Below are 50,917 nucleotides of genomic sequence, written 5' to 3' on the forward strand. Positions count from 1 at the left end.
AGTACGAGAGGACCGGGATGGACACACCGCTGGTGTACCAGTTGTTCCGCCAGGAGCATCGCTGGGTAGCTATGTGTGGCAGGGATAAACGCTGAAAGCATCTAAGCGTGAAGCCCCCCTCAAGATGAGATTTCCCATTTCTTTAAGAAAGTAAGATCCCTGAAAGAAGATCAGGTAGATAGGTTTGGAGTGGAAGTATGGCGACATATGGAGCGGACAAATACTAATCGATCGAGGACTTAACCAAAAAAACAAGAGACTCTGTCTCTGAACGGTCACGCACAGACCGACTTTCTTATCTAGTTTTGAGAGAACAGCGTTCTTTCGATGAAAAACATTGTCTGGTGGTTACGGCGAAGAGGTCACACCCGTTCCCATCCCGAACACGGAAGTTAAGCTTTTCAGCGCCGATGGTAGTAGGGGGCTTCCCCCTGTGAGAGTAGGTCGTCGCCGGGCAATGTATACGAAGTACTCACTTTTGTTGAGTGCTTTTTTTATGTTGACCTTAGTAATTATTTTTTAATGTTGCTGATTTAATTGAGATTTAGTATTGATACTTATGTGATTTTAAGATCGGATTAGGTTTGAGATGTTGTAATTAGTGAACAATATAGGTAAGAGCTTTATAAGGGGGGGGATTGGTGTGGGAGATGCTGTTGGAATGGTGCTCACAATTTTTATTATTAATATTTTGTATGTGTCGTTGAATACGGTGAGGTTATTGATGACGATGAAAGGGTATCGTTATCGTGCGGCTATTGTGAGTGTATTTGAGATTGTGGTCTATATTGTTGCTCTTGGAATGGTTATGAGTAACTTGGATGATATTGCTAACATTGCGGCGTATGCGCTTGGTTTTGGTGTTGGTATTATTGTTGGTATGAAGATTGAGGAGCGGCTAGCTCTGGGGTATATTACGGTTAATGTGATTACGAAGGATTATAACTTGGATTTAGCTAATCAGATTAGGAATGCGGGTTATGGGGTTACTAGCTGGATCGCTAGTGGACGAGACGGGGAGCGAATGATGTTGGAAATATTGACGCCGCGTAAAAATGAGAATAAGTTGTATCAGCGTATTATTGGGATTGATGATAAGGCTTTTATTGTATCCTCGGAGCCTAAGCAGATTTATGGGGGCTTTTGGGTTAAGCAAGTACGTGGTGGGGTTAAGAAAAAGTGACTTTCTATGGGAAGTTTCTTTTTTTTTTGTTAAAAACAGGACTAAACACGAACATTAAAATCCTCTTTCTTTTTATTGTTCGATTTTATGGTTGACTTTGCTGACAGGTATTGTTAGAATGAAGAGGTCAAATAGTGTTGGATAAAATAAGAATGTTGAGGAGTTGAACATTGAATGTGTGCACAAGTTGGTGTCATTATGGGAAGTACTTCTGATTGGGAGACGATGAGGAAGGCATGTGAGGTATTGGAAGAACTCGAAATAGCTTATGAGAAGAAGGTTGTTTCTGCACACCGCACACCGGATTTGATGTTTACATATGCGGAAAATGCGAGAAGTCGCGGGATTAAGGTCATTATTGCTGGGGCTGGAGGGGCCGCTCATTTGCCAGGTATGGTTGCTGCGAAGACGACTTTACCTGTTATTGGTGTTCCTATGAAGTCAAAAGCGTTAAATGGGCTGGATTCTTTATTATCGATTGTGCAGATGCCTGGAGGGGTTCCAGTCGCTACTGTCGCAATAGGTGAGGCGGGTGCGGTAAATGCTGGATTGCTCGCTGCGCAAATTTTATCGGTCGAAAATGAGGTAATTGCTAGCCGTTTGGAAAATAGACGTGATACACTAGAGGAAAATGTTCTAGAAAGTAGTGATTCTCTTGAGTAAAACGTATTTATTACCAAACAGCACGATTGGAATTATCGGAGGTGGGCAGTTAGGCAGAATGATGGCCTTGGCTGCGAAGGCGATGGGATTTCGAGTAATTGTACTTGATCCGACTGTTGATGCTCCGTGTGGGCAAGTGGCGGATGAGCAAATTGTTGCGAATTATACGGATCTGGTGGCTTTGAAGGAATTGGCTGAGAAAAGTGATGTTGTGACATATGAATTTGAAAATGTGGATAATGACGCGATTCGTTCGATTGAGGACATTGTTCGTGTTCCGCAAGGTTCGGAGTTATTGTCTATTACACAGGATCGTATTTTAGAAAAAGCGTATTTGGAGTCGATTAATATTAATTTGGCCCCTTATGCGGTGATTGTGGATAAGGATGATATTGTTCAGCATATTAGTAGTTTGGGCTATCCAGCTGTACTTAAGACGACGCAGGGTGGTTATGATGGTAAGGGACAGTATGTGATTCAAAGTGAGGCCGATATTGATAAGGCGCTTGGATTGTTGCGTTTTGGGACGTGTGTGTTGGAGGCTTGGATTCCGTATGAGCGTGAGGTTTCGGTGATTGTGGCGCGTAATGCTACGGGTCAAGTGGAGACTTTTCCTGTGGCTGAGAATAATCATAAGAATAATATATTGCACACGACGGTTGTGCCAGCGACGCTTGACACGGAATCAGTTCATGAGGCTGAGGCGATTGCGGTGAAACTGGCGGAGTATCTTCATTTAGAAGGTGTTTTGGCGGTGGAGATGTTTGTGACGAGTTCGGGTGCGATTTATGTGAATGAGTTGGCGCCTAGACCGCATAATTCGGGGCATTTTTCGATTGAGGCTTGTAATATTTCGCAGTTTACGCAGCATATTCGAGCGATTGCTGGTTTGCCGCTTCTGGAGGTGGAGTTGTTGCGCCCAGCGATGATGGTGAATATTTTAGGGCAACATGTGGATGGTGTGAATGAGGTACTAGGTGATCATCCGGAATGGTTTGTTCATTATTATGGGAAACAAGAGGCGAAGATTGATCGCAAAATGGGGCATATAACGGTGCTGAGTGATAATCCGCTTGTGGAGTTAGAGAAACTACGTGCAATGCAAATTTGGAGTTAATTGGGGGATTTGAGGAACGATGATTGAACGTTATATGAGAGAAGAGATGGGTAATATTTGGACGGAGCAAAATCGTTTTCAGGCGTGGTTGGAGGTTGAGATTCTAGCTTGTGAGGCTTGGGCGGAGCTTGGTGAAATTCCGAAAGAGGATGTAGCGAAGATTCGTGAAAATGCGACGTTTGATGTAGCGCGGATTCAGGAGATTGAGCTTGAGACGCGTCATGATGTTGTGGCGTTTACAAGAAGTGTGTCGGAATCGCTTGGTGATGAGCGTAAGTGGGTGCATTATGGTTTGACGTCGACGGATGTTGTCGATACGGCTAATTCGTATATTTTGAAACAGGCGAATGAGATTTTGCGTGCGGATTTGGAACGCTTTATCGAGATTTTGGCGAACAAGGCGAAGGAGTATAAGCATACGGTTTGTATGGGGCGGACGCATGGTGTGCACGCGGAACCGACGACGTTTGGCTTGAAGTTGGCGCTTTGGCATGAGGAAATGAAACGGAATCTGGAGCGGTTTAATCGTTCTGCGGATGGTGTGGAATTCGGGAAGATTTCTGGGGCTGTTGGGACGTACGCGAACATTGATCCTTTTGTGGAGGAGTATGTTTGTGAGAAGCTAGGTACGACGCCGGCTCCGATTTCGACGCAGACGTTGCAACGGGATCGTCATGCGGATTATATGGCGACGCTTGCTTTGATTGCGACTTCTGTGGAGAAATTTGCTGTGGAGGTTCGTGCGCTACAAAAGAGTGAGGTTCGTGAGGTGGAAGAATTTTTTGCGAAGGGGCAAAAGGGGTCTTCTGCGATGCCGCATAAACGTAATCCGATTGGTTCGGAGAATGTGACGGGCTTAGCGCGTGTGATTCGTGGGCATATGGTGACGGCGTATGAGAATGTGCCACTGTGGCATGAGCGTGATATTTCGCATTCTTCTGCGGAACGGATTATTTTGCCGGATGCGACGATTTTGCTTGATTATATTTTGAATCGTTTTGGTAATATCGTGAAGAATTTGACGGTGTTCCCGGAGAATATGAAGCGGAATATGGACCGGACGCTGGGTCTGATTTATTCGCAGCGTGTTTTATTGACGTTGATTGATAAGGGGATGGCTCGTGAGGAAGCGTATGATACGGTGCAACCTAAGGCGATGGAAGCTTGGGAGACGCAAGTGCCGTTTAAGACGTTAGTCGAGGCTGAACCTAAAATTACGGATTTGCTTTCTCAGGATGAGATTGATGGTTGTTTTGACTATAATTATCATTTGAAACAGGTCGATATGATTTTTAAACGTTTAGGACTTTAAGGATGGTATCATGAAAAACTATGGAGGGTTACGGTGTCTTCATGGTTTTTCATGCTTGATTCGGGTCAAAATTCTGATTTTAAAAGGAGACTTTTCATAGTGGCGAATTTATTGTATGAGGGTAAGGCGAAACGGCTGTTTAGCACGGATCAGGATGGTGTGTTGCGAGTGGCGTATAAGGATGATGCAACGGCGCTGAATGGGGAGCGTAAGGAGAGTTTTGCGAGCAAGGGGCGTTTGAACAATGAGATTACGTCGCGGATTTTTACATATTTGCGAGATGCGGGGATAAAGAGTCATTTTGTGGAGCAATTGTCGGATACGGAGCAGTTGGTACGCTCAGTGGAGATTATCCCGCTTGAGGTTGTCGTGCGAAATGTGATTGCTGGGAGTCTTGCAAAACGTCTTGGGGTTCCTGAGGGGACGCCTACATCGCGGCCAATTGTGGAGTTTTATTATAAGGATGATGCGCTTGATGATCCGTTTATTAATGACGCGCATGTGCTTTATTTGGAGGCGGCGACGGAGGATGAGATTGCGATTTTGAAGCAGGCGGCGCTTGAGATAAATGTGGCGTTATGTGAATTATTCGCAAAAATGAATATTACGTTGATTGATTTTAAATTGGAATTTGGACGTGATCAGGATGGGGAAATTCTGCTTGCGGATGAGATTTCGCCGGATACATGCCGATTATGGGATCGGGATACGAATGCCAAGCTGGATAAGGACGTCTTTCGTCGGAATATTGGGAATTTAACTGCGGTTTATGAGGAAGTTTTGAAAAGATTAAAGGAGGTTGTTTAAATGTATAATGTGAAGGTGTTTGTGACGTTGAAGAAAAGTGTGTTGGATCCTCAGGGGACGGCTGTGATGGGATCGTTGAAAAGTTTGAATTATGGCGAGGTTGAGGATGTACGGATTGGGAAATACATGGAGCTTCAAGTGGCGAAATCGGATCGTGACATTCATGCGGTCTTGGACGAAATGTGTGATAAGTTGCTGACAAACCCAGTGATGGAAGATTATCGTTATGAAATTGAGGAGGCTTAAGGATGAAATTTGCGGTCATTCAATTTCCAGGTTCAAATTGTGATTTAGATATGTTGCATGCGATTCAAGATGCGCTCGGTGAAGAGGCGGAATATGTGTGGCATGCGGAAACGAGTTTAGACGGTTTTGATGCGGTACTTCTTCCTGGTGGATTCTCGTATGGGGATTACTTGCGGACGGGTGCGATTGCAAAATTTGCGAATATTATGCCGGAAGTGGTGCAGTTTGCGGAAACGGGTAAGCCGGTGCTTGGTGTTTGTAACGGTTTTCAGATTTTGGCGGAGAGTGGGTTGCTTCCTGGGGCCTTGATTCGGAATAATAATCTTCATTTTGTTTGTAAGACGGTAAGTTTGCGTGTGGAGAATGCGGGGACGATGTTTACGTCGGAATATGAGGCTGGGGAAGAGATTCAGATTCCTGTGGCGCATGGTGAGGGGAATTATTATTGTGATGATGCTACGCTTGCGGAATTGCGGGCGAATGGGCAAATTGTGTTCACGTATGCGTCGGAAAACCCTAATGGAAGTATTGCGAATATTGCTGGGATTACGAATAAGGCCGGGAATGTACTAGGTATGATGCCGCATCCGGAGCGTGCTGTAGAGGATGTTGTTGGTGGAACGGCTGGACTTGGCGTTTTTAAATCGATGTTGAAGGCTTGGAAGGAGGAACAAGTACATGCTTAATGTGAATCAGGAACCGTCAGCGGCGCAAATTGAGGAGCAGAAAATTTATGAGACAATGGGACTCAGTGAGAGTGAGTATGGTCTTGTTTGTGATATTTTGAAGAGAAAACCGAATTATACGGAAACGGGTTTGTTTTCGGTGATGTGGTCGGAACATTGTAGTTATAAAAATTCAAAACCGGTGTTGCGCAAGTTCCCGACGGAGGGCCCGCAAGTGTTGCAAGGTCCTGGTGAGGGTGCTGGGATTGTGGATATTGGTGATGGACTTGGTGTTGCTTTTAAGGTGGAAAGTCACAATCATCCGTCTTATGTGGAGCCGTATCAAGGCGCTGCAACTGGTGTTGGCGGGATTATCCGCGATGTATTCTCGATGGGGGCGCGTCCAATTGCGATGCTGAATTCGCTTCGTTTTGGTGAGATTGATAACCCACACACGAAATATTTAGTGAATGAGGTTGTGGCTGGAATTGCTGGTTACGGGAACTCGATTGGGATTCCGACGGTTGGCGGCGAGGTGCAGTTTGATCCGTGTTATGCGAAGAATCCGCTAGTCAATGCGATGTGTGTTGGCTTGATTGCAAAAGAGGATATTCAAAAAGGTCAGGCGGTTGGCGTTGGTAATCCGGTGATGTATGTTGGTGCGAAAACGGGGCGCGACGGGATTCATGGGGCTACTTTTGCATCGGTGGAATTCAGTGAAGAAGGCGAGCAGCAGCGTTCGGCGGTTCAAGTTGGCGATCCGTTTATGGAGAAATTGTTGCTGGAGGCTTGTCTGGACTTGATTCGTGATCATTCGGATATTTTGATCGGGATTCAGGATATGGGCGCGGCGGGCTTGGTGAGTTCGAGTTCGGAGATGGCATCAAAGGCTGGATCGGGCTTGGAGCTCATTATGGATGATGTGCCGCAACGGGAAACTCATATGTCGGCGTATGAAATGTTGCTTTCAGAGTCGCAGGAACGGATGCTTTTATGTGTGAAAAAAGGACATGAGGCAGAGATTAAGGCATTGTTTGAGCGTTATGGTTTGGAGGCTGTAACGATTGGAACGGTGACGGATGATAAGATGTACAAAATTGTGCATCATGGGGAAGTCGTGGCGAATGTGCCAGTTGACGCGCTTGCTGAGGATGCGCCGGTGTATCACAAGCCTTCATCGGAGCCGCAGCGTTATCGTGATTTTCAGGCGGAAGAGGCTTTTGCGCCAGTTGTGACGGATGTTGTGGCGACGTGGAAAGCGTTACTTGGACAGCCAACGATTGCGAGTAAGCGTCATATTTATGAACAGTTTGATTATCAAGTTCGGACGAACACGGCGGTTGCGCCTGGTTCGGATGCGGCTGTTTTAAGGGTTCGTGGAACGAATAAGGCGATTGCGATGACGACGGATTGTAATTCGCGTTACCTGTATTTGGATCCTGAAAAAGGTGGCCAGATAGCGGTTGCGGAAGCGGCTCGAAATATTGTTTGTTCGGGCGCGAAACCGCTGGCGATTACGGATGGTCTCAATTTTGGGAATCCAGAGAAACCGGAGATTTTCTGGGAGATCGAGAAGGCGGCGGACGGGATTAGTGCGGCTTGTCTAGAACTTGATACGCCAGTCATTTCGGGAAATGTTTCGATGTATAATGAGACGGATGGGGAAGGTATTTATCCAACGCCGGTGATCGGGATGGTTGGTTTAGTCGAGGATGTCGCGCATATTACGACGCAAGGTTTCAAAGCGGCTGGCGATGTGATTTATTTGATTGGCGAAACGAAGCCGGAATTTAGCGGTTCGGAATTGCAAAAATTGGAGCAGGGCAAAATTAGTGGACGCGCGCCTGAACTTAATTTACAGGTGGAGAAGCGTTACCAAGAATTCTTGTTGACGGCGATTCGCGAGGGTCTTGTTGCTTCGGCGCATGATTTGGCGGAAGGCGGCTTGGCGATAGCGCTTGCTGAGGCTGGTTTTGCGAACGATTTAGGCGCGGCAATCAAGGTACCTTTTTCAGAGGAATTACTTTTCAGTGAGTCGCAATCGCGTTTCTTGGTGTCGGTGAAAGCGGACGATGCTGCGAAATTCGAGCAGTTGTTTGAAACGGAAAAAGTGGTGCGTTTAGGCGAGGTCACAGAGGTACCGCAATTGGTGGTGCAAACGGAAAAATCAGCAATTACAGCCGAACTTAGTGCGTTAAAACAAGTTTGGGAAGGGGCTATTCCATGTCTACTGAAATAAGAGGATTGAACGAGGAATGTGGTATTTTCGGGATTTGGAATCATCCGAGTGCGGCGCAGATTACGTATTATGGTCTGCATAGTTTGCAACATCGCGGGCAAGAGGGCGCGGGAATTGTGTCAACGGATGGCGTGACGCTAAAGGGACATCGTAACTTGGGCCTGCTTGCGGATGTGTTTAAACACGGGGAACTGGATGATCTTGTCGGGAAATCGGCAATTGGGCATGTGCGTTATGCGACAGCTGGTGGCAAGAGTTTGAGCAATGTTCAACCATTTTTATTCCACTTTCAAAATTCGAGTCTGGCGCTGGCGCATAATGGGAATTTGATTAATGCGCAGACGCTTCGGCAGGAGTTGGAAGAAGAAGGCGCGATTTTTCAGACGAGTTCGGATACGGAGGTTCTGGCGCATTTGTTGAAACGCAGCCAGACGGGATCGTTCGTGGAGGATTTGAAGGTGGCGCTGAACAAGGTCAAGGGTGGTTTTGCGTATATGCTTTTGACGGAGAATGAGTTGATTGCCGCGCTTGATCCGAATGGTTTCAGACCGCTTTCGATTGGTAAAATTGGTGATTCGTATGTGATCGCTTCGGAGACGTGTGCGTTTGACACGGTTGGCGCGGAGTTTGTACGCGATGTGGAGCCGGGTGAGTTGATTATTATTAATGATGATGGCTTGCATATTGAGAAGTTTACGGAAGACGTAAAGCATTCGATTTGTAGTATGGAATATGTGTATTTTGCGCGTCCTGACTCGAATATTGCAGGAATTAATGTCCATTCGGCGCGAAAACGGATGGGGAAACGGTTGGCGCAGGAGGCTTTTGTTGAGGCGGATGTGGTGACGGGTGTTCCGGATTCGAGTATTTCGGCGGCGATTGGGTATGCGGAGGAAACTGGCATTCCGTACGAGCTGGGCTTGATTAAGAACCGGTATGTGGCGCGGACGTTTATTGAGCCGTCGCAGGAATTACGGGAACAAGGTGTGAAAATGAAATTGTCGGCGGTGCGTGGTGTTGTTGAGGGCAAACGGGTAGTCATGATTGATGATTCGATTGTGCGCGGGACGACGAGTCGCCGGATTGTGCAATTATTGCGCGAGGCTGGTGCTGCGGAAGTACATGTTCGAATTGCGTCTCCACCGCTTGCTTTTCCGTGTTTTTATGGGATTGATATTCAGACGCGGAGTGAGTTGATTGCGGCGAATTATTCGGTGGATGAGATTTGCCGGATTATCGGTGCGGATTCGCTGACGTATTTGTCGGAGGATGGGCTTGTGGAAGCGGTTGGTAAGCCGTATCCGGATGAGCCTTATGGCGGACTTTGTATGGCGTATTTTAACGGGGATTACCCGACGGAATTATTTGATTATGAAAAAGAATATTTGGCGAGTTTAGAAGCCGAGTCACGTTGAGAGGGGAATTTTGCAAATGGCAGAGAATGCGTATAGTAAGGCTGGCGTTGATGTTGAGGCGGGTTATGAGGTTGTGGAGCGGATCCGAAAACATGTGGCTCGCACGAAGCGTAACGGTGTGATGGGCGCGATTGGTTCGTTTGGCGGGATGTTTGATCTTAGTGGGCTTGGCTTGCGTGAACCTGTACTTGTTTCGGGGACGGATGGCGTTGGTACGAAGTTGCTACTTGCGATTGAGGCGGATAAGCATGATACGATTGGCGTGGACTGTGTCGCGATGTGTGTGAATGATATCTTGGCGCAAGGCGCGGAACCGCTGTTTTTCTTGGATTATATTGCGACGGGGAAAACGATTCCTGGCAAGATGGAGCAGATTGTTAAGGGTGTGGCGGACGGCTGTGAGTTGGCTGGATGCGCGCTTGTTGGTGGTGAGACGGCGGAGATGCCTGACATGTATGGTGCGGACGATTATGACTTGGCTGGCTTTACGGTTGGCGCGGTCGAGAAGGCGGACGTGATTACGGGCGAGCGGGTTGCGGCTGGCGATGTCTTGATTGGTTTGCCTTCGAGTGGAATTCACAGTAATGGATACTCATTGGTACGCAAAATTTTCTTTAAGGAGCATGACTTTGCGCTGGATGCGGTTTTGCCGGAGCTTGGGGGCAAGACGCTTGCGGATGAGTTGCTCGTGCCGACGCGGATTTATGTGAAACCTGTTTTGGAAGTGATTAAAAATGTAACAGTACATGGAATTTCGCATGTGACGGGTGGCGGCTTTATCGAGAATTTGCCACGGGTGTTGCCGGAGGATTTGGCGGTATCGATTACGCGTGATGCTTGGCCTGTTTTGCCAATTTTTGGTGTGCTGCAAAAGTATGGTGAGATTGACGCGGACGAGATGTATGGCATTTTTAATATGGGAATTGGGATGGTGCTTGTTGTTGCGGCGGAAGATGCGGAACAAACGCTCGCCATTTTAGCAGAACAAGGTGAAAAAGCGTATACGATTGGAAACGTGACGCCGAAAGAAGATGGCGCGCAAGTTGTGTTTACGGGAGGCAAATAGGATGAAAATAGCGATTTTTGCCTCGGGATCGGGTAGTAATTTTCAGGCGCTTGTGGACGATGCGGTGATTAAGGAATCGGTGGCGTTACTCGTTTGTGATAAACCGGGCGCGTATGTGTTGGAGCGGGCAGAGGCAGCTGGGATTCCAGTGTTTGTCTTTGCTCCGAAGGCTTTCGCGGATAAAGTGGCTTTTGAACGGGAAATCGTGGCTAAATTGCAAGAATCAGGAGTAGAATTTCTCGTTTTGGCGGGATATATGCGTTTGATTGGGCCAACGTTACTGGAAGCGTATGAAAACAAGATTGTTAATTTGCATCCGTCGCTACTTCCGGCTTTTCCTGGGAAAGATGCGATTGGTCAGGCTGTTGAGGCTGGCGTATCCGAAACAGGTGTCACCGCGCATTTTGTCGATGCTGGAATGGACACGGGGCCGATTATCGCGCAGCAGTCGGTTGCCATTTTGCGAGAAGATACGGTCGATTCGCTCACGAAGAGAATACATAAAGTAGAGCATGCATTTTATCCAGAAGTGGTCAAAAAAATAATAGGGGGACAATCATGAAAAGAGCGTTAATTAGTGTGTCAGATAAAACGGGTGTCGTGGAGTTCGCGAAATCGCTTGTGGAGCTTGGTTTTGAGATTATTTCAACGGGTGGAACGAAGAAGGCGCTAGAGGATAGTGCGATTCCAGTAATTGGAATTGAGGAAGTGACTGATTTTCCAGAGATGTTGGACGGGCGTGTGAAGACGCTACATCCGGCGATTCATGGTGGGTTGCTTGCTCGGCGTGATGATGCGGCGCACATGGCGGCGATTGAGGCGCATGATATTGCTAAAATTGATCTCGTTTGTGTGAACTTGTATCCGTTCCAAGAAACGATTGCAAAACCTGGTGTGAAGCTTGGTGAGGCAATTGAAAATATCGACATCGGTGGGCCATCGATGTTGCGTTCGGCGGCGAAAAACTATGCGGCGGTGACGGTTGTTGTCGATAGTGCGGATTATGCGCCTGTTTTAGAGGAACTTGGCGATCATGGCGCGGTTACTTTTGAAACGAATCAGCGCTTAGCGGCGAAGGTTTTCCGTCATACGGCGGCTTATGATGCGTTGATTGCGGGCTATTTAACGGAGATTGTTGGCGAGGAATTCCCTGAAAAATTAACATTGACGTATAATAAAAAACAGGATTTGCGTTACGGTGAGAATCCGCATCAACAGGCGGCGTTTTATACAGAACCGCTTGGCACGCAAAATTCAATTAGTGAGGCGAAACAATTGCACGGCAAGGAGTTGTCGTATAATAATATTCGTGATACGGATGCAGCGCTTCGGATTTCATCTGAATTTACAGAACCTGTGGCGGTAGCCGTGAAGCACATGAACCCGTGCGGCGTCGGTGTTGGTAATACGCCAGAAGAAGCGTATTTGAAAGCCTATGAAGCGGATGAGACTTCGATTTTTGGTGGCATTGTTGCGATTAATCGGGAGGTCGATGCGGCGACGGCAACACATATGAGTCAAATTTTCCTAGAGATTATTATCGCGCCGAGTTTTTCAGAGGAAGCTTTCGCGATTTTATCCCAGAAGAAGAACATCCGGTTGTTGACGGTTCCTTTTGCGGGGCCAGTGAATGCAGTGGAAAAAACGTCGGTAATTGGCGGATTATTATTGCAAGATGGTGATGCGGTGGCAGAAGATGTGGCGACGTATGAAGTCGTGACGGATGCAGAGCCGACAGAAAGTGAGTGGAAAGCGCTTGTTGCCCAGTGGAAAATTGTGAAACACGTGAAGTCGAACGCGATTGTTGTTGGAAATGCGTCACAAACACTTGGAATTGGTGCGGGCCAAATGAATCGGATTGGTTCAGCGCTGATTGCTCTCAATCAAGCGGGAGACAAGGCTCAGGGCGCAGTTCTAGCTTCGGATGCTTTTTTCCCGATGGACGATACGGTGGAGGCTGCGGCTAAAGCTGGGATTAAAGCGATCATTCAACCAGGTGGCTCAATCAAGGATAAAGAATCGATTGCGATGGCGAATAAGTATGGTATTGCAATGGTTCTCACACATGTCCGCCATTTCAAACATTAAAGGAGCGTGGTTAGTGCGATGAAAATTTTAGTTGTCGGAAGCGGTGGTCGTGAGCATGCGATCAGTAAGAAATTGCTTGAAAGTAGTGACGTGGAAACGGTATTTTGCGCGCCTGGAAATGATGGGATGCTAGGCGATGGCATTGAAACGTGTACTATTTCGGAAACAGATGCGGCGGCTTTGATTGCTTTTGCGAAAGAGAAGGCGGTAGATTGGGTTATTGTCGGTCCAGAAGTGCCGCTACTAAACGGTTTGGTTGATGATTTTGAAGAGGCGGGAATAAAAGCATTTGGACCATCGAAAAAGGCGGCTTTGATTGAGGGCAGTAAGGATTTTGCGAAACAGTTCATGAAAAAATATGCGATCCCTACAGCTGATTCAGAGTCGTTTACGGATTATGAGAAAGCCTATCTATACTTGCAAGAAAAAGGCGTGCCGATCGTGATTAAAGCGGACGGTTTGGCGGCTGGAAAAGGTGTCGTGGTCGCTTTTGATATGGAAGAAGCCATACTTGCTCTAAAAGATATGATGTTGGATAGTAAGTTTGGAGAAGCATCGGCAAAAGTGGTGATTGAGGACTTTTTAGATGGTGAGGAATTCTCTTTGATGGCTTTTGTGCGCGGTGAAAAAGTGTATCCGATGGCGATTGCGCAAGATCATAAACGGGCATATGAAGGCGATAAAGGGCCAAATACGGGTGGAATGGGTGCGTATTCGCCTGTACCGCACATAGCGCAAACGATTGTCGATGAAGCTATTCAGAAAATTTTATTTCCAGCGGCAAAAGGGATGGTCGCAGAGGGGCGTTCGTTTTCTGGCATTTTGTATGCAGGTTTAATCGTGACCGAAGATGGGCCGAAAGTGATTGAGTTTAATGCGCGCTTCGGAGATCCTGAGACGCAGGTGGTGTTGCCACGCTTGAAATCTGATTTTGCGAAGGTGATGGATGCTTTGTTGCATGATCAAGAACCGGTGTTGGAATGGGAACCGGAAGGGGTCACGCTTGGCGTTGTCTTGGCGAGTGCAGGATATCCTGAGGAATACGCGAAAGGCAATGTGATTACTGGCCTTGCGGATGTAGCGGCTGAGGTTTTCCATGCGGGAACGAAGCGTGCGGATGATGGCGATGCTTTCTTATCTAATGGTGGCCGCGTGTTGCTCGTATCAGCGACGGCGGAATCGATGACAGAGGCTCAAACGCAGCTTTATAAAGAAATGAAAAAGCTTGATAACCCAGATTTCTTTTATCGGATGGATATTGGGACGAAGGCTGTGAAATAAGAAAAAAACGTGTAGTATACCTCAAGATTTTGAGATGTACTGCACGTTTTTTTGTTTGGATTAAAAGGCACCGCCACCTGAGCCTCCGCCGCCTCCACCACTGGAGCCGCCGCTGAATCCACCGCCGCTACCGCTACTGGAGGATGAGCTGCTTGCCAATGCGCCACTAAAGGAGCTTTCGAAGGAACTTTGGAAGCTTTCGGCAAATGCTGTGTCCATATTAGCATGATTCATACTGCCGAGCATTGCGCCACCGTAATAATAGTATAGCAATCCAGAATGCTGTTGTACTTGTTCTGGTGTGAAGTGAATCGATGCTGCTTTTAGAACTTCTTTTGTTAGGCCAAGCGAAATCGAATAGGAAAGATAATGATCCCAAATCGCGATAGATCCAACGTCTGCGATATCCATATTTCCAACGTCTTTAATATAGTGCTTAAAAGCGTGCCATTTCGCGAATTCTTCCGCGCCTTCTTGGTTTTTAATAGGAAACTGAGTGACCCAAAAGATAATTAGGACAACGAAGGCAACAATGCTGATAATGCAAGCGAATAAGGAGAAAATGCTTGTGAAAATACTGAAGATGACAATGCCAATACCGATCAAAATACTGGCGGTCAAACAACCAACGAGGAGTTTAGTTGCCTTGGAGCTAGCTGCTGTATCGAAATACTCATATTTTGTTGCTTCATTGTTCACACCATTTTTCCAACTTGTGAACGAACTTGTAAAGGCCGTTTTATTTTTCTTTGCGTAGGAATTGATTTCTTTTAATGTAACTTTTTCACCATCACCAATCTTATCAATAAGCCATGTGATTAATCTTGTCTCGTGTTGTAAAAGTGCCATTGGAGAGGGAACTGGTAATTTCATGATGGTATATGTGGCCTTTTTCTTGTTGCCTGAAACGTGTGAAAGTTCTTCTATGGTGAGCTGCCGTTTGCGAACTAAGTCCATAATCGTTGCGACGATATCGTTTGTGCCAGTTTTCATGAAAATAAGTTTATTCATGACAGCAGGGGACATGTCGAGCGGAATATCATGGAAATATTTATCTTTGAAAACTGTTACCTTTGATTTTGTGTATTTTACATAGGTAAGAATGATTGTAAGGATGACGAGTAGCAAAATAAGCAAACTGCCACCATAAAAAATGGTTTTTGCGAGTGTTCGCTTAAAATTGGCTTGCTCGGCGAGTTTAGCTTCCTGTGCTTGGACGGCTGCTTTTTTATCGACGGCTTGAATATTTTGATTGAATGGTACGACATTGTTCGGAAAAATAACGTGCGCTTCGACAAATTGACCAGCTTTGACGTTATCGGCGGTTAGCTTCACGGTTTTATTATCTTGTAGCGAAACTGTTCCGTCGAGCGGTCCGTGCGCCCATGCTTGAAGTTCACCATTCTGCGTTGCTTTTGGGAGCATAATTGTGATAGCCACATGATCCAGGTTTTCTTCCCAGTTCTTTCCGACCAGCTTGCGATTGAATTCTGCAGTATCATTGTAATTGATAATCGCGTTTTTTTAACGTATAGGTGTAGGTGAAATCTTTCGCTGCCGTATCTGTTGGGGAGTAGACCCGAATTTTCAATGTATCGCCAACATAATTCGCTTTAAAAGTACCAGTGTGTTCTGAGTCACTGCTAACAAAAGGTTCACCATCAACAGCTACTTGTAAATCCGTAATCTGTGGAAGTCCAGACGTATCAATATCCATCGTGGCTCCATTAAATGCGCCATCGAAATCATAGCGGACATTTTCGGTAATTCTTGCTGTTCCATTTTGCTGAATCTGGACATAGTTTTCATACTTTGGTATTGTAAAGGAGCGATCCGCCGAGACTGGCAGATGGAATGTTACGAGAATCATGAATAAGAGTGAGAAAAATAAGATAACTTTTGCTTTCATGTGTAGACCTCCTTTTTATAGGATTAGTATAGCATGTTCGCGTGGCTTTTTGAACCTTCTTGTTGTGTTATTCACACCAGTGCGTTAAAATGGTAAAGAAGAGTCTGAGTAAAATGGAGGTATACGCATGCAAATAGAAAAACTGCGTGGTGAAGGTCTAGATACGTTTTTTTAAAGGGATCTTGGCACTGGAGAATTTAGAAGAATGTTATGCTTTCTTCGATGATGTATGCACAGTAAATGAAATTCAATCGATGTCGCAACGTTTTCAAGTGGCTAGAATGCTACATGACGGCAAGACGTATAATGTTATTGAAGCAGAAACCGGCGCCAGCACGGCAACGATTTCACGCGTAAAACGGTCTCTAAATTACGGGAACGACATGTACGAAGTGGTTTTTGATCGAATGAAGGATAAATAAGTTACAAGAAGCGTTCTGATTTGGAGCGCTTTTTGTTTTTTTAAAAAAGGCAAGATTCCAATTGCGTATAGGAAAACCAGTATAATCGCGAGGGGTGCGATGTATTTTAGCAAGAACAACCAGATGATGAAGAACTTTTTCCCAAATCGGCTACTTGTTGTAAATTCGTCCCATAGCAGTTGACGTGGTAGGCGGAATCCAACGAAAATGGCTGTAAATAAGGCGCCTAATGGCAGAATGATGTTAGATGCTAAATAATCAGAAGCAGTAAATATCGTCATGCCAAAAATGGTGACATGATGCCAAAATACCAAAGCTTAGCGCTGCTGGAATAGTGAGTAAGAAAATGAAGCTCCCCATAATCCAAGGTGCCAATTTACGGCCTCCTAATCGTTTCATAAATGGCGCTGTTGCTGTTTCAAGTAAGGAAAAGCTAGATGATAGCGCGGCGAAAAAGAACAGGATTAAGAACACGATAAAGAAGAAAGTTCCGAATGGTAGCTGGTTGAAAATGGAGGGGAGTATCACGAATAGGATACCCGGTCCCATATTCGGCACAATACCGAACGAAAATACTGCAGGAAAAATGGCGAGCCCAACAAAGAGCGATATAATGATGCTTAAAATGGCGACAGATGCAGAGGCGCCAGGAATGCTTGTTTTGCGATTTAAATAGGAACCATACGTGACCATGACAGAAATCCCGACGCTGAGTGAGAAGAAAGCCTGACCAAGGATAATAATGATGGTTTTACTGTCAATTTTTGAAAAATCAGGACGTAGAAAATAGTGAAGCCCGTCCAATGCGTTAGGTAGCGTCAAGGATCGAATAATTAGAATAATAAAAAGAATGAATAGAGCAGGAAGGATAACTTTACTTGTTCGCTCGATTCCAGCACGAACGCCTTGTGTTACAATGAGTACATTTAATAGAAGGAAGATACCAGTTCCGGCAATAGCAATCGCTGTATTGGCTGTTACTAAATCAAATTGAAGCGAAAGTTGCGCTTGATTGCCATGACTGACAGAGCCACTAATTGCCTTGACAAGATAGCCGAGGATCCAACCACCGACGACTCCGTAAAAAGCGAGAACTAAGATGGCGCCGAAAACCCCCATTTTTCCAAGCAAATTCCAATGTGTGCCAGGTGCGAGAACTTTGTACGCTGTGATAGCATCGCTTTGAGAGCTGCGACCAATAATGAATTCACCAATCAAAATGGGTAGGACAACTAAAAAAAGTAAGGGCTGTAAACAAAAGAAAGAATGCGCCGCCGCCTGCAGTGGAAGCGATATAGGGTAATTTCCAAATAGCACCGATTCCTATGGCGGAACCAGCAGAAGCTAAAACGAATCCTAATTTCGAACTCCATTGTTCTCTATTTCTATTCATCGACGACTTCCTTTCATATCAAAAAAGACTGGGACATAACTCGAAATAAGGAGAAAATGCCTAACCCATTGTGGAGGGGAAGGATGAAAACGTCACTTGATATAAATCGAGCACTTACTGTCAACTTATCTGAGTTATATACCAGACTCCTATCGCGATAGGATCTAATTTTATAGGTTTATCATAGCACAGAATATTTCTGATTGCATCCTCTTTTTGGGAAAAGTTAAAGATTTTCATAAAAGCGTCTAGGAAGTGGTGCGGGAGCTGCTCAAAAATGGTATACTTATAGGTGGCGCGTGACGCGACAAACGCCTATCTCCGTCGTTAAAGTCTGTGCTTCGGTGCTCATGTACAGTCGTACACTCCGCTCCGATGCCCGACTTTGCCTAGGATCTAGACATTTGTCGCGCCACGCTAGTTCGTAGGGAATTCGTGGATGGAGGGGCTTTATTGTGAGACATTTATTTAAGTTGGATCCTGCGAAGTGTCTGCCGGATGGGGCTGTGGATCGGTTGGTTCGGTCTGGTACGGATGGTTTTATTATCGGAGGATCGGATGGATTGCGGATGGATGCGGTGCAGGGCTTGTTTCGGGATTTTGCGAGTCGGGGATTGCCGGTTTTTATGGAGGTTAGTGATGAGGCGATGATTGTGCCTGGTGCGAGCCAATATTTAATTCCGATGGTGCTGAATACGACGGATGTGAAGTGGTTGCTCGGTGCGCATCATGGGATTGTCAAGCAGTATGGTGACTTTATTCCGTGGCCGCATGTTTTGGTGGAAGGGTATTGTATTTTAAATCCGGATGCAAAGGCGGCGCAACTGGCGAAGGCGAATACGGATTTGACGGAAAGTGATGTTGCGGCTTATGCGAGTATTGCGGAAAATATGCTGCGATTACCAGTTTTTTATGTCGAGTATAGTGGTGTTTTTGGTGATAGTCGAATGCTTCAAGCGGCGCGGAATGAGCTTGCGAACACGAAGCTTTGGTACGGCGGTGGCATCAGAACGGTCGCCGAGGCACGTGAAATGAGTGAAATCGCGGATGTGATTATTGTCGGTAATATTTTGTATGAAGATTTTGAGCAGGCGTTGGAAACGGTGAGTGCGGTAAGGTAATATCACTTGCTTTCGGTTGCTTAAAAAGTTAAAATAAGAACAAATGTTTGTATTGGCGGTGTGAGGATAAAATGCAATTAAATGCGGAAGATTTAGTAAAAGGATTGAATCCACAACAGAAGAAGGCGGTCGAAGCAACAGAGGGACCTCTTTTGATTATGGCTGGGGCAGGAAGTGGGAAGACGCGTGTTTTGACGCATCGTATCGCTTACTTGATGAAAGAGCGTGGTGTGAATCCCTATAATATTTTGGCGATTACGTTTACGAATAAGGCGGCGCGTGAGATGAAAGCGCGTGTTGGCAATTTGCTTGGACCAGAAGCGGAATCGATTTGGATTTCGACGTTTCACTCGATGTGCGTGCGAATTTTGCGCCGGGATATTGAGCGGATTGGATTTAACCGCAATTTTACGATTTTGGATGGCGGGGACCAACTTTCGGTTATTAAGGGCATTTTAAAAGATAAGAACGTGGATGCGAAGAAGTTTGAGCCTCGTGGTATTTTGGCGGCGATTAGTAATGCGAAGAACGAGCTGATGAACGCGGAGGAGTACAAGAAGGAAGCATTTGGATTTTTTGACCAAATGGTTGCGGATGTGTACGTGGAATATGAGAAGAAACTGAAAAAGAACCAGTCGCTTGATTTCGATGATTTGATTATGGTGACGATTCAATTGTTTGAACGTGTGCCGGACGTGTTGGAGTTTTATCAGCGGAAGTTTCAGTATATTCATGTGGATGAGTATCAAGATACGAACCATGCGCAATATATTTTAGTGAAATTACTGGCGGCGCGATTCCGTAATCTCTGTGTTGTTGGGGATTCGGATCAGTCGATTTATGGCTGGCGAGGTGCGGATATTACGAACATCATGTCGTTTGAGAAGGATTATCCGAATGCGCAGACGATTTTGTTAGAAGAGAATTATCGGTCGACGAAGCGGATTTTGGAAGCTGCGAACCGCGTAATTGAGAACAATAGTAATCGGAAAGCCAAGAATCTTTGGACGAATAATGATGAAGGTAAGAAAATTTTCTATCACAAGGCGCTCACGGAGAAAGAAGAAGCTTCGTACGTTGTTGGGAAAATTCAAGAGGTAGTCAAGGAGACGAATCGTCCACTATCTGATTTCGCGATACTTTATCGGACGAATGCGCAGTCGCGTGTGATGGAGGAATTCTTCATGAAGTCGAATATGGCGTACCAGATGGTTGGCGGCACGAAGTTCTATGATCGTAAGGAGATCAAGGATGTGCTGGCTTACTTACGTCTGATTTCGAACAATGATGATGATATTAGTTTAGCGCGGATTATTAATGTGCCAAAACGTGGTGTCGGAGCGGGTTCGATGGATAAAGTGGCGAATACGGCAGCGGCCTATGATTTGACGATTTTTGAAGTGCTGGATCGGATCGAGATGGTCGGGTTATCGGCGAAGATTTCGAAACAATTGGTGGAATTTCATGATTTGATTAAAGGCTTCACGCAAATGCAGGATTATTTGTCGGTGACGGAGCTGGTGGAGCAGGTTCTTGAGAAATCGGGATATCGTGCGATGCTGGAAAACGAACGGACGATTGAGGCACAGACGCGTTTGGAGAATATTGATGAGTTCTTATCTGTGACGCAAAACTTTGAAAAGGAAAGCGATGATAAGACGCTGATTAGCTTTTTGACGGATTTGGCGCTTGTTGCTGATGTGGATAAGTTGGATGAAGAGGACAAGTCTCGTGGCGCGGTGACGCTCATGACGCTACACTCGGCGAAAGGTTTGGAGTTCCCCGTTGTCTTTTTAGTGGGACTTGAGGAAGGGATTTTCCCACATAGTCGAGCGCTTTTTGAGGAAGATGAGATGGAAGAGGAACGTCGATTGGCGTATGTTGGTATCACGCGTGCGGAAGAGGAACTGTATATGACGAGTGCCTTTTCGCGGATGTTATATGGTCGTTCGACGGCGAACAAGGAATCACGTTTTATTGATGAAATTCCAAATGATTTGATTGAAATGGCGCATGAGAATAGTTTGACGGAAGTGCCGTTTGCCAAATCATCTATGCATAGCAAATCGGTGGTTGGTTATAGTTCGTCTGGCGCTGAGAAAGAGGCGTGGACGGTTGGCGACAAGGCGAGTCATAAGAAATGGGGCATCGGAACGGTTGTCAGCGTAAAAGGAACAGGAAGTAACATGGAGCTCGATATCGCTTTTCCGAGTCCAACTGGAGTAAAACGATTGCTGGCGGAATTTGCGCCTGTGGAAAAAGTATAAGTAGGTGAAGCGAAATGGCTGAAAGAGAACGTTATGAAGAATTAATAAAGGAACTGGAGCGGCTAAGTTATGAATACTATGTCGCGGATAACCCAATGTCCCCGGATTCCCTCTATGATCAACTTTTGCATGAATTGATTGCTTTGGAGGAAAAAAATCCGGATTGGGTGACGCCAGAATCGCCGTCGCAGCGTGTTGGTGGGGAAGTGCTTGCTGGTTTTCAGAAGGTGGCGCATGAAACACCGATGCTTAGCCTTGGCAATGCGTTTAGCCACGAGGATTTGCAAGACTTTGACCGTCGTGTGCGTGAGAAAGTGGGCGAGGACGTGGCTTACATGTGCGAACTCAAAATTGATGGTTTAGCGGTTTCTTTGCAATATGAAGCAGGGAAGTATAAGCGCGGGGCAACACGTGGTGACGGAACGGTGGGCGAGGATATCACATCGAATTTAAGAACCATTCGATCGATTCCGATGACGCTGCAAGAACCGTTCACGATTGAAGTCCGCGGAGAAGCGTTCATGCCAAAGCAGTCATTTCAAAAACTGAACGAAAAACGAGAAGAAGATGGCTTGGAGGTCTTTGCGAATCCGCGTAATGCGGCGGCAGGGTCTTTGCGTCAATTAGATACAAAGATTGCAGCATCGCGAAACCTTGATATTTTCTTATATGCGGTTGCCGATTTCGGTGACATGGGCGTTGCGACGCATAGTGAAGGCCTGGCGCGGTTAGAGAAATTAGGCTTAAAGGTGAATAAAGAACGCCGGTTGTGCCAGTCTTTAGAAGAAATTTTTTGCGTATATTGAGGAATGGACGGCAGCTCGTTCAGGACTTGCGTATGACATCGATGGGATTGTCATCAAGGTGGACAGCCTGGAACAGCAACGGGCGCTGGGCTTCACCGCGAAGTCACCACGTTGGTCAATTGCTTATAAATTTCCAGCCGAAGAAGTCGCCACAAAACTGCTAGGTATCGAACTTGGCATCGGGCGTACTGGCGTCGTGACCCCGACCGCGATTTTAGAACCAGTTCGTGTAGCCGGAACAACGGTTGGCCGGGCATCACTTCATAATGAGGACTTGATTCGCGATCGAGATATCCGGATTGGTGACACCGTTTTGATTAAAAAAGCGGGCGACATCATTCCAGAGGTGATTCGCGTGGTTGAGGAAGATCGGACGGAGGAACAAGTGCCCTATCACATGCCGACGCATTGTCCGACGTGTGAGAGTGAGCTGGTTCGTTTAGAAGGCGAGGTTGCTTTGCGCTGTATTAATCCAAAGTGCCCAGCTCAGCTAAAAGAAGGCCTGATTCACTTTGTTTCCCGTAATGCGATGAACATTGATGGTTTAGGCGAAAAAGTAGTGGTTCAGCTTTTCGAACAGAAATTAATTACAGATGTGGCAGATTTGTTTTTCCTTTCGGGTGAAAAACTGGTAGAATTAGAGCGGATGGGCGAGAAGTCCGTTCAGAACTTACTAGCTTCTATTGATAAAAGCCGCGAGAATTCTTTGGAGAAACTGCTATTTGGCCTTGGTATTCGGCATGTGGGCGCGAAGGCAGCGAAGGTTCTAGCGCAGTACTTTGAGACAATGGACGCGCTTCGTATCGCTGAAAAAGAAGCTTTGATTGAGGTGCCTGATATTGGTGAAAAGATGGCAGACTCAATTGTTGCTTATTTTGAGAATGAAGAAGTGCATGATTTGTTAGCGAAGTTGGAGAAGGCCGAAGTAAACATGATTTATACAGGTCCAAAACTGGAATTGATGCCAGAAGAAGCGCTTGTTTTTGCGAATCAGAAGGTTGTTTTAACAGGGAAATTAGAACATCTGAAACGTGAGGAAGCGAAGGCGTTGATTGAAAGTTTAGGAGGAAATGTGACGGGGAGCGTAAGTAAGAATACGGATGTTGTTGTGGCAGGAAGTGAGGCTGGCTCCAAATTGGCAAAAGCTGAAGAACTAGGGATAGCCATATGGAGTGAGCAAAAATTAATGGAATATTTACCAGATGAAGGTGGTCAAAACAAATGAAAAAATTACTAGTCGTTTCCCTCAGCACCGCTCTTTTACTTGCAGGATGTGCCCCGAGCCTCAATTCGGATGAACAGGTTGTACAGAAAAAAGACACGAAGCAAGCGGAAACAGGTATCATGACAAAAAATCAGATTTCCGCGGATTATTATAAAACGGTTTTGCCGTATAAGGCCAGTAAATCGCGTGGATTAGTCGTTTCGAATATTAACTCACGCTATGACATCAACGAGTTGGAGTCTGGCTTGATGCGGGTTTCACAAAAAAGCTACTCGCCAGATGACTATCTTTTTCAAGAGGGGCAATATTTGACGTCGGAAACATTGACGAAATGGTTGGATCGTTCGAGTGATAAGAATAAAGACGGTCTGAACCCGAAAGATAATGGCAAGAGTGATGAACAGCGTGCTCCGATTTATTTGGCGCATATTTTAGAACAAGATTACTTGAAGAAAACGGATAAGAATACGGTTGGACTTGGCGGTATTTCGATTGCTTTGGCGATGAATTCTGTGGATTATTATCAGAAGGAAAAGTTCGGCGCGACATTTGAACAAAATATTTCTGATAGCACGTTGTTGACACAAGGAAAAGAAATGGCGGCGACTGTGTTGAACCGGATTCGGGCGACAAAAGGCTTGGATTCTGTACCAGTCACGATTGCGATTTATAAACAAGGGAAGCGTGACGGCGTTGTTCCAGGTAACTTTATTGCTTCTACAACTGCGGATGGCGCAAGCTTGGCAAATGGAAAACTATCGATGAGAAGAGTTATGTCTTGCCGTCTGCGGATGCGAAATCGGATCATAAAACGGATAACACATCATTTGAAGATTTTAAAGCCGATATTGAGAAATATTATCCGAACTATACAGGTGTCGTTGGACGTGCTCGTTATGAGGACGGCGAGATGGCAGATTTAAATATCGATATCCCGCTACAATTTTACGGAGAAGCCGAAATTATTGGATTTACGCAGTATGTGACTGATTTACTCGGAAAACATCTCTCGACAAATGCGGCAATTCAGGTTAATATTACTACAACTGATGGAACTGCGGCTCTGATTACGCGTAAAGCGAATGATGATACACCAACAGCGCACATCTTTGACTAAATTATTTTTAGAAGGTGAGCACTGAGGAATTCGGTGCTTCCTTCCAATTTATAAAGGAGGAAAAATTTTGACAACTATTTCAAAAGAAACAGTAGAGCGAGTGGCGAACTTGGCGCGTTTAGAAGTGAGTGATCAAGAGGCGGAAAACTTTGCGAAACAATTAGGGAACATCATTCATATGGTGGAGAAATTAGATGAGCTGGATACGGCGAATGTGGAGCCAACGTCGCACGCGATTGAAGTATCCAATGTGTTACGTGAAGATGCATCAATTGCCGGTTTACCGCGCGAAGAAGTACTAAAAAATGCGCCAGATAAACAAGACGGCATGTTTAAAGTACCGACAATTATGGAAGACTAATTCAGACAAATCAGGAGGGAATTAATTTGGGATTATTTGAGCATTCAGTAAAAGACTTACATGAAAAGCTTGTGAAAAAAGAAATCGCGCCATACGATCTTGTGAAAGAATCATTTGACCGCATTGATGCTGTTGAGGATAAAGTGAAATCGTTCATTACGTTAAACCGTGATAAGGCGCTCGACGTGGCGGAAGAACTTGGGGATGCTGGGATTGACCCGAATAATATGCTAGCTGGCCTTCCAATCGGGATTAAGGATAACATTGTGACGAAAAATCTGCGCACGACTGCTGCTAGTAAAATTTTGGAGAACTTTGATCCGATTTATGATGCGACGGTTATGCAAAAATTAAAAGCCGCGCAAACAATCAATATCGGAAAAGTGAACTTGGATGAGTTTGCGATGGGTTCATCAACCGAGAACTCTTATTTCCAAACAACGACGAATCCGTGGAATTTAAACAAAGTACCTGGTGGTTCTTCGGGTGGTAGTGCTGCAAGTGTTGCCGCTGGTGAAGTATTATTTTCATTGGGATCAGATACTGGTGGTTCGATTCGTCAGCCTGCTGCATTCTGTGGTGTTGTTGGGATGAAACCTACATATGGCCGCGTTTCCCGTTATGGTTTAATCGCCTTTGCTTCATCGCTTGATCAAATTGGACCAATTACGCGTACGGTGGAAGATAATGCGTACTTGTTAGAAGCTATTTCTGGTGTGGATCCGTATGACTCGACGTCTATCGATCAACCAGTAGAGAACTTCGCTGCTCATTTGACAGGGGATATTAAAGGCTTGCGCATCGGTGTACCGAAAGAATATATCGGTGAGGGCGTGGAACCAGGCGTGAAAGAAGCGGTTCTAAAAGCATTGAAAACATTAGAAGACTTGGGCGCGACATGGGATGAAGTGTCATTACCTCACTCTGAATATGGCGTTGCGAGTTATTATATTTTAGCATCTAGTGAAGCATCTTCTAACCTTGCACGTTTTGATGGCGTCCGTTACGGTTACCGTTCACCAAATGCGCACACATTAGAAGAACTCTACAAAAAATCACGTGCAGAAGGCTTTGGTGATGAGGTTAAACGCCGTATCATGCTTGGAACTTTCGCATTAAGCTCGGGTTACTACGATGCTTACTACAAAAAAGGGCAACAAGCGCGTACGTTGATCAAGCAAGATTTCGCGAATGTATTTAAGGATTACGATGTTATTATCGGTCCAAGTGCGCCAACTGTCGCGTTTGATATCGGTGGTTTGATTCATGATCCAATCACGATGTATCTAAATGACTTGTTGACGATTCCAATTAACTTGGCTGGACTTCCGGCGATTTCGGTTCCTTGTGGATTTTCAGAAGATATGCCAGTCGGCTTGCAAGTGATTGGTAACTACTTCGATGAAAAAACGATTTACCGTGTCGCACATGCGTTTGAACAAGCTACAGAATTCCATAAAGAAAAACCAAGTTTATAAGGGAGGGCGAGACATATGAATTTTGAAACAGTAATCGGACTTGAGGTCCATGTAGAATTGAAAACAGAATCCAAAATCTTTTCGCCGGCACCTGCTCATTTTGGCGCTGAACCGAATACAAATACACATGTGGTCGACCTTGGGATGCCAGGCGTGCTACCAGTTTTGAATAAAAAAGCAGTAGAATATGGTATGAAAGCAGCGATGGCGATCAACTGTGAAATCGCAGAACATACGAAATTCGATCGCAAAAACTACTTCTATCCAGATAATCCGAAAGCCTACCAAATTTCACAATTCGATAAACCAATCGGCGAACATGGTTGGATTGACGTGGAAGTAAATGGCGAAAAGAAACGTATCGGTGTCACACGCCTTCATTTAGAAGAAGATGCAGGAAAAAATACGCATACATCGCACGGTTACTCACTTGTGGATCTTAACCGTCAAGGTACGCCGCTTATTGAAATCGTGTCTGAGCCAGATATGCGTTCAGCTGATGAGGCCTATGCTTACCTTGAAAAAATCAAATCGATCATCCAATACACAGGTGTTTCTGATGTGAAAATGGAAGAGGGATCGATGCGTTGTGATGCGAATATCTCGATTCGTCCAGTTGGTCAAGAAGAATTCGGCGTGAAAACCGAGCTTAAGAACTTGAACTCATTCACCAACGTGCGTAAAGGTATCGAATATGAAATCAAACGTCAAGCGGAAGTTTTGATGGCTGGTGGTATTATTGAACAAGAAACGCGCCGTTTTGAAGAAGCAACTGGGAAAACGACGTTGATGCGTATTAAAGAAGGTTCGGACGATTATCGTTATTTCCCAGAGCCGGATTTGGTAGATTTATATATTGATGACGCTTGGAAAGAACGCATTCGTGCTGAAATTCCAGAGCTTCCAGATAAACGCCAAGCGCGCTATGTAGCTGATCTTGGTCTCCCAGCATATGACGCGATGGTACTGACGCTAACAAAAGAGATGTCCGATTTCTTTGAAGCAACAATCGTAAAAGGTGCCGATGCAAAACAAGCTTCTAACTGGTTAATGGGTGAAGTTTCTGCGTATCTAAATGCGGAACAACAAGAGCTTGTAGATACGAAATTAACACCTGAAAACCTAGCAGGCATGATTGGACTTATTGAAAAAGGCACGATTTCTTCCAAAATTGCGAAGAAAGTTTTCCGTGAGTTGATTATGAACGGCGGAGATGCGGAGGAAGTCGTGAAAGCGAAAGGTCTTATTCAAATTTCTGACGCTGGCGAACTAAGAGGTATTATTTCTGGTATCCTTGACCAAAACGAGCAATCTGTGACCGATTTCAAAAACGGAAAAGATCGCGCGGTTGGGTTCCTTGTTGGACAAGTCATGAAAGCGACAAAAGGCCAAGCTAATCCAACGATGGTAAACGAAATTTTAGTCGATGAAATGAACAAACGCTAAATAGTATACGGAAGTTACTGGGAGCATGATGGATGCAGCTCCTAGTAACTTTATTTGCGTATTGCTTATCTTCAAAATGGGTTTTTGAGTAGTAATTTGGTATAATAGTAAGTATTCGGGGCTGTGACAAATGTAGAAATTTGTGTTCAGATTTGAGAGGACGGAGAATATACTATGCAAAAACGAGCGCGGGTGATCTACAACCCAACATCAGGGCGAGAGATTATTAAGAAAAACCTGGCTGATGTGCTGACAATATTGGAGAATGCAGGATATATAACGAGCTCCCATGCGACGACACCAGCAGAAAATGATGCGAAAAATGAGGCGCGAAAAGCTGTGGAGGATCGCTATGATTTAGTCGTTGCGGCAGGCGGTGATGGTACGATTAATGAGGTTATTAATGGTATCGCAGAGCAGGACTACCGGCCGAAAGTAGGGATTATCCCGACTGGCACGACAAATGATTTTGCACGGGCGTTGAAGATTCCACGGGATGTGATTAAAGCGACAGAGATCATTGCAAAAGGTGCTAGCGTCGCGATGGATATTGGGAAAGCGAACGACACATATTTTATTAACATTGGCGGTGGTGGACGGATTACCGAGCTGACGTATGATGTTCCGAGTCGCTTGAAAACGATGCTTGGTCAGTTAGCATACTATCTAAAAGGCATTGAAATGTTGCCATCACTCAAGCCAACGCCAGTGAAGGTCGAGTATGACGATGGTATTTTTGAAGGGGAGGCAATGTTTTTCTTGCTCGGACTTACCAATTCGATCGGCGGTTTTGAGAAAATTGCACCAGATGCGAAATTAGATGATGGCCAATTCTCACTGATTATCGTGAAAAAAGTGAACTTGGCAGAGTTTATTCGTTTGGTGACACTGGCTTTGCGAGGCGATCATATTAAGGAGCCGAACGTGATCTATGTGAAGTCTGAGAAGATCATTGTGCATTCGGATGAACAGATGCTAATCAATTTGGACGGTGAACTTGGTGGGGAAACACCGATGACTTTCCAAAACTTGAAGCAACATATTTCCTTCTTTGCAAACGTGGCAGATATTCCAGCATCGGACTTAAATAATAAACAAATGGAAATGATGGATTAGTAAACAAATATACAAGTCGAATGCCTCGTCTATGCGAAGGAGGCATTCGGCTTTTGTAATATATTCCGGAAATAACGTAATCTTTGTAAAGAACTTGTATTAATCCGTAAAATGCGATATAATGGTGAAAGCTGTTATGACACAGTTAGAAACAAGGAAGAAGGTGTTTGCGACTTGAAAAGCAGTCGTGTAAGCCGTTTTATTATTGGTTTGTTGGCATGCATAGCCATCGGGGGTGCAGCCTTTCTTATATTTTGGAATGTGCAGGCGGAAGAAGTGATGCCTGAGGTTGATCAAGCGAAATTAATGGATAGTAATAGAACGTGGATTAAGACGAACACAAGCATTGCGATTGGGCCGAATCTGGTTGTTCCTATCAAAGGGGATAGTACGGTAACGAGCATCGCAAGCAATGGCGATTTAATCCTCGATACAACGAATAAAGCCGTTTTAACAAAAATGGCCAAAGTGGATTCGAAATATCAAGCGATGGATCGTTTCCGAGTTAGAATTTTTGCGAATAAGGTATCAACGGTGATGAATCCGGCGACATTTCAGTATACGAATGATAAAGTGGATGGCTTTTTGACGAGCTATTCGATTTTGAATGGAACCTTGGATAAAACGGCGGGTAAAAGCTTTGGACTTACAGCAAAAGCGGGGACAACAATGCAACTCAATAAGAAGCTAGAAACGATTTATTCTAGCGGTCTTGCTGAGAAAGTTGCGCCAATTTTGGGTATTAATCCGAAGATATCGAGTCAGTATTTAGAAGATGAATTTAATGTTACGACTGGTGAAACTGTGACCGCCTATCCTAGACAGGTAGAATATCAGTTTAGCGTGGAGAAGACGTCGTTTGCCTTTTTTTAAAGGAGATAGCGATGAGGAGATTACGCAACCAGTTGGATTGGAATATGTGATTAAGGAAAAAAGATAGGTGTGCACCTATCTTTTTTTTGGTATAATGTGAAGAGTCTAGATATAAGAGGGAGGGCAAATATGGGTGCTCCAGTGAGTAAGAATGAGTGTATTGATGTTGTTTTTGAGGATTTAACGCACGATGGCAATGCTGTCGCGAAGATAGATGGTTATCCGATTTTTGTGCCACAGGGTTTGCCGGAAGAGATGGCGCGGATTAAGGTTATTAAGACGAATAAGAACTACGGATTTGGCAAAATTATCGAGTTGACGAAGGAAAGTGTGGATCGGGTGACGCCGCCTTGTGTTGTTTATTCGCAGTGTGGTGGTTGTCAGTTGCAGCATTTGAGTTATGACGGGCAATTACGTGTGAAGCAGAAACAAGTGGCACAAGTGATGAAGCGGATTGGGAAACAGGATGTCGAGGTATTGCCGACGCTTGGTATGGGGGAGCCTTGGCGTTACCGGAATAAGGCGCAAGTTCCAGTTGGGTTTGTGAATGGGAAATTGGTCGCGGGATTTTATCAGCAGCGCTCGCATCAGATTATTGACATGGATACGTGTTTGATCCAGCATGAGCAAAATGATGCGGCGATTCAGATAGCGCGTGGTGTTTTTGCGAAGTATCATATCGAACCGTATGATGAAACGACGCGAAAAGGTGTGTTGCGCCATTTGATGACGCGTTTTGCGACAACGACGGGGGAATTGATGCTTGTGATGGTGACAACGAAGCCGAATTTTCCAAATAAGGAGCAGATTGTGGCGGAGTTGCAGACGGCGATTCCTGGTTTGACATCGCTTGTTCAGAATGTGAATGCGGCGAATACAAATGTGATTTTTGGTGATCGTACGGATGTTTTATGGGGCCGTGAGTATATTATGGACACGATTCACGGGATTTCTTTTGCGATTTCGGCGCGGTCGTTTTATCAGGTGAATCCGGAGCAAACGGAGGTTTTGTATGCAAAAGCGCTGCGTTTGGCGGAACTTACGGGTGAGGAAACGGTGATTGATGCGTATTGCGGGATTGGTTCGATATCGCTTTGCTTGGCGAAAGAGGCGAAACGGGTATACGGTGTGGAGATTGTGCCGCAAGCGATTGAAGACGCGCGCGCGAATGCTCAATTGAACAAGATGGATAATGTCACGTTTGAAGTTGGGAAAGCCGAAGAGGTGATTCCAACTTGGTTTAAAGAAGGTATCGTGGCAGACGTGCTCGTTGTTGATCCACCGCGCAAAGGTTGCGATGAAGCCTTACTTGAAACGATTTTGAAAATGAAACCGAAACGGGTCGTGTATGTGTCGTGTAATCCATCAACATTAGCGCGGGATATGTTGGTGTTGACGGATGGTGGTTACGAGGCAAAAGTTGTTCAGCCTGTTGACATGTTCCCTCATACCACGCATGTGGAGTGTGTGACGGTGTTAACGCTTATATAAAGTTGCAAGTCCTCCTAAATTAAGTTAAAATAACACTTGATACGAAAAGAATTTTAGAGTGAGGTGTTCTTTGATGGCAGCAGGTGAAATGACGCCTAAAGTGGATGAGTACTTGGGCAAAGCGAAGAGGTATAAGGACGAATTTGCAGAATTGAGAAGAATAGCGCTGGAATGTGGCTTAACAGAAGATATTAAATGGAAAAATATTTGTTTCATGTCCGAGGGCAAGAATGTTTTTTTGGTACATGGTTTTAAGGAGTATTTTGCAGTTTTATTTATGAAGGGTGTGCTGTTTAAGGATCCGAAGGCTATTTTAATTCAGCAAACGCCGAATGTGCAGTCGGCGCGTCAGATTCGGTTCACGAGTTTGGAGCAGGTTGTGGAGATGGAGCCGATTATTAAGGCATACATGGAGGAAGCAATTGCCATTGAGAAATCGGGGGTGGAAGTGGAATTTAAGAAGCAGGAGGAAGTAGGAATTCCGGAAGAGTTGCAGCAGAAATTCGATGAAATGCCGGCTTTTAAAGAGGCTTTTGAGGGATTGACTCCGGGACGTCAGCGAGCATATATTCTGTTCTTTGCGACGCCGAAACAAGCGAAAACGCGGGAGTCGCGGATTGAGAAGAATGTGGACCGGATTATGGATGGCATTGGGTTGAACGATCGCTTTTAATAGATACTTGAGGAGGCTACAAAAATGAAAAAGTTATTCGATGAAACGCATGAATCGGAGGCTCGTTATTATCGCACGGTTTGGTATGGTTATGTAGAAGGGGATCTAGACGTGGCGCTGCAAGAAACTATCGTGTCGACGGTGCAAACGGATCTGACGCAAAAATCAGAGAATGCACCAACTGCGACGCATTGGGTATTTTATGGTGGCGCTACGAGTAAGGATGCGATTGGCGACACGGTTCGACCTTCGTTGATGATTCGCTACCGTGATGGCGAGTTTGTTAGTAATTATAGCATGAGTGATTTTGATTTTGTGATTGCTTTTGATAAGATTACCGCTTTTAAAGAGAAGTTAGATAAAGAACTAAACGCGTAGGAGTGTAGATTTTGTGATTACAGTTAGTCAATTGTTTTGGTTTGTGCTCGTGGCTTTAGTCTCGCATGTCTTTGATTTCATACCGAAAAGTAAAGGGCGGGCGTGGATTACGATGCTTGTTCTGGCGCTGCGCATTTACTGGGCGATTTTTTTTGCTAGGAATGGGTGTTCAGGCGACGGTTATCTTGGTTGCTTTTGAGATGATCACGGTGTTTATTGCCGCGATTTATACGGCTGCGACTAAGGATGAGCGCGTGAGTTATAAAGTGAGCGCGTACTTTTCAAAAAAATAAAGCGTGTAACACTGTACGAAATTTTGTACGGTGTTTTTTTTGTTGGACATGTTTATTTTTGTGTGAAAGTGGCTATATACATATAATTAGTGAGGGGTGATGGTACATGCGGGAACTTCATTTTCAGGAAAAGATGGATGGCTTTCACATTCGATTAGTGTCCGAGAGTACGAAGATGTATACGCACATTACAATCATTGCTAGAAATGATGCTGGGGAAGGTTTTCAGCATAGTACGAAATACATGACATTCTTTTTACACCCAGAGATCATGTTAGGGCGCGCTACAAAGGTGTTTAATCGTAAAAATCCTTATGGTATCACGTTCGATTGGACACAGAAAGCAGATATTATATTGGAATAAAAGAGAAGGATTAGTCGCAAAAGCTATACGCCGATTTTAGAAGTGACGGCATAGAATAATAAGCTAGACATGGATGTGCGTATTCTGTGTCTAGTTTGTATGTTCGCAATTGTCAAAAATCTACATTGACAAACGGCGAATTTAGCTATAAGATAGATGCATTCAAGTGGAAAGGGTGACATAGAAATGGTACAGATAATTAAAAAAGGCGCGCCGATTTATGCGATGGACAAAGCGAATCAAGCAATTGCAACAGCCAAAGACGGTGACCGACTCATTTTTGAAGCATATGATTGTTTTGAGGACCAAATTACGGATGAACATGGTGCATTTGAGAAGTTGGACTGGAATCGGATTAATCCTGCGACTGGGCCTGTTTATGTGGAAGGCGCGGAGGTTGGTGATATTCTCGCGGTGACGATTGAGAAATTGGATATCGGTGACACGGCGACGTTATTTACAGGGTCTGATTCGGGCGTGATGGGTGATGAGTTGACGGAAAATACGATTCGCCGTCTTCCGATTGAAAATGGCGCGATTAAGTTTTCAGAAAAGATAGATATACCGCTGAATATGATGATTGGTGTGATTGGGACGGCGCCAGCTGGGGATGCGGTTTCATGTGGAACGCCAAACGCGCATGGTGGAAACATGGATTGTAAGGAGATTGGCGAAGGAACGACGCTATTTTTACCGGTGAACGTGGCAGGTGCTTTGCTTGCGATGGGCGATTGTCATGCGGCGATGGGAGATGGTGAAGTTTCGGTTTGTGGAGCGGAAGTGCCTTGCGATATTACGGTGACGGTGAAAGTTATCAAAAATAAGGATTGGCCGACGCCGTTTTTAATTCGTGATGGGAAGCTAGCGACGATTGCTTCTGCGAAAACATTAGACGAGGCAAGCGTGATGGCGACGAAACAGATGGTTCATTTTGTGGAGCAATACACGGATTTGTCCAAAGGAAACGCTGTGCATTTACTATCTCTTGCAGCCGATTTGCGGGTCTGCCAAATTGTTGATCCGAATAAAACGGCGCGAATGGAATTACCACTTACGTATCTTACAAAATGGAGCACAGGGGAGCTGAACTAACATGACACAACCTGAAAAAGGGAGTTTGGAGTCTTTTGGCTACAAGCAGGAATTAAAGAGAACATTAACATTGAAAGATTTAGTTATTTACGGCCTGATTTTTATGGTCCCGATTGCCCCGTTCGGCATATACGGGGAAGTAGTAACGGCATCAAAGGGAATGATCGTACTTACATATATGATCGGTATGGTCGCGATGTTGTTTACAGCGCTTAGTTATGGCTCGATGTCGCGGGCTTTTCCAATCGCTGGTTCGGTGTACGCCTATGCGCAGCGTGGCATTAACAAAACAGTCGGATTTCTCGCAGGTTGGATGATTTTGCTGGATTACGTTTTTGTACCCGCGCTACTCTATGTGGTCTCGGCGAATTCGTTAAAAGCGATTGTGCCTGATGTGCCGGTTTGGATTTGGCTGGTGATCTTTATTTTGGTGAACAGTTGGATTAATATTCGCGGGATTGCGTTTACGGCGCGGGCGAACATTATTTTCCTTGTCGGTGAATTGATTGTTTTGGCTATCTTTATTGCGGTTGGTGTTGTCGCGATTTCGAATGGCGTGGGTGATGGCGTGACGATGAAACCGATTTATAATGCCGCCGATTTTAACTTGCCGTTTGTAATGACTGCGGTTTCGGTCGCGGTGCTTAGTTTCCTAGGTTTTGATGGCATTAGTACGCTTGCCGAGGAAACGAAAGGTGGCAATAAGACGGTCGGAAAAGCGATTTTGTGGGCGCTGATGTTGGTCGGATTCTTGTTTATCATTCAGACGTACATTGCGGCGTTGATTCATCCGGATTATCTCAATTTTGACAATATTGACACCGCGTTCTATCAAATTGCGGGAGAAGCAGGCGGGCCGTTCTTGAAAAATGTAACGATTATCGCAACGATTCTTTCGTGGGGCTTCGCGAACGCACTCGCAGCACAGGCCGCTATTTCACGGATTCTATTCGGAATGGCGCGCGATCAGAACTTACCTAAGTTCCTTGCAAAAGTGCATCCTCGTTTCCAGACGCCATATTTGAGCACGTTGATGGTTGGTTTTGTATCGTTGGTTGTCGGACTTGTGTTCGTAAACGATATCGGGATTCTATCATCGATCGTTAACTGCGGGGCGTTGACGGCGTTTCTGGTGATTCACGTCTCGGTAGTTTATCACTACATTATCAAAATGAAATCGAAAAACTACCTGCTACATTTGGTGGTGCCGGTGATTGGTTTCTTGATTATTCTGTACGTAATGATTAATCTGGATAACTTGGCCAAAATCATTGGTATTTCATGGCTTGCGGTGGGGGTTGTGTATTACACGATTCTGCGCTTGACGAAAAAGAAAACGACGATTGATATGGAATAGATACAAAAAACGCAGACAGCTTTTTTAAGCCATCTGCGTTTTTTTTGCGTGTTAGTAAGCTCACGATTAGTGTCACGATGATGTTTGCGATTAGAGGCAGGAAGCCAATGTTGATATCGCTAATTGCGGTTGGAACGTTTGGAAGTAGTGTCGCGAGTGTCATACTGTAGTTACTGATGAAAATCGTAATCAAGATACCGACGATAATTCCAGCGAGCGCGCCTTGCTTTGTCACTGGGTTACGCTTCATTAGACTGGCGAATAGCGACGGGCAAAGCTGTACAATCAAGCTATAGCCGACTTGTAGAATCGCAGCTAAGGCATTTCCTCCTTGAAAAACGAATAGACAGGAAATAATCGCGAGAACTGGGACGCAAAACTTGGATAGGCTTGCAATTTTAGCGTCGGATGTGTCGGGTTTATAGCTGTAAATGATGTTTTTTGTCAGCAAGGTCGCAGCGCTCATGAGGAGCATCGATCCTGGAACAAGGGCAGTGAGCATGCCTGCAGCACCAATGATACCAACAAACCACGGGTCGAATGTCTTCATCGCGAGTTGTAATAAGGCAAGATCGCTCGCGTCACCTTCAAGTCCTGGAACCTGCAAAACAGCGGTAAGTCCGATAAAAATCACAAATAAGAGCATTAATGTATAGATGGGACTGATAATCGCATTTTTACGGAAGGTTCGGGCGTTTTTGGCAGTGAAGGTGGACGCAAAAACTTGTGGCCACATGTAGAAACCGAGTACATAAAACAGGACGGTCGAGATAAACCAAGTCACGGTATATGTTGTATGCGGAAACGTGAGTAGTTCGGGTTTTACCGCCGCAATTTGGTCGAACATTTGGCCGATACCGCCGTAATAATGAACCGGCAAGTAGATGCCCATGAAGACAATAACCGCCAGAATCATGAAGTCTTTCAGGACCGCAATCCAAGCGATGCCGCGAATACCGGAAATCACGGAATAAATAATAATCGCGATGGTTCCAACAACGACAGCAACTTTCATTGGAATCGCGCCGTAAGATGTAAGCGAAACGATGATGCCGAGTCCTTTTAATTGGATGACGACAATCGGAATAATCGCGATGACACCAACGACCGCGACAACCACGCCGAGCAGATTACTGTTGTATTTTTTCGCGAAAAAGTCGGACTGGGAAACGAGTCGGTGTTCGTGTGCATATTTCCAAATGAGTGGTAATAAAAAGTAGGACGTGACGTAAGATAAGGCGATGTAAACCATGACGTAGACTGCAGATATCCCTTTGGAGTATGCCCAGCCGCTTCCGCCGAGAAAGGAGAACGTGGTGTATACTTCGCCTGCTGTGAGTAGAAATACGAAGACGGTGTTGAAACTGCGTCCGCCGACTGCCCAGTTTTCTAGGTTCATTTTCTGTTTTTGGCGTGCCCTGATTCCGATGACTAAGGTAAGTAGGAAAAAAGCCGTTAAAATGAGGAGTGCGGTCATTGTTCTTCCCCCTTATTTTGTTTATCGAAATGATAGACGATGCCTAGGATGCAGGTGGAGAGTAGGATTCCCGCGGCAACCCAGAATAGATTGAACGGTATGCCAAGCACCATCGGCTGGATTCGGTTGGCAAAGGGCATTCCGACTAATATAAAAATAAATGGAATAATGAGTAGCAACTTAACCATGATATAATCCCTCTTTCCCTAATTGAAAACTGCTTTCATCTTACAATACTGTGCGTTTTTTTTTCAATGGGGAATGGCTTTTATTTTCGGGTTAGCTTTGGTAGAATAGGATTGTATAAAGAATCACAAATAAAGCGTGAAGAGGAGACGAATAGAATGGCAATTGACATGTATTTTGATAATCCGGAAGTTGGGCCGGACCGCAAGACGAGCCATCCGCATTTTGTGGCGCATTTTAAATCGGATTTTTATTTCGATTGTGGAGACGAGGAAGCGCCGTTTGGCAGTGATGAGGGTGCTGATGTATTGGTCGCGCTGGAGGAGTTTTTTCAGGATAAGGAAGTGGAGGGGATTAGTTTATCGGATTTTCCGCGGTATATTGTGGAGGACCAGTGGGGCGTGACGTATTTTGCTCCGAAAGATATGGATGAGGGATCGCTTGCTAAGTTGGTTGCGGCGAGTGAGCACGATGTTTGGCAGTCGGATCAAGTGGTTCTGGCAACGGCGTTTGGGCAAATCAAAATAACGGGGTATATTATTCCTGCGCTCAAAGACATGGCGCATGATGCCCTTGGTCGGATGAAAGCGATGAATGACTTGTTGGGGCATGAGGACGAATTCGGTTATTATGACAAAATGTTGTATGATTTGATGACGTTTGATAAGACATATGTATCCGTGTTGCCAGATCTTTGGTGTAAGAGATGTCAGATGTAAACGGGGAATGACATCATTTCTGGGGGAGCTTCTTTAGTATAATTAGGAAACATAAAAAATTGACTTACCCTATTAAGTAGGGTATACTAAAAGAAAGCGAGACGAAGAATATGCATCTAACCAGAGAATTTGTTTACGTTGATGAGTTTGATAGTAGCACCAAGAAAGTAGGATTTACGAGCGAAGATTACTATAATGTTGAGCAGATACTGTTGTCTGAACCTAAGAAAGGCGTTTTTTTGAAGGATACGAATGGACTTAGGAAATTTCGTTATTCTAAGATAGATGCTAAAGGTGGCAAGAGTGGTGGATTTCGGATTTTTTATGTGGATATCGAGAGCAATCATTTGATTCTGCTGATAACATTGATAAATAAGCGCGAGGCAGATAACCTTACGGACGCACAGCGCAAACAACTCGGCACGTTTGTGTCTCCATTGAAGGAATTATATCTTGAATGAGGAGTGATGAACATGACAGAATTATTTGATTCTCTAGAAAGAGGATTGAAACAAGCAGTTGCTCACGCGGATAATACGAAAAAAAGCACGAACTAAAAAAAATCATGATTACGGAGCTTCCAACCTATACAGCGAAAGACATCAAAGCGTTTCGTCAAAAAGTCGAACTCACGCAAAGCGCTTTTGCTGAATTGATGGGTATCTCTGTCAAAACTGTGGAGGCATGGGAAAGTGGTCGAAATAATCCAAACGGCTCAGCGTCACGTCTTTTGCAACTGATTGAGGCGAACCCCGAAGTATTTATGGAGGAACTGACGATAGAAAACAAAGCAATTTTGCATTAAGAAAAGCCACGAATTAATTTGCAAACGTTGTATTCCGTGCTTTCCAATCTTCCAACTTAATGAAGACCCAGAAGGAGTAAATGCCAAGCGTGATGATAATAAGTAGCAGCCATTTAATCCAATTTCCAAATAAGCCAAATGCGGAACCGTTGAATTGCATTCGGCGTCCTTCTATAACGGTATGATTGATTTTCCAGCCATAATTCATTGTCAAAGCCCATGGATAACAAATGCCAATCGTTAGCACTGTCACAAGGATTCCAAGGATACTCCAACCGATAAATTGCAATAAACCACCGTCAAAAAAAAGAAGTTCGTCCGTTCTTCGTTTCATAAAAATCTTCTCGAGCCATGTTTTAGCCACCTTCCATATAGGTCTATTTTAACGCAAAAATCGAAAAATTGTCTAGATTAACCCTATCTTTCTTGTTTTATTCAAGGTACAATAAAGATAAGTCTGAATTTAAATGAGGTTTTGATGTTGACAGAAGATTTTGCAGAGAAGATTGCAAGTGGTGAAAAGGCACAGTTTAAGGTGAATCATACGTTAGTTATTTCGAGCAGTCTGTTGTGGATTGCGATTGGACTATTATTATATGTTATTTTCGATTATGTGAAGGCAGTGAATGGGACGGAAAAACTGATTTTACTGATTTTTATTGGTTTCATTATTTTGCGACCGTTATTTCGATTGCTTAACGTGTCACCAACGCTTGAGCTTTCCGCTGAGGGAATGGCTTATCGTGGGGATTTTCAAGCGTGGAATCGTGTGGAGGAAGTACGGGTTACGATGCCTTCGTTTAAACTTTTCTCACAAGGTAGGATGTTGGTTTATACGAAAATCAAGGATCAGCAAGAGATGGCGTGGGATATCGTCGCGGCGGATGTGAACATGCCACTCGCGGATTTGGAAATGTTGATTAAGGAATGCATGGCGTTGTATAAGACGGAGGAATGAAAGAAATAGAGCTTTTTTTGATGGACATAGCCATCAGGAAAGGCTTTTTTTCTAACTACGTCTCAAGGTCAGGTGCGAATGCCTATGTTTTTAGTGTACAATGGATGAAGAGAGATTTTGGAGCGGAGGTTTTTAGTGAATGAGTGTTATTTTACAAGCGAAAAATGTTAGAAAAGTATATGGCTCGAAAAGTACGCTTTTTCCTGCGCTAAATAGTGTGAGTCTAGAGGTGCGTGAAGGTGAATTTGTTGGGGTGATGGGCCCGAGTGGTGCTGGGAAATCGACGTTACTGAACGTTCTGTCAACGATTGATAAAGCGACTTCTGGTAGTATTGAAATCGCTGGAAAACCGTTTGAGGAAATGCGCGCGAAAGAGATGGCGATTTTCAGACGAGATAAGTTGGGATTTATTTTTCAAGATTATAATTTGTTGGATACGATGACGATTAAGGACAATATCGCATTGCCGTTATCGCTTTCGAAGGTGAAGCCAAGTGAGGTGGAGGCGCGTGTTGCGGAGGTGATGCGCCAGTTTGGGATTGCGGATTTGGCGGCGAAATATCCGAATCAGGTTTCTGGTGGGCAGAAGCAGCGGACGGCGGTGAGTCGAGCGATGGTGACAAACCCTGCGTTGATTTTTGCGGATGAGCCAACTGGGGCGCTGGATTCGAAGGCTGCGACGAACTTGTTGGAGAGTTTGGTTCAGGCGAAGGAGGCGCGGAATGCAACGATTATGATGGTGACGCATGATGCGTTTGCGGCGAGTTTTTGTGAACGGATTTTGTTTATTAAGGATGGGGAGTTGTTCACGGAGATTTATCGCGGGACGGCGACTCGGAAGCAGTTTTTTCAGAAGATTTTGGATGTGCTGGCAATGCTTGGCGGTGGACTGAATGACACTATTTAACATTGCTTTTACGAACGTGCGCAAAAATTTCAGCCAGTTTTCGATGTACCTTGGTTCGTTGATTTTGAGTGTGTTGATTTATTTTACATTCGTTTCTTTGGCTTACACGAAAAGTATTGGTGTGATTTTTGACAAATGGGGAATCGGTGGTCAGGGCGTATTTATGGCCGCAGCAATTGTGCTGATTCTATTTGTGGCCTTTTTCATTTTTTATTCTAGTAATTATTTTACACGAAGCAGGAAGCGGGAATTGGGATTGTATTCGTTGCTTGGTTTGCGTAAGGGGCAGATTGGGCGGATTATTTTTTATGAGAACTTGATGATGCATGTTATGGCTGTTGTATCGGGCATTGTGATTGGGGTGTTTTTTTTCTAAATTCTTTTCGATGTTGCTGTTTCGGATTATGGATTTGTCGATTGCGAGTGGATTCACGTTTTCGGTGTCGGCGATTTTATCTACGTTGCTCGTATTTGGGATTATTCTGATTGTGACGACGGCAAATGGATATTGGATTGTGTACCGGCATAGCATGGTGGAACTTTTTAAAGCAGATGTTCGAGAAAAAAATCCGGCAAAGGGTTCACTTACGTTATCGATTGTTGGTCTTTTTCTGATTGGATTTGGTTATTTTTTAGCGACGAGATCGATTCAGGCATCTATTTTTTGGACGGAGAAATTTTTCTTTGCATCGATGTTATTTGTCTTATTCGGTGTGATTTTGGGAACGTGGTTAGTATTGCGTTTTTTTGTTTCCGTACGTTGTCTATAAATTATTTTTACGTAAGTCATTTTTCTATAATGGGACGAATATTTTAACGATTACATGGTTACGGTATCGTATGAAAAAAACGGCGGGGACGCTGACTATGATTGCGGTTCTTAGTGCCACGACATTAACGATTATTGGTGCGCTTAGTTCTTTTTATACGAATATTATTTCTTTTGCGGAGACTTCAAATCCGAATAGTTATCAGACAAACTGGAGTACGCAGACGGAGCGAGCGAAAATTTTGGAAGCAATTCGAGAAAGTAAGTCGAATACATTGGTGTATCATGATGCAGTAGATATATATAATGGGGACGTGATTGATAAAGTTGATGAAAGCATTCCTTATGTGGATCAGCGAATGACTCAATTTTCTGTGATGGCGCTATCGGATTACAATAGATTAGCGATGAAATTAGACAATGATTCACAGCAAATAAAGCAATTGGATGATGGGGAAGCTATTTTTCTCAGTCCGAACGGCCGGTTTGAAAATAAGAAGCGGGCCCATTTGTGGATGAAAGACCCTTATACGGTGACTTTTAAGAATAATCCTATGAAATATAGCTTGAAAATAAAAGCTATTTATAATCATGTGGTGTTTAATACGGATATGGTTTTTTCTACTTTGGTTGTGAATGACAGACTGTATCAAGAAATAAGTCGGAAAACGATGCCGAGGCATATTGATATTTTTCAGGTGACAAATGAGGATAGAGCAGAAGCTTTGGATCATAAAATTCAAAAAATTGTTGTCAGCGATCCTTATTTTTATTTTTACAGTGGTAGATTGTCGAGTTTTTATTCAAACTACCATATGATGAGTACACTTATTGGCGTGATGCTTTATATCGGAATGTTTATGGGAATTGTATTTTTTGCGGCAACGGGTAGTATTATTTACTTTAAGCAGATTACGGAGGCGGTGGATGAGAGGCCACGGTTTGATGTATTGCAGAAGCTAGGTATGAGCCAAAAAGAGGTACGTGCTGTTATCGCGAAGCAGGTGTTGCCGGTGTTCTTGATCCCGCTTATTTTAGGGATTTGTCATAGTGTGGCGGCGATGATTGGCTTGTCAGTGAACCTATTGTACAGTGTTGGCGCACCGGTTATGATTAGTACGACGATTTACACGGTGTTTTTCATTGTTTATTATTTTGTTTGTGTGAACACGTATACGAAGATGGTGGCAAATGGTGATGATTAACGTTTGAATGGTGGCCGAATTTTCTGTACAATGGAATGAGGCGAAGGAGAGATGAGCATGGTAAAGGTTTATATAGTAGAGGATGACATCGTTATTCGTGATACGATTCAGAAGCATTTGTCAAAATGGGGATTTGAGGTCGCGGTTGTGGCCGATTATAATAATATTTTAAATGAATTTTTGGAAGTGGAACCGCAATTGGTGATTTTGGATGTGAATTTACCGTATTTTGATGGGTTTTATTGGTGTAATCAGATTCGCGAGGTGTCGAATGTGCCGATTATTTTCTTGTCGTCGCGGGATTCGCGGATGGATCAGATTATGGGCATGAACATGGGTGCGGATTATTATATTGAAAAACCGGTCGATCTGGATGTGTTGATGGCGCGGATTAATGCGTTGATTCGCCGCACGTATTCGTATGTAGAGCTTGAGGAGCCGAACGTGATGGAGCATAATAATGTTTTCCTGCATATCGATACGAACACGTTGACCTATTTGGATGAAAAAGTGGAATTGACGAAAAATGAATTCTTGATTTTATACGAGTTATTGAAGCAAAAAGGACGGATTGTGAGTCGCGATGAGATCATGCGTGTGCTTTGGGAAGATGAGAGTTTCGTTGATGACAACACGCTGACGGTGAATGTTGTTCGGATTCGCAAAAAGCTGACGGAAATTGGCTTGGCAGACTTTATTACGACTAAAAAAGGTCAGGGATACATGATCGAGTAAGGGAGTGCTTCATTTGAAAATTCTAGTTTTTGGTGGAACGCGTTTTTTCGGTAAAAAATTGGTGACGCGACTATTGGCGGATGGGCATGATGTGACGATTGCGACACGTGGTAAGACAACGGATGATTTTGGTGATGCGGTGAAACGTGTGAAAATGAACCGGGAGTCGCGGGAAGCTTTATTTTGTTTGGCGCAGGAGCAATGGGATGTTGTTTACGATAATATTTGTTTTTCGCCGCAAGATGCGTTGTATTCGATTGCTGCTTTTCGAGATAAGGTCGGGAAATATGTGTATACGTCGTCGCTTTCGGTATATCGGATGCGTGATCGGGCGTTAGTGGAAGCTGATTTTGATCCGTTTCATTATGAAATTGTGACAGGGTCGCGTGAAGATTTTGATTACGGGGAAGGGAAGCGTTTGGCGGAGGCGGTATTTTTCCAAAAGGCGAACTTTCCTGTCGTAGCGGTGCGTTTTCCGATTGTGCTAGGCGAGGATGATTACACGGGGAGACTCGAGTTTCATATCAATCATGTGCAGGCGGGAGAAGAGATTGGTATGCCGAATGAGGAAGCAGAAATGGGCTTTATTTCATCGGATGAAGCGGCGGATTTCTTATGTTGGGTTGGCACGAAGTCGGATATCATGGGACCAATTAACGCGGCGAGTGATTCGGTGTACCGCTTGTCTGAGTTGATGGGTTTGATTGAGGAAGCGGCTGGGAAAACCGCGATTGTGGAAGAGATTACTGAGGATAACGATGATTCTCCTTTTGGCGTGGAGAAGACGTATTACTTGGATAATGCGAAGGCGAGAGAAGCAGGATTTGAGTTTCAGGATTTACACAAGTGGTTGCCGAAGTTGGTCGAGTCTGTTATAATGAAAAAGAAATAAGAAGCCATGCGCTAACATGGCTTCCTAATAGAGCCGTTACAAACGGTGACATAGTTCAGTACATTAAAAGAAATGACCTAACTCGTCAAAAGTTGGAGGTCATTTCTTTTTGTCGTTTTGCTGGTCGATAATGAGAACCACTAAGCCCGCAAATGCGATCATTAGTGTAAGTGTCTCAAAAGTAGACATGATTTATTCCTCGCTTGATAAAGGAGTAACAGCATAGAAACATTAGAAATCAAAAGCATCACCCCTTCATCAGGATCAGCACCATCGCAACTTCTCTATTAGCCTATTATAACAGAGAGAATCGTTGCTGTATCGGATTTTTTGAATATCGTTTTTTAAAGCAAAGTAGTGAATTTTGAGCTAGTGGAAAAATGATTTTAATAAGATATTTATGGGAAATGTGTCGCGAGGATGGAATAAAAGTCGTACTTATGCTTTAGATTCCGCGTTTTGTCAGTGGATTTAGTGTATAATAAGGCAGTAAAGAAAAATGAGAAAAAGGATGTGACGAAGGAATGCTTTCCTTTGAAGAGAAAAAGAATATTATTGATGAATATACAGAACTAGAGGCACATCCCGTTTCGATGGGGCGGATTAATTATCATTTCCCGGAGAGTGTGCGTGAAAAAAGAATCGCGGTCAATCATTTGCATCCGAATGGCAATGCCTTTGTGTATGCGCCTTATTTGGATGATGCGGACAAGAACGGTTTTATTAACATTCGTGAAGCGACGGAAAGTGAAATCAGGGAGCTGATTACGGGGGCTATCGCGTTTTTGAGTACGGATGGAGACGAGTTCGAAGAGGGTTATGAGGAAGCGTTTCGTGATGCGTATCGGACAGTTGTTATTTTGCGTTATGAGAACAAGATGTGGGCGATTTATTCGGATGATCATTTAGAGGCGATTTTCCCTTCTCGTGAAGCGGCGGATGGCTATTTGGCGGACGAAGGTTTTCAGTGAGTTAAAACCGAGTGAGACGTGAAAGGGGGAAACGTTGATGCGGAAAGTAAAGCAATTGCAAGAACGGGTGGCGGTGAGTGATTTACGCGCTGCGGCGGATGTGGTGATTAAGAATGGCCGAATCGTGAATGTTTTTTCGGGTGAAATCATGGAGGGCGATGTTGCGATTAAGAGTGGTTATATCGTCGGGATTGGCGACTTTGATGATGCGGCGGAAATCATTGATGCGATGGGCCAGTTTATTGTACCTGGTTTCATTGACGCGCATGTGCATGTGGAGAGTGCGATGGTGCCTCCTTCTGAGTTTGCGCGGGTGTTATTGCCAAATGGTGTGACGACGATTGTGACAGATCCGCATGAGATTGCGAACGTGGCGGGTGCAAAAGGTATTGAATTTATGTTGGATGATGCAAAAGAGGCGCCGCTTGATATGTACGTGATGCTGCCGTCTTCGGTTCCTGCGACGCCGTTTGAGCATAATGGTGCGACGCTTCTGGCGAGTGATTTATGCACGCTTTACCAGCATGAAAAAGTGATTGGACTCGCAGAAGTGATGGATTTTCCTTCTGTGGCAAAGGGTCATAAAGATATGTTGCAAAAAATGGCGGATGCGGAACAGCATGGTGGTCGGATTGATGGGCACGGTGCTGGTTTAACAAGAGCGGATTTGAACAATTATTTAGCGGTCGGAATTCGGACGGATCATGAAAGTACGACGGCGGTTGAGGCGATGGATCGGTTGCGCGCCGGGATGTTTGTCATGCTTCGTGAGGGTACGGTTGGCCGTGATATGATACATACATTGCCTGCGGTGAATCTGAAGAATAGTCACCGGTTCTGTTTTTGTACGGATGATAAATTGATTGATGATTTGCTGGAAGAGGGCTCGATTAACTATAATGTGCGGCTCGCGATTGCGAATGAAATTGATCCGGTGATGGCGATTCAGATGGCGACCATTAATGCGGCGACGTGTCACAAGTTACCACATCTTGGCGCGGTTGCGGCGGGATATCAGGCGGATATTTTGTTTTTGCGTGATTTGGAAACGGTGACGATTACGAAAGTGATGAAGCGTGGTCAGGTTGTTGTGGATGATGGTTTGCGAGTGGAGGCGCGGTTTCAAAAAGCGGATCGTGCGTTTGAATCACCGGCGATTAGGCATTCGTTAAAGCGTGAGGATTTGAAGCTTGCGATGGGAAACACGACGGCGAATGTGATTGGCATGCAACCGAATAGTTTATTTACGGAGCATTTGGTGGAGACTGTGACTGTTCAAGATGGCGAATTTCAGACGTCGATTGAAGAGGATCAGCTGAAAATGGTCGTGGTCGAGCGGCATAAAGGCACGGGTTGTGTTGGTGTCGGTATTGTGAAGGGTTTTGGTATTCGAAATGGTGCCATTGCAACGACGGTCGCGCATGATTCACATAATATTGTGGCGGTAGGCTCGACGGATGCAGCTATTATGGCGGCAATTGAGCATATTACAAAAATTGGTGGTGGCATCGCTGTCGTGAAGGATGAAAAAGTAGCGTCGGATTTGGCGTTACCGATTGCTGGGCTTTTGAGTGTGCAGCCGTATGAGGAGATTCAGCATCAGTTAGGGCGTTTGAATGACGCGTTCCGTGATGTGAGTGCGAAACAAGGTTTTGATCCATTTTTGACGTTATCATTTTTGACATTGCCAGTTATTCCGAATTTGAAATTGACGGATCAGGGGTTATTTGATTTTAACAGGTTTGGATTTATTGAAGTGGAGGTTTAATATGACTTGGTGGAGCTATGTGCGCGATAAGAAGTTTTTCTTGCTGTTCTTTGTGGTCGTGATGTTTTTTATTGGTGTGTTGCTTGCGGTTGATCCGAATAGTCAGTTGACGTTGGGCAATATTATTTATTTGTACGTCTTTATGCTGCTGTTTTTGATTGCGTATTTGGTGCTCGGTTATTCGTTTAAACGCACGTATTGGAACGAAATGAAGGAATTGGTGGATGGCGAAATCGAGGAAAATATTCTGGAATTATTGCCAAAACCGCGTACGCGTGAGCAGGCTTTTTTCAATGAATTGATGCGTAAAAAACATCTGGAGGAGCAACGGGCGCTTACGAAATTGCGTGATAAGCAGCAGGAATATCATGATTTTATTTTGTATTGGGTGCATGAGGTGAAGACACCGATTGTGGCGAGCAAAATGTTGATTAATAATCCGGATTTGAATGATCCTACGACGATTTATCGCGGGGTGGAGGCGGAGCTGGATTCGATTGATCGACTCGTGATGCAGGCGCTTTATTATTCGCGGTTGGATACGTTTGCGAAGGACTATTTTATTCAGGAAATGGCGCTTGGCCCTGTGGTTCGTGAGTGTGTGAAACGGCATTCGAAGCAGTTTATTTCGAAAAAAAATGAAGCTGGATTTGGCGGAGATTAAGGCTGATGTTCGTAGCGATAGTAAGTGGCTTGGTTTTATTTTGGATCAGGTGATGACGAATGCGCTGAAATATACGGATGCGGGTGGTGAAATCAAGATATGGTGCGATGTGAGTGCGTCTGGTGGAACCGTGGCGTTACATATTCGCGATAATGGAATCGGGATTAAGGAAGAGGATTTGCCACGCGTTTTTGAGCAAGGTTTTACTGGGATGATTGGACGGACGGAGAAGAAGGCCACTGGAATGGGGCTTTATTTAGCGCGCCAGATGTCTTGTAAATTGGGGCACAAGATTGCTATTTCGTCGGAACATGGTGTTGGTACGGAAATCGTTCTTACTTTCCAGCAAAAAGAAGACTATTTATTAATTGCGAAGGACTGAGGGCTTGTGGAGAAAAATTTGATTGTTCGTGGTGCGCCGCAGGAATTTGAATGCCGGGTTGGTGCTTGGGACGCACTAGGTGAACATTTGGAGCGTCGCGGTTTGAAGCGGGTTTTGGTGATTCATGGTGGCGTGTCTTGGGAGAAGGCGAGACGGTTTTTTCCTGATTTGGCTGGCGTGGACGTGATTTTTGAGCCGTATGGCGGCGAATGTTCGTTTGAGGAGCGGGACCGGATGGCGGTGCTTGCGGAAACGGGTCATGTCGATGCGATTATCGGTGTCGGAGGCGGGAAAATTGCAGATTTGGCGAAAGCGGTTGCGGTTTATTTAGCGATGCCGGTCGTGATTTTGCCTACTTTGGCGGCGACGTGTGCTGCTTGGACGCCACTTAGCGTGATGTATGATACGCGCGGGGAAATGTTGCAGTATGATATTTTTGCGCGGAGTAATGCGTTGGTGTTGCTTGATCCAGCGGTGATTCTGGACTCGCCAATTGAATGGATGGTCGCGGGAATCGGGGATACATTAGCGAAATGGTATGAGGCGGACGTGATTATTTCGCAGCTCGCGGAACGGTCTGTGGAGATTGATATTTCACATTACACGGCAAAATTGTGTCGGGATATTCTGCTGGAATCGAGTGTGGCGGCGCTTCAAGCGATGCGTGACGGGAAACTGAGCGAAGCGTTTGTGAAGGTAGTCGAGACGAATGTGATGGTAGGCGGCATGGTCGGCGGATTTGGCGATGATTACGGTCGGACTTCTGGTGCGCATTCGATTCATGATGCGCTTACGGTGCTTGACGCGACGCATCATTTGTTGCACGGGAATAAGGTGGCGTATGGTGTTTTTGTGCAGTTGATGATCGAGGGACGACCGGATGAGATTGTGACATTGACGCCGTTTTATCAGGATTTGGGATTGCCAACGTGTTTGCATGATATGGGGCTGGACGGCTTGTCGGATGCGGAGTTAGCGCGTGTGGCAGAACGTGCGACGGCCAGGGATGAGACGATTCATTTGATGCCTAGTGTGATTACGGCAACGACGGTTTTGGACGCAATCAAAGGCTTGGAAATTTTGATGGCGGAGGTGCGTGTTCGATGATTCTGATTGATGTCGCGAAAAACGAGGATGTAAAAGGGATTCGTGAGGTGCTGGAGGCAAGTTTTCCAACGCATGCCGAAGCCGATTTAGTGGACGCGATTATGGCTTCTGAACACTATGTGCCTGAACTTGCGCTCGTTGCGAAGGACGGCTCGGAGGTTATTGGTTACAGTTTGCTGAGCGAGTGCTTTGTCGGGGAGGAGCGGATTCTGGTATTAGCGCCAGTTGCTGTGAAACCCGAGTGGCAGTCACGAGGCGTTGGTGCGCAGTTGATTGAGGCTGGAATTGCCGAAGCAGAAACGACGGATTATAGCTGTATTAGTGTTTTGGGACACGAGACGTATTATCCGCGATTTGGTTTTGGATTAGCGAAAAACTATCAAATCACGCGCCGATTGAAGTTCCAGATGTGAATTTTATGGTGTATCCGCTCGGGGAAGAGATGCCATCGGGAGTTGTACGTTATCCAGCAAGTTTTGATAGTGTTTGATAAAGGATCTGTATAAAAATGGATAGTAAAACAAACCGCTCTTCAAAAGCAGAAAGTATTTTAGCTCAGATTGACAATCAAACAAAGCTAGGTGATTTACGAAAAATTGCGAAGGACATAAAAAAAAGATCACGAGCTAGCGATGGAACTTTGGTCAAGTGAAGCCTTTTTGCCGAGATTATTAGCTATCTTAATTATGGATAAAAAACTTCTCACGCAAGATTTTCTAAATAAGCTGGATGAAGATATGCAGACGCACCCTTTCGATGAGCGAAATAATTTAATGGATTGGTTAATGGCGAATCAGCTCGCCAAAGATAAGAAGACAATCGCGTTGATGGAGTCATGGGAAGCCAGTTCCTATGTTCTTCAAAGGCGAACTTTTTGGTATTATCAAGCACGACTTAGATGGACGGGACAAACACCGCCTGATAACACCGAGGACTTACTAGCTGCATTGGAAACTACTATTATGCAGGAGGAACCAGAAGTGAAATGGGCGATGAATTTTCTGGCAGGCTGGATAGGCGTTTATGATGAAGCGAATCGCGTACGTTGCATGGAAATAGGCGAGAGAACAGGACTTTATAAAGATGAAGTAGTTTCAAAAGGCTGTACGCCAAACTATTTGCCGGAGTTTATTACGATAGAAGTTAATAAACGGTGTGATAAGTAGCACTAATTTTGATTAAGTATGCTAGTAGAATAAAGACTAACGGGATTTTCTGATCAGGAGAATCCTGTTTGGATATGTATGAGAATATGATCCAATTATTACACAGAAAATCCAACTAGAAAGGAAGTAAAGTGATGTCAAAGGAAATTCAATTACCAAGCGGGCGTTTAGCGGAGCATGCCAAGGAAATTGGCAGTAGCGCGCATGACATATCGTTCCATCTGCAACCAACGATGTCTTATTCGACGAGTTCTGCACGCCAATTGGTACAAAGCAGTATGGACGCAGCTCACATGATTCAAGTTATGCCAGAAGCCTTTAACAAGGATGTGCAAAATCTAAAAAATGTCGAGCAGGCATTTGTCGCCACCGAGAAAGAGATGGCGGACATGTGGAGTAAAGCGCTTCATTTAGACAAATAAAAACAGACATGAGGAGTGAAAAAAGGGATGAAACACCAGGAGGAAGCAGTACGAAGGAATATAGAGAAACAACGTGAATTGGAAGATGTGGAGCGTGAATTCAGACAGTTGAAACGGCAACAAGATGACTTGCTTTCACGAATTGGGAACGCATGGCGAGGAAACCACTCGGAGAATAAATTAGGTGCGATTGCATTAGACTTAGCACAGGAACAACGTATGACACAAAAGAAACTCTACAACTTAGATGACCAATTACAAGCAGAGCACAAACAAGCAAAAGCTGACGTCGAACGAGCGAAAGAGGCGAAAGCGGATGCCACGCATTGATATAGGCGAAGTACGTTATTTTGTCGAGCAGTTTTTAAGAGAGTCCCAGAAATTAAAGGACGCACTAACGAACTACCGAAAAGCAGTCGCGAAAATAATAGCGGATGGTGATATCAAGGGAGAAATCGCAGACAGTGCCAAGCAATACTACCAAACGGTGCACTATCCGATTATCGATACAACCAAGGCA

General features: G+C 44.7%; 50 protein-coding genes, 2 rRNA genes and 7 pseudogenes. 52 read left to right on the forward strand and 7 right to left on the reverse strand.

Annotated elements, in window-relative coordinates:
* The 15 genes from PCORN_RS03440 to purD form a co-directional block, all read left to right on the forward strand.
* A 23S ribosomal RNA gene (locus tag PCORN_RS03440) occupies window positions 1–247 on the forward strand; the annotation flags it as partial.
* 93 nt (window positions 248–340) lie between these two features.
* Window positions 341–456, forward strand: a 5S ribosomal RNA gene (gene rrf, locus PCORN_RS03445).
* Window positions 457–661: 205 nt separating this feature from the next.
* Window positions 662–1,183 (forward strand): DUF2179 domain-containing protein, encoded by a 522-nt coding sequence (locus PCORN_RS03450; protein WP_036077673.1) that lies wholly within the window; start codon window positions 662–664, stop codon window positions 1,181–1,183.
* Window positions 1,184–1,357: 174 nt separating this feature from the next.
* Complete coding sequence (gene purE, locus PCORN_RS03455; RefSeq protein WP_036061604.1) at window positions 1,358–1,846, forward strand: 5-(carboxyamino)imidazole ribonucleotide mutase; 489 nt, start codon at window positions 1,358–1,360, stop codon at window positions 1,844–1,846.
* On the forward strand, window positions 1,839–2,963 hold the full coding sequence (gene purK / locus PCORN_RS03460; protein ID WP_036077586.1) for a 5-(carboxyamino)imidazole ribonucleotide synthase: 1,125 nt from the start codon (window positions 1,839–1,841) through the stop codon (window positions 2,961–2,963). Before purE ends, purK begins: the two co-directional genes overlap by 8 nt.
* Window positions 2,964–2,982: 19 nt before the next feature.
* Window positions 2,983–4,275, forward strand: coding sequence for an adenylosuccinate lyase (gene purB, locus PCORN_RS03465; RefSeq protein WP_036077588.1), 1,293 nt, complete (start codon window positions 2,983–2,985; stop codon window positions 4,273–4,275).
* A gap of 51 nt (window positions 4,276–4,326) precedes the next feature.
* Window positions 4,327–5,082, forward strand: a complete 756-nt coding sequence (gene purC / locus PCORN_RS03470) for a phosphoribosylaminoimidazolesuccinocarboxamide synthase (protein WP_051999220.1) — start codon at window positions 4,327–4,329, stop codon at window positions 5,080–5,082.
* Window positions 5,083–5,328, forward strand: a complete 246-nt coding sequence (gene purS / locus PCORN_RS03475; RefSeq protein ID WP_036066366.1) for a phosphoribosylformylglycinamidine synthase subunit PurS — start codon at window positions 5,083–5,085, stop codon at window positions 5,326–5,328.
* A 2-nt stretch (window positions 5,329–5,330) separates the two neighbouring features.
* Entirely contained in the window at window positions 5,331–6,014 is a 684-nt protein-coding gene (purQ, locus tag PCORN_RS03480; protein ID WP_036077595.1) for a phosphoribosylformylglycinamidine synthase subunit PurQ, read from the forward strand.
* Window positions 6,007–8,232 (forward strand): phosphoribosylformylglycinamidine synthase subunit PurL, encoded by a 2,226-nt coding sequence (gene purL, locus PCORN_RS03485; protein ID WP_036077598.1) that lies wholly within the window; start codon window positions 6,007–6,009, stop codon window positions 8,230–8,232. Before purQ ends, purL begins: the two co-directional genes overlap by 8 nt.
* Complete coding sequence (gene purF / locus PCORN_RS03490) at window positions 8,217–9,647, forward strand: amidophosphoribosyltransferase (protein ID WP_036077600.1); 1,431 nt, start codon at window positions 8,217–8,219, stop codon at window positions 9,645–9,647. Before purL ends, purF begins: the two co-directional genes overlap by 16 nt.
* 16 nt (window positions 9,648–9,663) lie before the next feature.
* Window positions 9,664–10,713, forward strand: a complete 1,050-nt coding sequence (gene purM, locus PCORN_RS03495; RefSeq protein ID WP_036077602.1) for a phosphoribosylformylglycinamidine cyclo-ligase — start codon at window positions 9,664–9,666, stop codon at window positions 10,711–10,713.
* Between the two features lies 1 nt (window position 10,714).
* The gene (gene purN / locus PCORN_RS03500; RefSeq protein ID WP_036077604.1) at window positions 10,715–11,275 is read left to right on the forward strand and encodes a phosphoribosylglycinamide formyltransferase; all 561 of its coding nucleotides are present in this window, start codon (window positions 10,715–10,717) and stop codon (window positions 11,273–11,275) included.
* Window positions 11,272–12,801 carry a bifunctional phosphoribosylaminoimidazolecarboxamide formyltransferase/IMP cyclohydrolase gene (gene purH / locus PCORN_RS03505; RefSeq protein WP_036077606.1) on the forward strand — a complete coding sequence of 510 codons (1,530 nt, stop codon included), beginning with the start codon at window positions 11,272–11,274 and terminating at the stop codon, window positions 12,799–12,801. The genes purN and purH overlap by 4 nt, the downstream gene beginning before the upstream one ends.
* An 18-nt stretch (window positions 12,802–12,819) precedes the next feature.
* Window positions 12,820–14,082, forward strand: coding sequence for a phosphoribosylamine--glycine ligase (gene purD, locus PCORN_RS03510; RefSeq protein ID WP_036077608.1), 1,263 nt, complete (start codon window positions 12,820–12,822; stop codon window positions 14,080–14,082).
* A 60-nt stretch (window positions 14,083–14,142) separates the two neighbouring features.
* On the opposite strand, the gene PCORN_RS03515 is transcribed toward purD, so the two are convergent.
* Both PCORN_RS03515 and PCORN_RS20715 read right to left on the reverse strand, forming a co-directional pair.
* The gene (locus PCORN_RS03515) at window positions 14,143–15,597 is read right to left on the reverse strand and encodes a DUF2207 family protein (RefSeq protein WP_077913769.1); all 1,455 of its coding nucleotides are present in this window, start codon (window positions 15,595–15,597) and stop codon (window positions 14,143–14,145) included.
* Window positions 15,581–15,991 carry a DUF2207 domain-containing protein gene (locus tag PCORN_RS20715; protein WP_036077612.1) on the reverse strand — a complete coding sequence of 137 codons (411 nt, stop codon included), beginning with the start codon at window positions 15,989–15,991 and terminating at the stop codon, window positions 15,581–15,583. The genes PCORN_RS03515 and PCORN_RS20715 overlap by 17 nt, the downstream gene beginning before the upstream one ends.
* A gap of 127 nt (window positions 15,992–16,118) precedes the next feature.
* Between PCORN_RS20715 and PCORN_RS03525 the strand changes: the two are divergent.
* Window positions 16,119–16,413 (forward strand): annotated as a pseudogene (locus PCORN_RS03525) (YerC/YecD family TrpR-related protein).
* 41 nt (window positions 16,414–16,454) lie between these two features.
* On the opposite strand, the pseudogene PCORN_RS03530 reads toward PCORN_RS03525, so the two are convergent.
* Window positions 16,455–17,806 (reverse strand): annotated as a pseudogene (locus PCORN_RS03530) (sodium-dependent transporter); the annotation flags it as partial.
* A 455-nt stretch (window positions 17,807–18,261) separates the two neighbouring features.
* On the opposite strand from PCORN_RS03530, the gene pcrB reads away from it, so the two are divergent.
* From pcrB to PCORN_RS03610, 16 genes and pseudogenes are all read left to right on the forward strand, one after another.
* Window positions 18,262–18,927, forward strand: a complete 666-nt coding sequence (gene pcrB, locus PCORN_RS03535; RefSeq protein WP_036077614.1) for a heptaprenylglyceryl phosphate synthase — start codon at window positions 18,262–18,264, stop codon at window positions 18,925–18,927.
* Between the two features lie 71 nt (window positions 18,928–18,998).
* The gene (gene pcrA, locus PCORN_RS03540) at window positions 18,999–21,194 is read left to right on the forward strand and encodes a DNA helicase PcrA (protein ID WP_036077616.1); all 2,196 of its coding nucleotides are present in this window, start codon (window positions 18,999–19,001) and stop codon (window positions 21,192–21,194) included.
* Window positions 21,195–21,208: 14 nt separating this feature from the next.
* Window positions 21,209–23,225: pseudogene (gene ligA, locus PCORN_RS03545) on the forward strand (NAD-dependent DNA ligase LigA).
* A pseudogene (locus tag PCORN_RS03550) lies at window positions 23,222–24,342 on the forward strand (CamS family sex pheromone protein). Before ligA ends, PCORN_RS03550 begins: the two co-directional pseudogenes overlap by 4 nt.
* A 67-nt stretch (window positions 24,343–24,409) precedes the next feature.
* Window positions 24,410–24,703: an Asp-tRNA(Asn)/Glu-tRNA(Gln) amidotransferase subunit GatC gene (gene gatC / locus PCORN_RS03555; RefSeq protein WP_036077618.1), complete on the forward strand. Its 294-nt coding sequence runs from the start codon at window positions 24,410–24,412 to the stop codon at window positions 24,701–24,703.
* A 26-nt stretch (window positions 24,704–24,729) separates the two neighbouring features.
* Entirely contained in the window at window positions 24,730–26,181 is a 1,452-nt protein-coding gene (gene gatA, locus PCORN_RS03560) for an Asp-tRNA(Asn)/Glu-tRNA(Gln) amidotransferase subunit GatA (RefSeq protein ID WP_036077620.1), read from the forward strand.
* 15 nt (window positions 26,182–26,196) lie between these two features.
* Window positions 26,197–27,627, forward strand: a complete 1,431-nt coding sequence (gene gatB, locus PCORN_RS03565; RefSeq protein ID WP_036077624.1) for an Asp-tRNA(Asn)/Glu-tRNA(Gln) amidotransferase subunit GatB — start codon at window positions 26,197–26,199, stop codon at window positions 27,625–27,627.
* Window positions 27,628–27,801: 174 nt separating this feature from the next.
* Window positions 27,802–28,743 carry a diacylglycerol kinase gene (locus PCORN_RS03570; RefSeq protein ID WP_036077626.1) on the forward strand — a complete coding sequence of 314 codons (942 nt, stop codon included), beginning with the start codon at window positions 27,802–27,804 and terminating at the stop codon, window positions 28,741–28,743.
* 174 nt (window positions 28,744–28,917) lie between these two features.
* On the forward strand, window positions 28,918–29,616 hold the full coding sequence (locus tag PCORN_RS03575; RefSeq protein ID WP_036077628.1) for a hypothetical protein: 699 nt from the start codon (window positions 28,918–28,920) through the stop codon (window positions 29,614–29,616).
* Window positions 29,617–29,745: 129 nt separating this feature from the next.
* Window positions 29,746–31,107 (forward strand): 23S rRNA (uracil(1939)-C(5))-methyltransferase RlmD, encoded by a 1,362-nt coding sequence (gene rlmD, locus PCORN_RS03580; protein WP_036077631.1) that lies wholly within the window; start codon window positions 29,746–29,748, stop codon window positions 31,105–31,107.
* Between the two features lie 73 nt (window positions 31,108–31,180).
* Window positions 31,181–31,780 (forward strand): YdeI/OmpD-associated family protein, encoded by a 600-nt coding sequence (locus PCORN_RS03585; protein WP_036077634.1) that lies wholly within the window; start codon window positions 31,181–31,183, stop codon window positions 31,778–31,780.
* A gap of 24 nt (window positions 31,781–31,804) precedes the next feature.
* Complete coding sequence (locus PCORN_RS03590) at window positions 31,805–32,158, forward strand: hypothetical protein (protein ID WP_036077636.1); 354 nt, start codon at window positions 31,805–31,807, stop codon at window positions 32,156–32,158.
* A 152-nt stretch (window positions 32,159–32,310) separates the two neighbouring features.
* Window positions 32,311–32,451, forward strand: a complete 141-nt coding sequence (locus PCORN_RS19225) for a hypothetical protein (RefSeq protein ID WP_159102522.1) — start codon at window positions 32,311–32,313, stop codon at window positions 32,449–32,451.
* Window positions 32,452–32,557: 106 nt separating this feature from the next.
* Entirely contained in the window at window positions 32,558–32,815 is a 258-nt protein-coding gene (locus tag PCORN_RS03600; protein ID WP_036077640.1) for a hypothetical protein, read from the forward strand.
* A 186-nt stretch (window positions 32,816–33,001) separates the two neighbouring features.
* Complete coding sequence (locus PCORN_RS03605; protein ID WP_036077643.1) at window positions 33,002–33,907, forward strand: acetamidase/formamidase family protein; 906 nt, start codon at window positions 33,002–33,004, stop codon at window positions 33,905–33,907.
* A 1-nt stretch (window position 33,908) separates the two neighbouring features.
* Entirely contained in the window at window positions 33,909–35,264 is a 1,356-nt protein-coding gene (locus tag PCORN_RS03610; protein WP_036077644.1) for an APC family permease, read from the forward strand.
* Here PCORN_RS03610 and PCORN_RS03615 read toward each other — a convergent pair.
* Complete coding sequence (locus PCORN_RS03615) at window positions 35,176–36,741, reverse strand: sodium:solute symporter family protein (protein WP_077913770.1); 1,566 nt, start codon at window positions 36,739–36,741, stop codon at window positions 35,176–35,178. The two genes, PCORN_RS03610 and PCORN_RS03615, sit on opposite strands and share 89 nt — an antisense overlap.
* A complete protein-coding gene (locus tag PCORN_RS03620) occupies window positions 36,738–36,929 on the reverse strand; it encodes a DUF3311 domain-containing protein (RefSeq protein ID WP_036077647.1) in 192 nt (63 codons plus the stop codon). The genes PCORN_RS03615 and PCORN_RS03620 overlap by 4 nt, the downstream gene beginning before the upstream one ends.
* 156 nt (window positions 36,930–37,085) lie before the next feature.
* Here PCORN_RS03620 and PCORN_RS03625 point away from each other — a divergent pair, with 156 nt between their 5' ends.
* The 3 genes from PCORN_RS03625 to PCORN_RS03635 all read left to right on the forward strand — a co-directional run bounded on the left by PCORN_RS03625 (window position 37,086) and on the right by PCORN_RS03635 (window position 38,451).
* On the forward strand, window positions 37,086–37,646 hold the full coding sequence (locus PCORN_RS03625; RefSeq protein ID WP_036077649.1) for a hypothetical protein: 561 nt from the start codon (window positions 37,086–37,088) through the stop codon (window positions 37,644–37,646).
* A 110-nt stretch (window positions 37,647–37,756) separates the two neighbouring features.
* A complete protein-coding gene (locus PCORN_RS03630; RefSeq protein ID WP_036077651.1) occupies window positions 37,757–38,107 on the forward strand; it encodes a hypothetical protein in 351 nt (116 codons plus the stop codon).
* Between the two features lie 104 nt (window positions 38,108–38,211).
* Complete coding sequence (locus PCORN_RS03635; RefSeq protein WP_051999221.1) at window positions 38,212–38,451, forward strand: helix-turn-helix domain-containing protein; 240 nt, start codon at window positions 38,212–38,214, stop codon at window positions 38,449–38,451.
* 13 nt (window positions 38,452–38,464) lie between these two features.
* Here PCORN_RS03635 and PCORN_RS03640 read toward each other — a convergent pair.
* Window positions 38,465–38,804, reverse strand: a pseudogene (locus PCORN_RS03640) (DUF898 family protein).
* A gap of 128 nt (window positions 38,805–38,932) precedes the next feature.
* Between PCORN_RS03640 and PCORN_RS03645 the strand changes: the two are divergent.
* The 8 genes from PCORN_RS03645 to PCORN_RS03665 all read left to right on the forward strand — a co-directional run bounded on the left by PCORN_RS03645 (window position 38,933) and on the right by PCORN_RS03665 (window position 43,917).
* Window positions 38,933–39,409 (forward strand): hypothetical protein, encoded by a 477-nt coding sequence (locus PCORN_RS03645; protein ID WP_420912011.1) that lies wholly within the window; start codon window positions 38,933–38,935, stop codon window positions 39,407–39,409.
* Window positions 39,406–39,552 carry a hypothetical protein gene (locus tag PCORN_RS19775; RefSeq protein ID WP_206537419.1) on the forward strand — a complete coding sequence of 49 codons (147 nt, stop codon included), beginning with the start codon at window positions 39,406–39,408 and terminating at the stop codon, window positions 39,550–39,552. The genes PCORN_RS03645 and PCORN_RS19775 overlap by 4 nt, the downstream gene beginning before the upstream one ends.
* Window positions 39,549–40,316: an ABC transporter ATP-binding protein gene (locus PCORN_RS03650; RefSeq protein WP_036077655.1), complete on the forward strand. Its 768-nt coding sequence runs from the start codon at window positions 39,549–39,551 to the stop codon at window positions 40,314–40,316. Before PCORN_RS19775 ends, PCORN_RS03650 begins: the two co-directional genes overlap by 4 nt.
* Complete coding sequence (locus PCORN_RS18160) at window positions 40,303–40,692, forward strand: FtsX-like permease family protein (protein WP_051999223.1); 390 nt, start codon at window positions 40,303–40,305, stop codon at window positions 40,690–40,692. The genes PCORN_RS03650 and PCORN_RS18160 overlap by 14 nt, the downstream gene beginning before the upstream one ends.
* Window positions 40,673–41,086, forward strand: coding sequence for a hypothetical protein (locus PCORN_RS18165; RefSeq protein ID WP_149024237.1), 414 nt, complete (start codon window positions 40,673–40,675; stop codon window positions 41,084–41,086). The genes PCORN_RS18160 and PCORN_RS18165 overlap by 20 nt, the downstream gene beginning before the upstream one ends.
* Before the next feature lie 70 nt (window positions 41,087–41,156).
* Complete coding sequence (locus tag PCORN_RS18170) at window positions 41,157–42,290, forward strand: ABC transporter permease (protein ID WP_149024238.1); 1,134 nt, start codon at window positions 41,157–41,159, stop codon at window positions 42,288–42,290.
* Window positions 42,291–42,347: 57 nt separating this feature from the next.
* Window positions 42,348–43,025 carry a response regulator transcription factor gene (locus PCORN_RS03660; RefSeq protein ID WP_036077657.1) on the forward strand — a complete coding sequence of 226 codons (678 nt, stop codon included), beginning with the start codon at window positions 42,348–42,350 and terminating at the stop codon, window positions 43,023–43,025.
* 13 nt (window positions 43,026–43,038) lie between these two features.
* Complete coding sequence (locus tag PCORN_RS03665) at window positions 43,039–43,917, forward strand: NAD-dependent epimerase/dehydratase family protein (RefSeq protein WP_036077659.1); 879 nt, start codon at window positions 43,039–43,041, stop codon at window positions 43,915–43,917.
* 99 nt (window positions 43,918–44,016) lie between these two features.
* On the opposite strand, the gene PCORN_RS21210 is transcribed toward PCORN_RS03665, so the two are convergent.
* Window positions 44,017–44,106: a putative holin-like toxin gene (locus PCORN_RS21210; RefSeq protein WP_420912010.1), complete on the reverse strand. Its 90-nt coding sequence runs from the start codon at window positions 44,104–44,106 to the stop codon at window positions 44,017–44,019.
* A gap of 335 nt (window positions 44,107–44,441) precedes the next feature.
* On the opposite strand from PCORN_RS21210, the gene PCORN_RS03670 reads away from it, so the two are divergent.
* The 9 genes and pseudogenes from PCORN_RS03670 to PCORN_RS03710 form a co-directional block, all read left to right on the forward strand.
* Window positions 44,442–44,888, forward strand: a complete 447-nt coding sequence (locus PCORN_RS03670) for a hypothetical protein (protein WP_036077661.1) — start codon at window positions 44,442–44,444, stop codon at window positions 44,886–44,888.
* Between the two features lie 37 nt (window positions 44,889–44,925).
* Complete coding sequence (ade, locus tag PCORN_RS03675; RefSeq protein ID WP_036077663.1) at window positions 44,926–46,656, forward strand: adenine deaminase; 1,731 nt, start codon at window positions 44,926–44,928, stop codon at window positions 46,654–46,656.
* Between the two features lies 1 nt (window position 46,657).
* A pseudogene (locus tag PCORN_RS03680) lies at window positions 46,658–47,702 on the forward strand (sensor histidine kinase).
* A 6-nt stretch (window positions 47,703–47,708) separates the two neighbouring features.
* Window positions 47,709–48,809, forward strand: coding sequence for an iron-containing alcohol dehydrogenase family protein (locus PCORN_RS03685; protein ID WP_036077666.1), 1,101 nt, complete (start codon window positions 47,709–47,711; stop codon window positions 48,807–48,809).
* Window positions 48,806–49,222: a GNAT family N-acetyltransferase gene (locus PCORN_RS03690; RefSeq protein WP_051999226.1), complete on the forward strand. Its 417-nt coding sequence runs from the start codon at window positions 48,806–48,808 to the stop codon at window positions 49,220–49,222. The genes PCORN_RS03685 and PCORN_RS03690 overlap by 4 nt, the downstream gene beginning before the upstream one ends.
* Window positions 49,223–49,317: 95 nt before the next feature.
* Window positions 49,318–49,975, forward strand: a pseudogene (locus tag PCORN_RS03695) (DNA alkylation repair protein).
* Window positions 49,976–50,109: 134 nt separating this feature from the next.
* Window positions 50,110–50,397 (forward strand): TIGR04197 family type VII secretion effector, encoded by a 288-nt coding sequence (locus PCORN_RS03700; RefSeq protein ID WP_036077668.1) that lies wholly within the window; start codon window positions 50,110–50,112, stop codon window positions 50,395–50,397.
* Window positions 50,398–50,424: 27 nt separating this feature from the next.
* Window positions 50,425–50,727: a hypothetical protein gene (locus PCORN_RS03705; protein WP_036077670.1), complete on the forward strand. Its 303-nt coding sequence runs from the start codon at window positions 50,425–50,427 to the stop codon at window positions 50,725–50,727.
* Window positions 50,714–50,917 (forward strand): T7SS effector LXG polymorphic toxin (locus PCORN_RS03710; protein WP_036077672.1); only part of this gene is annotated, 204 nt, incomplete at its 3' end. The genes PCORN_RS03705 and PCORN_RS03710, both read left to right, overlap by 14 nt.

This window comes from Listeria cornellensis FSL F6-0969, assembly GCF_000525855.1.
GTDB lineage: Bacteria > Bacillota > Bacilli > Lactobacillales > Listeriaceae > Listeria_A > Listeria_A cornellensis.

What these genes read in the sequence shown, in the direction of transcription:
- PCORN_RS03600 (WP_036077640.1), top strand. Translation starts at nt 32,558, where the DNA reads ATGCGGGAACTTCATTTTCAGGAAAAGATGGATGGCTTTCACATTCGA.
- PCORN_RS03610 (WP_036077644.1), top strand. Translation starts at nt 33,909, where the DNA reads ATGACACAACCTGAAAAAGGGAGTTTGGAGTCTTTTGGCTACAAGCAG.
- PCORN_RS03570 (WP_036077626.1), top strand. Translation starts at nt 27,802, where the DNA reads ATGCAAAAACGAGCGCGGGTGATCTACAACCCAACATCAGGGCGAGAG.
- PCORN_RS03700 (WP_036077668.1), top strand. Translation starts at nt 50,110, where the DNA reads ATGTCAAAGGAAATTCAATTACCAAGCGGGCGTTTAGCGGAGCATGCC.
- PCORN_RS20715 (WP_036077612.1), bottom strand. Translation starts at nt 15,991, where the DNA reads ATGAAAGCAAAAGTTATCTTATTTTTCTCACTCTTATTCATGATTCTC.
- PCORN_RS21210 (WP_420912010.1), bottom strand. Translation starts at nt 44,106, where the DNA reads ATGTCTACTTTTGAGACACTTACACTAATGATCGCATTTGCGGGCTTA.
- PCORN_RS03705 (WP_036077670.1), top strand. Translation starts at nt 50,425, where the DNA reads ATGAAACACCAGGAGGAAGCAGTACGAAGGAATATAGAGAAACAACGT.
- purD (WP_036077608.1), top strand. Translation starts at nt 12,820, where the DNA reads ATGAAAATTTTAGTTGTCGGAAGCGGTGGTCGTGAGCATGCGATCAGT.
- PCORN_RS03625 (WP_036077649.1), top strand. Translation starts at nt 37,086, where the DNA reads ATGGCAATTGACATGTATTTTGATAATCCGGAAGTTGGGCCGGACCGC.
- purS (WP_036066366.1), top strand. Translation starts at nt 5,083, where the DNA reads ATGTATAATGTGAAGGTGTTTGTGACGTTGAAGAAAAGTGTGTTGGAT.
- purH (WP_036077606.1), top strand. Translation starts at nt 11,272, where the DNA reads ATGAAAAGAGCGTTAATTAGTGTGTCAGATAAAACGGGTGTCGTGGAG.
- PCORN_RS03585 (WP_036077634.1), top strand. Translation starts at nt 31,181, where the DNA reads ATGGCAGCAGGTGAAATGACGCCTAAAGTGGATGAGTACTTGGGCAAA.
- pcrA (WP_036077616.1), top strand. Translation starts at nt 18,999, where the DNA reads ATGCAATTAAATGCGGAAGATTTAGTAAAAGGATTGAATCCACAACAG.
- PCORN_RS18170 (WP_149024238.1), top strand. Translation starts at nt 41,157, where the DNA reads ATGAAAAAAACGGCGGGGACGCTGACTATGATTGCGGTTCTTAGTGCC.
- purQ (WP_036077595.1), top strand. Translation starts at nt 5,331, where the DNA reads ATGAAATTTGCGGTCATTCAATTTCCAGGTTCAAATTGTGATTTAGAT.
- purM (WP_036077602.1), top strand. Translation starts at nt 9,664, where the DNA reads ATGGCAGAGAATGCGTATAGTAAGGCTGGCGTTGATGTTGAGGCGGGT.
- PCORN_RS03650 (WP_036077655.1), top strand. Translation starts at nt 39,549, where the DNA reads ATGAGTGTTATTTTACAAGCGAAAAATGTTAGAAAAGTATATGGCTCG.
- gatB (WP_036077624.1), top strand. Translation starts at nt 26,197, where the DNA reads ATGAATTTTGAAACAGTAATCGGACTTGAGGTCCATGTAGAATTGAAA.
- PCORN_RS03670 (WP_036077661.1), top strand. Translation starts at nt 44,442, where the DNA reads ATGCTTTCCTTTGAAGAGAAAAAGAATATTATTGATGAATATACAGAA.
- purC (WP_051999220.1), top strand. Translation starts at nt 4,327, where the DNA reads ATGCTTGATTCGGGTCAAAATTCTGATTTTAAAAGGAGACTTTTCATA.
- PCORN_RS03615 (WP_077913770.1), bottom strand. Translation starts at nt 36,741, where the DNA reads ATGACCGCACTCCTCATTTTAACGGCTTTTTTCCTACTTACCTTAGTC.
- PCORN_RS03660 (WP_036077657.1), top strand. Translation starts at nt 42,348, where the DNA reads ATGGTAAAGGTTTATATAGTAGAGGATGACATCGTTATTCGTGATACG.
- purB (WP_036077588.1), top strand. Translation starts at nt 2,983, where the DNA reads ATGATTGAACGTTATATGAGAGAAGAGATGGGTAATATTTGGACGGAG.
- purE (WP_036061604.1), top strand. Translation starts at nt 1,358, where the DNA reads ATGTGTGCACAAGTTGGTGTCATTATGGGAAGTACTTCTGATTGGGAG.
- PCORN_RS03635 (WP_051999221.1), top strand. Translation starts at nt 38,212, where the DNA reads ATGATTACGGAGCTTCCAACCTATACAGCGAAAGACATCAAAGCGTTT.
- PCORN_RS03590 (WP_036077636.1), top strand. Translation starts at nt 31,805, where the DNA reads ATGAAAAAGTTATTCGATGAAACGCATGAATCGGAGGCTCGTTATTAT.
- PCORN_RS03630 (WP_036077651.1), top strand. Translation starts at nt 37,757, where the DNA reads ATGCATCTAACCAGAGAATTTGTTTACGTTGATGAGTTTGATAGTAGC.
- PCORN_RS03620 (WP_036077647.1), bottom strand. Translation starts at nt 36,929, where the DNA reads ATGGTTAAGTTGCTACTCATTATTCCATTTATTTTTATATTAGTCGGA.
- PCORN_RS03605 (WP_036077643.1), top strand. Translation starts at nt 33,002, where the DNA reads ATGGTACAGATAATTAAAAAAGGCGCGCCGATTTATGCGATGGACAAA.
- purF (WP_036077600.1), top strand. Translation starts at nt 8,217, where the DNA reads ATGTCTACTGAAATAAGAGGATTGAACGAGGAATGTGGTATTTTCGGG.
- rlmD (WP_036077631.1), top strand. Translation starts at nt 29,746, where the DNA reads ATGGGTGCTCCAGTGAGTAAGAATGAGTGTATTGATGTTGTTTTTGAG.
- PCORN_RS03450 (WP_036077673.1), top strand. Translation starts at nt 662, where the DNA reads ATGGTGCTCACAATTTTTATTATTAATATTTTGTATGTGTCGTTGAAT.
- PCORN_RS19775 (WP_206537419.1), top strand. Translation starts at nt 39,406, where the DNA reads ATGAAAGAAATAGAGCTTTTTTTGATGGACATAGCCATCAGGAAAGGC.
- purL (WP_036077598.1), top strand. Translation starts at nt 6,007, where the DNA reads ATGCTTAATGTGAATCAGGAACCGTCAGCGGCGCAAATTGAGGAGCAG.
- purN (WP_036077604.1), top strand. Translation starts at nt 10,715, where the DNA reads ATGAAAATAGCGATTTTTGCCTCGGGATCGGGTAGTAATTTTCAGGCG.
- PCORN_RS03690 (WP_051999226.1), top strand. Translation starts at nt 48,806, where the DNA reads ATGATTCTGATTGATGTCGCGAAAAACGAGGATGTAAAAGGGATTCGT.
- ade (WP_036077663.1), top strand. Translation starts at nt 44,926, where the DNA reads ATGCGGAAAGTAAAGCAATTGCAAGAACGGGTGGCGGTGAGTGATTTA.
- PCORN_RS18160 (WP_051999223.1), top strand. Translation starts at nt 40,303, where the DNA reads ATGACACTATTTAACATTGCTTTTACGAACGTGCGCAAAAATTTCAGC.